Annotated in this window: 56 protein-coding genes (1 of these 56 cut by a window edge); 32 read left to right on the plus strand and 24 right to left on the minus strand. The window is 63.0% G+C overall.

Annotated elements, in window-relative coordinates:
• Positions 1-221: the 5' end (the start) of an NADPH-dependent F420 reductase gene (gene npdG / locus AC1XDK_RS21320; protein WP_483351988.1), read on the minus strand. 448 nt of this gene lie to the left of the window's left edge; the window shows 221 of its 669 coding nt (coding positions 1-221); its start codon is at positions 219-221; its stop codon lies beyond the left edge, outside the window.
• Positions 222-342: 121 nt separating this feature from the next.
• Here npdG and AC1XDK_RS21325 point away from each other — a divergent pair, with 121 nt between their 5' ends.
• The 3 genes from AC1XDK_RS21325 to AC1XDK_RS21335 all read left to right on the plus strand — a co-directional run bounded on the left by AC1XDK_RS21325 (position 343) and on the right by AC1XDK_RS21335 (position 4,210).
• The gene (locus tag AC1XDK_RS21325) at positions 343-1,155 is read left to right on the plus strand and encodes an aldo/keto reductase (RefSeq protein WP_483351989.1); all 813 of its coding nucleotides are present in this window, start codon (positions 343-345) and stop codon (positions 1,153-1,155) included.
• A 91-nt stretch (positions 1,156-1,246) separates the two neighbouring features.
• A complete protein-coding gene (gene kdgK1, locus AC1XDK_RS21330; protein WP_483351990.1) occupies positions 1,247-2,200 on the plus strand; it encodes a bifunctional 2-dehydro-3-deoxygluconokinase/2-dehydro-3-deoxygalactonokinase in 954 nt (317 codons plus the stop codon).
• A 594-nt stretch (positions 2,201-2,794) separates the two neighbouring features.
• On the plus strand, positions 2,795-4,210 hold the full coding sequence (locus tag AC1XDK_RS21335; RefSeq protein WP_483351991.1) for a dihydrolipoyl dehydrogenase family protein: 1,416 nt from the start codon (positions 2,795-2,797) through the stop codon (positions 4,208-4,210).
• 22 nt (positions 4,211-4,232) lie between these two features.
• Here AC1XDK_RS21335 and AC1XDK_RS21340 read toward each other — a convergent pair whose 3' ends face one another.
• Both AC1XDK_RS21340 and AC1XDK_RS21345 read right to left on the minus strand, forming a co-directional pair.
• Positions 4,233-4,598 (minus strand): DUF7344 domain-containing protein, encoded by a 366-nt coding sequence (locus tag AC1XDK_RS21340; RefSeq protein WP_483351992.1) that lies wholly within the window; start codon positions 4,596-4,598, stop codon positions 4,233-4,235.
• 124 nt (positions 4,599-4,722) lie between these two features.
• A complete protein-coding gene (locus AC1XDK_RS21345; protein ID WP_483351993.1) occupies positions 4,723-5,193 on the minus strand; it encodes an Lrp/AsnC family transcriptional regulator in 471 nt (156 codons plus the stop codon).
• A 207-nt stretch (positions 5,194-5,400) separates the two neighbouring features.
• Here AC1XDK_RS21345 and AC1XDK_RS21350 point away from each other — a divergent pair, with 207 nt between their 5' ends.
• Both AC1XDK_RS21350 and ygfZ read left to right on the plus strand, forming a co-directional pair.
• Positions 5,401-5,697: a DUF6432 family protein gene (locus AC1XDK_RS21350; protein ID WP_483351994.1), complete on the plus strand. Its 297-nt coding sequence runs from the start codon at positions 5,401-5,403 to the stop codon at positions 5,695-5,697.
• A 42-nt stretch (positions 5,698-5,739) separates the two neighbouring features.
• A complete protein-coding gene (gene ygfZ / locus AC1XDK_RS21355) occupies positions 5,740-6,858 on the plus strand; it encodes a CAF17-like 4Fe-4S cluster assembly/insertion protein YgfZ (RefSeq protein ID WP_483351995.1) in 1,119 nt (372 codons plus the stop codon).
• Here ygfZ and AC1XDK_RS21360 read toward each other — a convergent pair.
• Positions 6,849-7,712 carry a class I SAM-dependent methyltransferase gene (locus AC1XDK_RS21360; RefSeq protein ID WP_483351996.1) on the minus strand — a complete coding sequence of 288 codons (864 nt, stop codon included), beginning with the start codon at positions 7,710-7,712 and terminating at the stop codon, positions 6,849-6,851. The two genes, ygfZ and AC1XDK_RS21360, sit on opposite strands and share 10 nt — an antisense overlap.
• A gap of 126 nt (positions 7,713-7,838) precedes the next feature.
• On the opposite strand from AC1XDK_RS21360, the gene AC1XDK_RS21365 reads away from it, so the two are divergent.
• Positions 7,839-8,765 carry a sulfide-dependent adenosine diphosphate thiazole synthase gene (locus tag AC1XDK_RS21365; protein ID WP_483351997.1) on the plus strand — a complete coding sequence of 309 codons (927 nt, stop codon included), beginning with the start codon at positions 7,839-7,841 and terminating at the stop codon, positions 8,763-8,765.
• 8 nt (positions 8,766-8,773) lie between these two features.
• Here the strand turns inward: AC1XDK_RS21365 and AC1XDK_RS21370 are convergent, their stop codons facing one another.
• Positions 8,774-9,460: a class I SAM-dependent methyltransferase gene (locus AC1XDK_RS21370; protein WP_483351998.1), complete on the minus strand. Its 687-nt coding sequence runs from the start codon at positions 9,458-9,460 to the stop codon at positions 8,774-8,776.
• Positions 9,461-9,615: 155 nt separating this feature from the next.
• Here AC1XDK_RS21370 and AC1XDK_RS21375 point away from each other — a divergent pair, with 155 nt between their 5' ends.
• Both AC1XDK_RS21375 and AC1XDK_RS21380 read left to right on the plus strand, forming a co-directional pair.
• Positions 9,616-9,858 carry a PRC-barrel domain containing protein gene (locus AC1XDK_RS21375; protein ID WP_483351999.1) on the plus strand — a complete coding sequence of 81 codons (243 nt, stop codon included), beginning with the start codon at positions 9,616-9,618 and terminating at the stop codon, positions 9,856-9,858.
• 170 nt (positions 9,859-10,028) lie between these two features.
• On the plus strand, positions 10,029-10,364 hold the full coding sequence (locus tag AC1XDK_RS21380; protein WP_483352000.1) for a hypothetical protein: 336 nt from the start codon (positions 10,029-10,031) through the stop codon (positions 10,362-10,364).
• Here AC1XDK_RS21380 and AC1XDK_RS21385 read toward each other — a convergent pair.
• The 3 genes from AC1XDK_RS21385 to AC1XDK_RS21395 are packed head-to-tail and all read right to left on the minus strand — an operon-like array spanning position 10,361 to position 12,615.
• Entirely contained in the window at positions 10,361-11,260 is a 900-nt protein-coding gene (locus tag AC1XDK_RS21385; RefSeq protein ID WP_483352001.1) for a thiamine-phosphate synthase family protein, read from the minus strand. The two genes, AC1XDK_RS21380 and AC1XDK_RS21385, sit on opposite strands and share 4 nt — an antisense overlap.
• Positions 11,257-11,847 carry a dCTP deaminase gene (gene dcd / locus AC1XDK_RS21390; RefSeq protein ID WP_483352002.1) on the minus strand — a complete coding sequence of 197 codons (591 nt, stop codon included), beginning with the start codon at positions 11,845-11,847 and terminating at the stop codon, positions 11,257-11,259. The genes AC1XDK_RS21385 and dcd overlap by 4 nt, the downstream gene beginning before the upstream one ends.
• Positions 11,848-11,889: 42 nt before the next feature.
• Entirely contained in the window at positions 11,890-12,615 is a 726-nt protein-coding gene (locus tag AC1XDK_RS21395; RefSeq protein ID WP_483352003.1) for a Yip1 family protein, read from the minus strand.
• A gap of 82 nt (positions 12,616-12,697) precedes the next feature.
• On the opposite strand from AC1XDK_RS21395, the gene pth2 reads away from it, so the two are divergent.
• From pth2 to AC1XDK_RS21425, 6 genes are all read left to right on the plus strand, one after another.
• Positions 12,698-13,036, plus strand: coding sequence for a peptidyl-tRNA hydrolase Pth2 (pth2, locus tag AC1XDK_RS21400; RefSeq protein ID WP_483352004.1), 339 nt, complete (start codon positions 12,698-12,700; stop codon positions 13,034-13,036).
• Positions 13,037-13,154: 118 nt separating this feature from the next.
• Entirely contained in the window at positions 13,155-14,750 is a 1,596-nt protein-coding gene (locus AC1XDK_RS21405) for a bacterio-opsin activator domain-containing protein (protein ID WP_483352005.1), read from the plus strand.
• 84 nt (positions 14,751-14,834) lie between these two features.
• Entirely contained in the window at positions 14,835-15,191 is a 357-nt protein-coding gene (locus AC1XDK_RS21410) for a DUF7344 domain-containing protein (RefSeq protein ID WP_483352006.1), read from the plus strand.
• Between the two features lie 37 nt (positions 15,192-15,228).
• Positions 15,229-16,554, plus strand: a complete 1,326-nt coding sequence (gene truD, locus AC1XDK_RS21415; RefSeq protein ID WP_483352007.1) for a tRNA pseudouridine(13) synthase TruD — start codon at positions 15,229-15,231, stop codon at positions 16,552-16,554.
• Positions 16,555-16,671: 117 nt separating this feature from the next.
• Entirely contained in the window at positions 16,672-17,796 is a 1,125-nt protein-coding gene (locus AC1XDK_RS21420; RefSeq protein WP_483352008.1) for a sodium:calcium antiporter, read from the plus strand.
• Between the two features lie 86 nt (positions 17,797-17,882).
• On the plus strand, positions 17,883-18,599 hold the full coding sequence (locus AC1XDK_RS21425) for a DUF2103 domain-containing protein (RefSeq protein WP_483352009.1): 717 nt from the start codon (positions 17,883-17,885) through the stop codon (positions 18,597-18,599).
• Between the two features lie 503 nt (positions 18,600-19,102).
• Here AC1XDK_RS21425 and AC1XDK_RS21430 read toward each other — a convergent pair.
• Positions 19,103-20,080 carry an ROK family protein gene (locus AC1XDK_RS21430; protein ID WP_483352010.1) on the minus strand — a complete coding sequence of 326 codons (978 nt, stop codon included), beginning with the start codon at positions 20,078-20,080 and terminating at the stop codon, positions 19,103-19,105.
• Between the two features lie 122 nt (positions 20,081-20,202).
• Here AC1XDK_RS21430 and AC1XDK_RS21435 point away from each other — a divergent pair, with 122 nt between their 5' ends.
• Positions 20,203-20,595 (plus strand): hypothetical protein, encoded by a 393-nt coding sequence (locus AC1XDK_RS21435; RefSeq protein WP_483352011.1) that lies wholly within the window; start codon positions 20,203-20,205, stop codon positions 20,593-20,595.
• A gap of 41 nt (positions 20,596-20,636) precedes the next feature.
• Here AC1XDK_RS21435 and AC1XDK_RS21440 read toward each other — a convergent pair whose 3' ends face one another.
• Positions 20,637-21,086 (minus strand): universal stress protein, encoded by a 450-nt coding sequence (locus AC1XDK_RS21440; protein ID WP_483352012.1) that lies wholly within the window; start codon positions 21,084-21,086, stop codon positions 20,637-20,639.
• A gap of 104 nt (positions 21,087-21,190) precedes the next feature.
• On the opposite strand from AC1XDK_RS21440, the gene AC1XDK_RS21445 reads away from it, so the two are divergent.
• The gene (locus tag AC1XDK_RS21445; RefSeq protein WP_483352013.1) at positions 21,191-21,928 is read left to right on the plus strand and encodes an SDR family NAD(P)-dependent oxidoreductase; all 738 of its coding nucleotides are present in this window, start codon (positions 21,191-21,193) and stop codon (positions 21,926-21,928) included.
• Between the two features lie 6 nt (positions 21,929-21,934).
• Here AC1XDK_RS21445 and AC1XDK_RS21450 read toward each other — a convergent pair whose 3' ends face one another.
• Together AC1XDK_RS21450 and AC1XDK_RS21455 are read right to left on the minus strand one after the other, a co-directional pair.
• Positions 21,935-22,513 (minus strand): LURP-one-related/scramblase family protein, encoded by a 579-nt coding sequence (locus tag AC1XDK_RS21450; protein WP_483352014.1) that lies wholly within the window; start codon positions 22,511-22,513, stop codon positions 21,935-21,937.
• A 50-nt stretch (positions 22,514-22,563) separates the two neighbouring features.
• Entirely contained in the window at positions 22,564-24,450 is a 1,887-nt protein-coding gene (locus tag AC1XDK_RS21455) for an ABC transporter ATP-binding protein (RefSeq protein WP_483352165.1), read from the minus strand.
• A 191-nt stretch (positions 24,451-24,641) separates the two neighbouring features.
• Between AC1XDK_RS21455 and uvrA the strand changes: the two genes are divergently transcribed.
• The 4 genes from uvrA (at position 24,642) to AC1XDK_RS21475 (ending at position 30,393) form a co-directional block, all read left to right on the plus strand.
• A complete protein-coding gene (gene uvrA / locus AC1XDK_RS21460) occupies positions 24,642-27,584 on the plus strand; it encodes an excinuclease ABC subunit UvrA (RefSeq protein WP_483352015.1) in 2,943 nt (980 codons plus the stop codon).
• A 250-nt stretch (positions 27,585-27,834) separates the two neighbouring features.
• Positions 27,835-28,380 carry a DUF7344 domain-containing protein gene (locus AC1XDK_RS21465; RefSeq protein ID WP_483352016.1) on the plus strand — a complete coding sequence of 182 codons (546 nt, stop codon included), beginning with the start codon at positions 27,835-27,837 and terminating at the stop codon, positions 28,378-28,380.
• A 53-nt stretch (positions 28,381-28,433) separates the two neighbouring features.
• The gene (locus AC1XDK_RS21470; RefSeq protein WP_483352017.1) at positions 28,434-29,522 is read left to right on the plus strand and encodes a geranylgeranyl reductase family protein; all 1,089 of its coding nucleotides are present in this window, start codon (positions 28,434-28,436) and stop codon (positions 29,520-29,522) included.
• Between the two features lie 274 nt (positions 29,523-29,796).
• Positions 29,797-30,393, plus strand: a complete 597-nt coding sequence (locus tag AC1XDK_RS21475) for an N-acetylmuramoyl-L-alanine amidase (protein WP_483352018.1) — start codon at positions 29,797-29,799, stop codon at positions 30,391-30,393.
• 59 nt (positions 30,394-30,452) lie between these two features.
• Here the strand turns inward: AC1XDK_RS21475 and AC1XDK_RS21480 are convergent, their stop codons facing one another.
• Together AC1XDK_RS21480 and AC1XDK_RS21485 are read right to left on the minus strand one after the other, a co-directional pair.
• The gene (locus AC1XDK_RS21480; RefSeq protein ID WP_483352019.1) at positions 30,453-31,946 is read right to left on the minus strand and encodes a fluoroquinolone export ABC transporter permease subunit; all 1,494 of its coding nucleotides are present in this window, start codon (positions 31,944-31,946) and stop codon (positions 30,453-30,455) included.
• A complete protein-coding gene (locus AC1XDK_RS21485) occupies positions 31,943-32,794 on the minus strand; it encodes an ABC transporter ATP-binding protein (RefSeq protein ID WP_483352021.1) in 852 nt (283 codons plus the stop codon). The genes AC1XDK_RS21480 and AC1XDK_RS21485 overlap by 4 nt, the downstream gene beginning before the upstream one ends.
• Before the next feature lie 129 nt (positions 32,795-32,923).
• Here AC1XDK_RS21485 and AC1XDK_RS21490 point away from each other — a divergent pair, with 129 nt between their 5' ends.
• Complete coding sequence (locus tag AC1XDK_RS21490) at positions 32,924-33,559, plus strand: helix-turn-helix domain-containing protein (RefSeq protein ID WP_483352022.1); 636 nt, start codon at positions 32,924-32,926, stop codon at positions 33,557-33,559.
• A gap of 21 nt (positions 33,560-33,580) precedes the next feature.
• Here AC1XDK_RS21490 and AC1XDK_RS21495 read toward each other — a convergent pair whose 3' ends face one another.
• The 5 genes from AC1XDK_RS21495 to AC1XDK_RS21515 form a co-directional block, all read right to left on the minus strand.
• Positions 33,581-35,092: a carboxypeptidase M32 gene (locus AC1XDK_RS21495; RefSeq protein WP_483352023.1), complete on the minus strand. Its 1,512-nt coding sequence runs from the start codon at positions 35,090-35,092 to the stop codon at positions 33,581-33,583.
• A gap of 72 nt (positions 35,093-35,164) precedes the next feature.
• The gene (locus AC1XDK_RS21500; protein WP_483352024.1) at positions 35,165-36,247 is read right to left on the minus strand and encodes a M20 family metallopeptidase; all 1,083 of its coding nucleotides are present in this window, start codon (positions 36,245-36,247) and stop codon (positions 35,165-35,167) included.
• Between the two features lie 232 nt (positions 36,248-36,479).
• Positions 36,480-36,740 (minus strand): hypothetical protein, encoded by a 261-nt coding sequence (locus tag AC1XDK_RS21505; protein ID WP_483352025.1) that lies wholly within the window; start codon positions 36,738-36,740, stop codon positions 36,480-36,482.
• A 54-nt stretch (positions 36,741-36,794) separates the two neighbouring features.
• A complete protein-coding gene (locus tag AC1XDK_RS21510; protein ID WP_483352027.1) occupies positions 36,795-37,115 on the minus strand; it encodes a DUF7344 domain-containing protein in 321 nt (106 codons plus the stop codon).
• Between the two features lie 59 nt (positions 37,116-37,174).
• Complete coding sequence (locus AC1XDK_RS21515) at positions 37,175-37,336, minus strand: hypothetical protein (RefSeq protein WP_483352028.1); 162 nt, start codon at positions 37,334-37,336, stop codon at positions 37,175-37,177.
• A gap of 81 nt (positions 37,337-37,417) precedes the next feature.
• On the opposite strand from AC1XDK_RS21515, the gene AC1XDK_RS21520 reads away from it, so the two are divergent.
• Positions 37,418-39,250 (plus strand): ATPase, T2SS/T4P/T4SS family, encoded by a 1,833-nt coding sequence (locus AC1XDK_RS21520; RefSeq protein WP_483352029.1) that lies wholly within the window; start codon positions 37,418-37,420, stop codon positions 39,248-39,250.
• Between the two features lie 32 nt (positions 39,251-39,282).
• On the opposite strand, the gene AC1XDK_RS21525 is transcribed toward AC1XDK_RS21520, so the two are convergent.
• Positions 39,283-40,302, minus strand: a complete 1,020-nt coding sequence (locus AC1XDK_RS21525; RefSeq protein ID WP_483352030.1) for an NAD-dependent epimerase/dehydratase family protein — start codon at positions 40,300-40,302, stop codon at positions 39,283-39,285.
• A gap of 97 nt (positions 40,303-40,399) precedes the next feature.
• Positions 40,400-40,678 carry a winged helix-turn-helix transcriptional regulator gene (locus AC1XDK_RS21530; protein ID WP_483352031.1) on the minus strand — a complete coding sequence of 93 codons (279 nt, stop codon included), beginning with the start codon at positions 40,676-40,678 and terminating at the stop codon, positions 40,400-40,402.
• A 285-nt stretch (positions 40,679-40,963) separates the two neighbouring features.
• Here AC1XDK_RS21530 and AC1XDK_RS21535 point away from each other — a divergent pair, with 285 nt between their 5' ends.
• The 3 genes from AC1XDK_RS21535 (at position 40,964) to AC1XDK_RS21545 (ending at position 44,491) form a co-directional block, all read left to right on the plus strand.
• Positions 40,964-41,275: an EMC6-like membrane protein gene (locus AC1XDK_RS21535; RefSeq protein ID WP_483352032.1), complete on the plus strand. Its 312-nt coding sequence runs from the start codon at positions 40,964-40,966 to the stop codon at positions 41,273-41,275.
• A 2-nt stretch (positions 41,276-41,277) separates the two neighbouring features.
• Entirely contained in the window at positions 41,278-43,089 is a 1,812-nt protein-coding gene (locus tag AC1XDK_RS21540; protein ID WP_483352033.1) for a ribosome biogenesis/translation initiation ATPase RLI, read from the plus strand.
• Between the two features lie 148 nt (positions 43,090-43,237).
• Positions 43,238-44,491, plus strand: a complete 1,254-nt coding sequence (locus tag AC1XDK_RS21545) for a hypothetical protein (protein ID WP_483352034.1) — start codon at positions 43,238-43,240, stop codon at positions 44,489-44,491.
• On the opposite strand, the gene AC1XDK_RS21550 is transcribed toward AC1XDK_RS21545, so the two are convergent.
• On the minus strand, positions 44,488-45,858 hold the full coding sequence (locus tag AC1XDK_RS21550; RefSeq protein ID WP_483352035.1) for a cytochrome P450: 1,371 nt from the start codon (positions 45,856-45,858) through the stop codon (positions 44,488-44,490). The genes AC1XDK_RS21545 and AC1XDK_RS21550 overlap by 4 nt on opposite strands.
• A gap of 81 nt (positions 45,859-45,939) precedes the next feature.
• On the opposite strand from AC1XDK_RS21550, the gene AC1XDK_RS21555 reads away from it, so the two are divergent.
• Positions 45,940-46,605, plus strand: a complete 666-nt coding sequence (locus tag AC1XDK_RS21555; protein ID WP_483352036.1) for a helix-turn-helix domain-containing protein — start codon at positions 45,940-45,942, stop codon at positions 46,603-46,605.
• On the opposite strand, the gene AC1XDK_RS21560 is transcribed toward AC1XDK_RS21555, so the two are convergent.
• Positions 46,587-47,123, minus strand: coding sequence for an archaemetzincin family Zn-dependent metalloprotease (locus tag AC1XDK_RS21560; RefSeq protein WP_483352037.1), 537 nt, complete (start codon positions 47,121-47,123; stop codon positions 46,587-46,589). The two genes, AC1XDK_RS21555 and AC1XDK_RS21560, sit on opposite strands and share 19 nt — an antisense overlap.
• 39 nt (positions 47,124-47,162) lie before the next feature.
• On the opposite strand from AC1XDK_RS21560, the gene AC1XDK_RS21565 reads away from it, so the two are divergent.
• On the plus strand, positions 47,163-47,552 hold the full coding sequence (locus tag AC1XDK_RS21565) for a UPF0146 family protein (RefSeq protein ID WP_483352038.1): 390 nt from the start codon (positions 47,163-47,165) through the stop codon (positions 47,550-47,552).
• A gap of 15 nt (positions 47,553-47,567) precedes the next feature.
• Here the strand turns inward: AC1XDK_RS21565 and AC1XDK_RS21570 are convergent, their stop codons facing one another.
• Positions 47,568-48,179, minus strand: coding sequence for a class I SAM-dependent methyltransferase (locus tag AC1XDK_RS21570; protein ID WP_483352039.1), 612 nt, complete (start codon positions 48,177-48,179; stop codon positions 47,568-47,570).
• A gap of 99 nt (positions 48,180-48,278) precedes the next feature.
• Here AC1XDK_RS21570 and AC1XDK_RS21575 point away from each other — a divergent pair, with 99 nt between their 5' ends.
• The 5 genes from AC1XDK_RS21575 to AC1XDK_RS21595 all read left to right on the plus strand — a co-directional run bounded on the left by AC1XDK_RS21575 (position 48,279) and on the right by AC1XDK_RS21595 (position 54,795).
• Complete coding sequence (locus AC1XDK_RS21575; RefSeq protein WP_483352166.1) at positions 48,279-49,151, plus strand: TIGR01548 family HAD-type hydrolase; 873 nt, start codon at positions 48,279-48,281, stop codon at positions 49,149-49,151.
• A gap of 234 nt (positions 49,152-49,385) precedes the next feature.
• Positions 49,386-50,828 (plus strand): PKD domain-containing protein, encoded by a 1,443-nt coding sequence (locus AC1XDK_RS21580; RefSeq protein ID WP_483352040.1) that lies wholly within the window; start codon positions 49,386-49,388, stop codon positions 50,826-50,828.
• Positions 50,829-50,899: 71 nt separating this feature from the next.
• Positions 50,900-51,448 carry a GMP synthase subunit A gene (locus AC1XDK_RS21585; RefSeq protein ID WP_483352041.1) on the plus strand — a complete coding sequence of 183 codons (549 nt, stop codon included), beginning with the start codon at positions 50,900-50,902 and terminating at the stop codon, positions 51,446-51,448.
• Between the two features lie 36 nt (positions 51,449-51,484).
• On the plus strand, positions 51,485-53,338 hold the full coding sequence (locus tag AC1XDK_RS21590) for a DUF2070 family protein (RefSeq protein WP_483352042.1): 1,854 nt from the start codon (positions 51,485-51,487) through the stop codon (positions 53,336-53,338).
• Between the two features lie 65 nt (positions 53,339-53,403).
• Entirely contained in the window at positions 53,404-54,795 is a 1,392-nt protein-coding gene (locus AC1XDK_RS21595) for an FAD-binding oxidoreductase (RefSeq protein WP_483352043.1), read from the plus strand.
• Positions 54,796-55,033 lie beyond the last annotated feature (238 nt).

Here is a 55,033-nt window from a genome sequence, read left to right on the forward strand (position 1 = left end):
ACGACCACGTCCCCGCGCTCGGCCGCCATCCCGTTGGCGAAACCGTTGATGGAGCGGGAGACGCCTAAACTGTCGAGTTCGGTCTCGTACTCCGCCGCTTTCCCGCGAGCTTTCTCCGGGTCGCGCGACCCGATGATGACCTCGTGGTCGGTGTCGAACGCCCAGCGGAGCGCGAGCCCCTGCCCGATATCGCCGGTTCCCCCGATGAGTGTGATTCGCATACTGGGGGAGTCTGTCGGAGCGCGGTTAAGTTCTCCGAAACCGGGAATCGGGGGTTGTGAATCCCTTCAGAATTTCCGACGCCAAACCCCTTTTTCCCTCCTCGACCTTGGAACAAACACGATGACATACGACGCCAACAGCGACGGAATTCCGAAACTCGGACTCGGGACGTGGCAGAACACTGACGGAGACGAGTGCGCGAAAAGCGTCACCTACGCCCTCGATTTGGGCTACGAACACGTCGACACCGCCCAAGCCTACGGCAACGAGGAACACGTCGGCGAGGGAATCGAGAACTCGGGAGTGAACCGCGAGGACTTCTTCCTCGCCACGAAGGTGTGGATAGACAACCTCGAATACGACGACGTCATCGAAACGACCGAGGACAGCCTCGACAAACTCGGTACGGACTACGTGGACCTGCTCTACATCCACTGGCCCGCCCGCGAATACGAACCCGAGGAGACGCTCGCGGCGTTCGACGAACTGTACGACGAGGGCAAAATCAAGCACGTCGGGTTGAGCAACTTCGAACCCGAGCACCTGGAGGAGGCAAAGGAGTACCTCGATGCGCCCATCTACGCCAATCAGGTCGAGATGCACCCGCTCCTCCAGCAGGACGAACTGGTCGAGTACGTGCAGGAAAACGACATGACGCTCGTCGCGTACTCGCCGCTCGCCCGCGGCGAGGTGTTCGACGTGCCGGAACTGACCGAAATCGCCGAGAAACACGACGCCACCGAAGCACAGGTCAGCCTTGCGTGGATAATGTCGAAGGACAACGTGGTCGCCATCCCGAAGGCGACGGGCGAAGACCACATCGAGGACAACTACGGCGCGCTCACCCTCGAACTAGACGACGAGGACATCGAGAAAATCGACGACATCGGCGCGAAAGAGCGCCAAGTCGATCCGGACTTCGCGCCGTGGTAACCGGTTCGTAACGCGACCGTTTTCGGCCGTTCTTCTCACCCGCCGAAGCCGCACCGGGGAAACTATGGGTGCCGGGAATCATCTCGCGGGTATGACCGACCTCGTGACCTTCGGCGAGACGATGCTGCGACTCTCGCCACCGGACCGCGAACGTATCGAGAGTGCCTCTTCGCTCGAACTCCGTGCCGCAGGCGCGGAGAGCAACGTCGCCATCGCCGCCCACCGTTTGGGTGCGGACGCGATGTGGACCTCGAAGCTCCCCGACTCGCCGCTTGGACGGCGCGTCGCCGCCGGACTCCGCCAGTACGGCATCGAGACCGAAATCGAGTGGAGCGACGAGGGCCGACAGGGAACGTACTATCTGGAATTCGGAACCGACCCGCGCGGAACCAACGCCATCTACGACCGCGCCGACGCCGCCGTCACGACGACGACGCCCGGCGACGTGCCACTCGACCGGATTCGGGATGCCAGCATGTTCTACACCAGCGGCATCACGCCCGCGCTGTCCGACACGCTCGAATCCACTGTGGACGAGATGCTCTCGAATGCACAGGACGCGGGGACGACCACCGCCTTCGACGTGAACTACCGTTCGAAGCTCTGGTCGCCCGCCGAGGCGCGCGAATCGCTCACCGCGTTGTTCCCCCGTATCGACGTGCTCGTCACGGCGGAACGGGACGCCCGAACCGTCCTCGACCGTTCGGGCGACGCCGCCGACATCGCCCGCGGCCTCGCCGACGACTGGGATTTCGAAACCGTGGTCGTCACCCGCGGGTCGGAAGGCGCGCTGGCGCGCCACGACGGAGAGATACACGAACAGCCCGCGTTCGATACCGACACGCTGGACCCCATCGGCACCGGCGACGCCTTCGTCGGCGCGTTCCTCGCCCGTCGCCTCGACGGGGAGTCCGTCCCGAACGCGCTCGAATACGGGGCCGCCACCGCCGCGCTCAAACGGACCATCCCGGGCGACGTGGCGGTCGTGACTCGGGAAGAAGTCGAGAGCGTGTTGGACACGGAAGCGCGCGAGATATCAAGGTAGCACCGCAAAATCTCGCGCTCCTCGGTTCACTGGCGCACGCGTCGTATCGATTGGCTCGTTTCCCGCATCTCTTCCCTTCATCATGGCGTGCGCTGAGACAGGTCTGAGGACACCTCGTCCGAAGACCTGTGCTGATAGCGCGCGAGGTCTTTGTGAGTGACGAAGGAACGAGCGAATGGCTCGTCAGAGGGAAGCTCTGACGGTGGATGAGCACCGGAACAAAGTGAGGAGCGCAATCGGTTGGGGAGGGTGTGGCCGCTGCGGTGCTGTGCAGTCGCTGTGTTTGGGTGGACTGAAAGGGGCCGTGCGTTCGCGTTTATGTAGTCGTTTCAGCGACCCCTCTCGGCGGGCGGTTTTCACCGAGATGTCACTGAAACGACCGCGAACGTCCGGAGGCTTTCGAGGACTGCTTCCTGTGTGGTCGTTTCGTTCAAACACAACACGACGTACCGAGCGTGGAGAGGGCGTTCGAGGACTTCAGAGCTCGAATCAAACGGAAGCGAGAGGAAGCGAACCGAAAGACGGGCGATTCGAGAACCCCTCCATCCTCGCCGCCGCCTAAACCGCTAACACCCTCGACGACGAAATCGAGATATGGCTACACACGTCGTCATCGTCGGCGCGTATGGAAGCGCGGGAGTCGCCGTGGCAAAGCGTCTGGCCGAGGAGCCAACCGTTCGATTGACGCTCGTCGACGACGGCGACCCCGGCGGCGGCCTGTGCATCCTCCGTGGCTGTATGCCCTCGAAGGAGGTGCTGTCGGCGGCGGCCCACCGGTATCAGGCCCGCCACGACCCGCGACTGTCGGGGACGCCGAAGGTGGATTTGGAGTCGGTCGTGGAACTGAAGGACGACCACGTCCTCGGCTTCGCGGAACACCGGCGGGAGGCGGTTCACGACCTCGCAAAGCGGGAGAACGTGGCGTTCTATCACGAGACCGCTCGATTCGTGGACGACCACACCGTCGAAGTCGGCGGGCGGGAGTTCGAGGCGGATTACGTCGTCATCGCCACGGGGTCCACGGTGAACGTGCCGGACCTGCCAGGCATGGACGAGGTGGAGTACATGACCAGCACGGACGTGCTCGACGCGACGCAGTTCCCCGATTCCGGGGTCGTAATGGGATTCGGCTACACCGGTTTAGAACTCGCCCCGTATCTCAGCGAGGCGGCGGGGATGAACCTCACCGTCATCGAACACGACGAACGGCCGCTGGACGAGGCCGATTCGCTGTTCGGCGACGAACTCCTCGACATCTACCGCGAGGAGTTCGGAATCGAGGTGTTGACCGAAACGCGGGAAAAGCGAATCGAGTCCACCGAGGACGGCGTTCGACTGCACGTCGAACAGGGAGATGAAGACGGAGACAGCGAATCGAAGGTCATCGACGCCGAGGAACTGTTCCTCTTCACGGGACGGCGGCCGAACCTCGACGGACTCGGATTGGAGAACACCGCGCTGGACCCCGAGGAGGGATGGGTCGAAGACACGATGCGGACCCGCGACGACCCGCGAACGTTCGTCGTCGGGGACGCGAACGGGAAGGAACCGATACTCCACGTCGCCAAGGAACAGGGCTTCAAAGCCGCGGAGAACATCCTGGCGGACGCCCGTGAGGAGGAACTCGACCCGTACGAGAACGTCCACCACCACGTCATCTTCTCGGCCGTGGGTGTGTACCCCTTCACCAGACTGGGACTGTCGGAGGAGGCGGCGGCGGCCGCGGGCCGGAACTACGTCGCCGTCACTCGGCAGGCGACGGACGACGGAGTGTTCAAAACGAAACAGGCGTCGAGAGGGCTGGCGAAACTGGTCGTGGACGCCGCGGACGGAACCGTTCTGGGCTATCAGGGGCTTCACTACCACGCGGACGTCATGGCCAAGACGATGCAGGTGGTCGTGGACCGAGGGATGGACGTCCGCGACGTGCCGGACAGGGCGTATCACCCGACGACGCCGGAGATTCTGGACGGGTTGTTCCGGGACGCGAGCGAACGCGTGGAGGAGTGATACGCCTCGAACGGTGAGACGGCTACCGGCCGTCCGTCGAAACCGTCTCGAACACTTGTTCGAGTCGTGGACTCCGACGATATCGAACGGTGTGTAGCTCGGAATTCCTCTCCAGCAGTCCCGCACTGACCAACCGCGGGATGTGGTTGTGATACAGCGCGGTAGACAGGGCTTCACGGGACGTGGCTTCATCGGCCATCAACCGGTCGGTGAGTTCCTCGATAGATACGTCCGTCTCGTCATTGACGGACAGAAACAACAGTATTCGACGCCGTCTCCGGTCGCTCAGTATTCGGAAGAGCACGTCCAGTGGAACGTCAGATTCGGGTGCTGGTGGGGATTCATCCGGTAGTTCTCCGTTCCGGGGGTGATCCGATGAGATGTGCATCGTCAACGGTGATATATCGAAGCGGGTTTATCATAATTCATTTTGACATTTCTGACACAGTAGCTGTGAAATTATCGACAGCGTTCATATACAATGGAAATGTTTTCCACACCGGTCAAAATAGTTACTCTTCGTCCGGTTGGAACTGCTTCAGCGGTCGGAAGTACTGATTTCGTATGAGGATTTCGTCGCGGACCACGAGACCGAACTCCGGAAGTGCGGTTGCGACCCGTGTGAGGTCGTCGTTGGACTTGCCGACGACCTCCACATGAACGTTGTCCTCCCCGACCATCAGTTCCCGCACGTTCACGACGCCCGGGATGTCGAGAACTCGCTGAGCGATATCGCCCCGTTCACCGATGGGTGCGGTACAGACCATCAGTACGTTTAACGGAAATCCCGCCCGTTCGTAATCGACCGTCGCCCGATAGCCCGTGATGATGCCGTCGGCTTCGAGTTGGTCGATGCGGTTGCTCACGGTGCTGGCCGAAACGTCGAAGCGACGTCCGAGTTCCGTCGTCGTCGAACCGCGGGCCTCCCGTTGAAGCGCGTACAGGATGCCATTGTCGACATCGTCCAAGGCATTCGATGACATGCGGTATCAATCGTGACGATTTCCCATGACAGTTTCTCCGGACGAGACGACACGTCCACGCGACAACGACCTCGAACGGTCGTCCATCGAAATCACGTGCGACGAAACGATTCGACGTCAACGACAACGGATATTTTTTCGAGGTCCACCGACCGCCAAATTCGAGTGAGAGGTAAGGCTAAAAACCGGGGTGACATAGGGACAGATATGAAGGCCAAGCGGGAGTATCGACGCCGGCCGGACATCGAGGTCCGGGTACTCGACGCCCTTGTCGACCGGAGTGAGGACGGAATGACGGTCTTCGAACTGCGGTCGCACGTGGAAGCAGGAATCGACGAGTTGGAGGACGCGCTCGCGAACCTGAAGCGGGACGGCCTCATCGAGGCCGGGATGGAAAGCGGCCGGACGCTCATCAGACCCAACGAGCGTGTCGTTCCCGACCCGGAGGAGGAAACCGACGAACCGACGTTCGTGGACAAACTCATCGAGCGCCTGCCGCTGTAGCACATCCGACGTTTTTACTCCCCTACGCACCCGACTACGTGTATGAGCCTCGAAGCGCTGCACGAAGAGCACGGCGCGACGTTCTGTTCGGTCGGCAACCGACGGGTGCCACGCGACTACGGTCGCCCCGAACGGGCACACCGCGCGGTCAGAAACGGCGTCGGACTGACGGAGATGCCCTACGGCGTCCTCGTCGTCTCCGGCGACGACCGAATCGAGTACGTCGACAACATCGTCTCGAACAGGGTTCCGAGCGAGGACGGACGGGGGACCTACGCGCTCCTCCTCGACCCGCAGGGGAAGATAGAACTCGACATGTACGTCTACTGTGCGGGCGAACGGCTCCTGCTCTTTCTGCCGCCCGGAAAAGCGACACCGCTCGCCGAAGAGTGGCGCGAGAAGGTGTTCATTCAGGACGTGGAGATATCCGTTGCGACCGAACGCTTCGCCGTCTTCGGCGTCCACGGACCGTACGCCACCGAGAAGGTCGCGAGCGTGTTGAACGGCGCGAGCACTCCAGACGAGCGACTCTCGTTCATCCGTGGGAAGATGGCGGACGTGGGCGTGACGGTCATCCGGACCGACGCACCGACGGGTGAGGAAGGCTACGAAGTGATCTGCACGACGGACGCGACGGCGGACGAAATCGGCCGCGAACGGGCGAACGTCGAACTCGTCTTCGAGGCCCTCGTCACGCGGGGAATGAACGCCGCACCCTTCGGTCGGGTGACGTGGGAGTCACTCACGCTGGAGGCCGGAACGCCGTTGTTCGAGTTCGAACTCGAAGGCGAGGTTCCGAACGTGCTCGGTCTCCGGAACGCCCTCGACTTCGAGAAGGGCTGTTACGTCGGGCAGGAAGTCGTCTCGCGCGTCGAGAACCGCGGGCAACCGAGTCGGCGACTCGGGGGAGTGCTCCTCAACTCGGTGCCGGAGGAAGGAGCGGCGGTATTCGAGGGGGACGAAGTCGTCGGCGAAGTCACCCGCGGAATCGACAGCCCGTCCCTCGACCGACCGGTCGCGATGGCGCTGGTCGACTACGACGTGACGATGGGGACCGACCTGACCGTCCGCGTCGGTGGCGAGGAAGTCGAAGCGGAAGCGACTGCCCTCCCGCTCGTGGACGGCAGCGACGAGTCCGGGCGCGTTCCGAACTACGACTGATCCTCTCTTTTTCGAGACGACGCGGACCGCCACCGAATCGCGGTTTGTGGATGGAGCGGATTCGCGCCGACGACGTCGTACGCCACGTGTGAGACGGAAGCGTCGGGACGCTCCCGGAGGGTCGGGAGGAGATCGATGTCGAACCCGCGAACGGCGGCGTATCGCCGCCGGAGGAGCCCGAGAATCGTATCCTCGGGATGCGGACCGCTCTGTTCGAGATGGACGCCGCCGAGGAGTTCGCCCTCGCGTGCGCGGGACGCCAGTCGGTCGATGACGGTTTCGAGTCCGTCGAGCGTCGTGAGCGCGCCGCGGGTGAAAACGACTGCCTCGTCGTGTCCATCGAGGAGGTCCCACTCCCCGTGGAAGTCGAACGGTTCGACCGAAATCCGCGGGTCGTCCGCGTGGAGTTCCCGTGAGGCGGTGACGCCGTACTCCGCGATTTCGCCACCGATGACGCTCACGCCGGGAAACTCGTCGGCGATGACGCCCAGGTTCGCACCACACCCGCACCCGAGCGCGAGGACGGTTTCGCCGCCGTCGAGGACGGGACCGAGTGCGTCACGGACGACTTCGCGTTCCCGAGCGACCAGTTCCGCCGAACTGGCAAGGAACAGGTCCTCCTCGATGGAGATGACGCCGGGGTCCTCGCGTCCCGCTCCGCGGATTTCGAGGACGAACTCCTCGTGGTCGAACTCCCCCTCCCGATAGCGGTTCAACACCTGCTCGTAGATGCCGTCGTACACCGAGATGTCGGTGTAGGCTTCGAGGTCGCCCGGCGGGTCGCGGGTCGGGTCGAGGAGGTAGCCCGTCCAATCGGAGCGGCGCGGCAGTCGGTTGAGTGGGAGAGGGTCCATCGGACCTGTATCCAGAGAGCAGTCGGTCGAAAACGTTTCGGTTTTCGAACCAGTTTCGGTTTCGCCGTCGAGGGGATGACCCCGAGGGAAACCTTTTTCAACAACTCAGTAATATCACTGAGTGATATGCAAGCATTCGATGGCTTTGCGGACGTGAGCGAGGCGGAAGTGACACGAGCGATCGGAACCGCGTGGGGCGACGAGTTCACCGAGTTCTCGGAGACGGACGTCATCATCGTCGGCGGCGGCCCGTCCGGGTTGGTCGCCGCGAAGGAACTCGCCGAACGCGGCGTCGATATCATGGTCGTGGAGAAGAACAACTATCTCGGCGGCGGGTTCTGGCTCGGCGGCTTTCTGATGAACAAGGTGACGGTCCGCGACCCGTCACAGGACGTGTTGGACGAACTCGGCGTCCCCTACGAGGAGTCGGACGAAGCCGACGGACTGTACGTCGCGAACGGTCCCCACGCCTGTTCTGCGCTCATCGAATCGGCCTGCTCGGCGGGCGCGAAGATGCAGAACATGACCGAGTTCACCGACGTCGTGGTCCGCGAGGGCCACCGCGTCGGCGGCATCGTCATGAACTGGACGCCCGTGCACGCCCTCCCGCGGGAACTCACCTGCGTGGACCCCATCGCGGTCGAATCCGACCTCGTCATCGACGCCACGGGACACGAAGCGGTCGTCGTCTCGAAACTCCAAGAGCGCGGCGTCCTCGATGCCCCCGGCCTCAGCCACGCACGGGACCACAACACGGGCATGGACAAGTCGGGAGAAGGAGAGTACGGCGCGCCCGGCCACGACTCGCCCGGGCACGATTCGATGTGGGTCGCAAAGAGCGAGGACGAAGTCGTCGAACACGCGGGTAAGGTCCACGACGGACTCGTCTCGACCGGCCTCGCCACCGCAACCACCTACGGCCTTACCCGAATGGGACCGACCTTCGGCGCGATGTTGCTCTCCGGCAAGCGCGCCGCACAGGTCGCACTGGACGAGTTGGAGGTCGGCGGAACGGTGGAGATGGTGAGTAGTCCGTCGCCCGCCGACGACTGAAAACCGCGTTACTGAGTCTCCGTTACCCGTCCGCCGGTAATCCGCACCACACCTAGCGCGTGTTCGCTGTCGCTCATCGCAACGGTTCGTTCCGACAGCGCCCGCCGTGACTCCGCGATTCGTTCGTCCAGCACGTACCACGGTGGTTTCTCGAACCCGCTCGTCCCGCCGGGCGTCGAGGCGAGGACGAGACCGCGAAAGGCCTGATTCACCGGCCACGAGTAGGCACGCGAACTCTGTCCGGCGTCGAGTAACGCGAGGTGTCCACCGGGACGAATGCCGTCCAGCCATCGGTTGACCGTGGCGTATGGGTCGCCCAGCATCCCAACGACGAAGGTGGCGAGAAGCCCATCGACCTCCTCGCTGGGCGAGAACGTGGCCGCGTCGGCCTGCACAAGGTGGACATTGTCCCAGTCCTCGCGCTCGACGCTGTCCCGTGCCTGTTCGAGCATTCCGCGGGTGAAATCGACGCCGATGACCCTGCCTTCGGGACCGACGCGGTTTCGGAGGTGTGGGAAGTTGGCCCCGGTTCCACACCCCATCTCGACCACGGTATCGCCGGGCGAGAGGTGGAGTTCGTCGGCGACCCGACCCCGGAGATGGGAGAGTCCGGGGGTCGCCACTGCGAGCAGGTCGTAGAGCCGTGCCCAGCGTCCGTAGAACTGCTGGGCGGCGGACGGGCCGCGCCGTGACATAGCTTCCCGTACGACGAACCCGGACAAAAGGTTCAGGGTGGTTCCGGAGCGGCCGATTTCTGTCGGTAGATGTGGGAAGAAATACAGATACTATATTGTATAAGTCAGATAGCACTCATAGTGCTAAAGTCCCCTCACGTCGCAATTTATCCCACATGACGATTGCTCTGACCAAAGACGATGAAGGGAAGCGGGTCATCGAATCGGATGGGTCGGACGTCGGAATGGTCACGAAGATACGCCATGGGACGGCACACGTCGAAGCCGAACCGGACGTCGTCGAGACGTTGCAGACGGAGTTGGACGCGGGGGGAAGCGACGAGAACACGTACGCGGTTTCGGAGGAGGACATCGAGCGAATCGACGACGAAACTGTCGTCCTCCGGACGCGCGACTGAGCGGATAGTTCCGAAGAAAAATTACCTCGTGTACCCCTACCCGAGGTGACTAAAGAGTGCGACCGGATTGGTATATACTTTGTGTGTGCCAATTCGACCGTTGGACATAAACGACTCGCACAAGCAGGCACGAGGCAAACCAAATGAGACAACGAACGAACAACCGAACCATGAATCATCTGCCAGACACCGGAGACATTCCCGACGGATGGGAACAAACGCCCGTCAGAGGAGACGAAATCGAACTCCAACACGAGGACGGAAACATCGCGGTGAAGGCAGTGAGAGCATCGATAGCCGACGAGTGGGAACTCGAATTAGAGGACAGCATCGGCAACAGATACACGACGATTCGACCGGTGGGCCGCGTTGCAACGCGTGACCGCGCCGTCTCGGCGCTGCTCTCGTTCGCGAGAGCGGTCAACGACCTTCGGCGCGAACGTGGCGACGTGTTGCCGGACGATATCGTTCGGGAAGTCCAACGCAACGAGCGAGTCCCGACTTAGACGATTTTTCTGGCGGTTTCGGCCACCGCTTCGGCGGAGTCGCCGAGGATGTACACGATGGGTTCGATGCCGTAGCCGCCGGTGTGATAGAGCACCGTTGCTTCGGGCGTCCCGTCGAGGGTCATGCTGACCGCTTCGCCGAGGTTGTCGTACTCGGCGTCGAACTCGGCGGTCGAGTGGCCCGCCGATTCCAAACGGGACACGATGTCGGGGTCGTACCGGACGTTGAGCGCCGCGTGAACGGCGGCACCGTGCGCTCGTGCCGCGAGGAGGATGGAGGCGACGTGTGCGCTGACGCCGAACTCGGGTTCCGCCGGTATCGTCGCCCGACCCTTCACGTCGAATATGCGACCGGGGATACCGGCCACGTCGTCAATGTTCTCGGCGTTGGGGAGACACTCACAGAGGTTCGACCCCACGGCGGGAATGAGCGAGGTAAAGCCGCTCGTCCCCTCCACGATGTGAACTCCGCGGCGCATGGACGAGAGAACGCGCTCGGTCGCTCGGAGGTCGTCGTCGGGGTCGTGAACGTTGAAATCGCCGCCGTATCCGGTCAGTTCGGGCATCGCCTCCTCGTGCAGTTGTGCGACGAGGTCGTGGTCTTCGAGCTGGCGGATGAGTACTTCGACCTCCACGAGTGCCTGCACCTGGCTCATGCTTCCCGTCGCAAGTCCCTCGCCGATTTCGTCCACGAGACGGGCGATGCGCTCGTCCTCTCGGACGCGCTCGTTCTGTGCCACGTCGCCGTGTGCGTACTTCGAGACGGCGCTCTGACTGACGCCGAGGGCGGCAGCCACTTCGCTTTGGGTCAACCCGCGTCCTCGCAGGTCCTCGGCGAGCATCGAGCGAAACGTCGGGAGGAACTCCTCGACGACAACTTCCTCCGCGAACTTCACAGTTGGTCACCGCCGAACTCGTGGTCGCTGCCGATTCGGGACGCCTGCGGCCCGGCTTGGTCCTGATATTTCGACCCGCGTTCCGACCCGTACGGTCGCTCCGAGGGGTTCTTGAGTTCCGTGAAGATGAGCTGTGAGATTCGCGTGCCGGGTTTGAGCGCGACGGGGGCGGTGCCGAGGTTCGACAGTTCGAGCGTGATTTGCCCGCGATAGCCGGGGTCGACGACGCCCGCCGTGGCGTGGACGACGACGGCGAGTCGTCCGAGCGAGGACCGACCCTCGACGTGAGCCAGCAGGTCCGACGGGATCTCGACGCGTTCCTTCGTCGTGCCGAGAACGAAATCGCCCGGATGGAGGATGAACTCGTCGCCCTCCTCGACGACGGTTTCGGTGACGTAGCTGTCCACCTCGCCCTCGCTGTCGGGGTGGATGCACGGGATGTTCGTGCGCTGGAATTCGAGGAACTCCTCGCCGAGTCGAAGGTCGATACTCGCCGGTTGTATCTGCAAGTCGGGTTCATCTATCGGTTCGACGACCAAATCACCGGAATCGAGACGGCGGCTAATGTCCGCGTCGGAGAGTATCATTGTGGAAAACAGGGGTGGGGGTGTGTAAAGACCCACCGGTCATCAGGCGAGTGCCGCGAGGAACACGAGGAAGGCGATAGCTCCGGCGGACGCCGCCGCGGCCCCCGTCGAGAGTCGCCGCGCGTGTTTCAGTCCGTACGTCCAGACGACCCACTGCCACGCCGTTCCGAGCATGGAGACGAACACCGACCCGCCGCGTGCCGTCGCGACGAGCGACTGCAGTTGGTCGAGGAGCACCTGCGGGTCACTCCCCGACAGGTCCGCCCCGCGGAGTGCGAGATAGAACAGTCCGATACCGACCAGCATCTGGACGAGCGACGGGAGCATTCCCCACCCGGCGACGGAAAGGGTGTTCGAGAACGACCCCTCTCCGCCCGCGACTGCCGATGCGATGTGAAGTCCGATTGCGGTCAGCGGCCACGCTACGAGGACGCCGAGGAAGACGAGCGGGATTTTCTTCTGAAAACCCTTCCAGATGAGGTCGCCGATGACCACCGTCTTCTGCTTCGGACGGTCACACGCTTCGGAGAGACTCCCCGCGCCGTCGGTGAAGAAGTCGTCGTTACAGAACGTATCGCTCGGGCGGTTCGGGTTGTCTATCTGCGTCGTTCCGGTCATTCGTTGGGTCATCGTCCACCCGACGAATCCGAGGAGGACCGTCGAGGCCAACGCGACGACGAGGACGACGGCGAACGCGCTCGCGAGACTCGGACGGGGAGCGCGCTCTTCGAAGAAGCGGTCGGGATGGAGGAGGGCGTCCGAAAGCATCGTTCCGACGTAATTGTCATCAGGTATAAGCTTTCTCGAATCGAGTAGCCAGTGTTTTGGTTCGTTACTACGACGCTCGACTATGAAACAGGCCATCGTCGCCCGGACGGACATCGGGATGGGGAAGGGAAAGCTCGCCGCGCAGGTGGCACACGCGTCCCTCTCGGCGTACGAGGACACGGGACAGCGGGCACGAAAGCGGTGGAAAGGCGAGGGGCAGAAGAAGGTCGTGCTGAAGGGCGGAAGCGAGGACGAACTGTTCCGCCTCGCGGAGAAGGCGCGAGCGGAGGGACTCCCACACGCCATCATCCGCGACGCCGGTCACACGCAACTCGACCCGGGAACCGTCACGGCGCTCGCCGTCGGTCCGGCCGATGACGAACTCGTGGACAAGGTGACGGGCGACCTTTCCCTATATTGATACCGAGTGGTAGCCGACGAAAACATATCAAACAACAAATCTTTTACTGTCCGGGTCATTGAGTTCCGATAGACTACGTACCGTGTTGTCAAGCACCACAGCCAATCCGTAACGGACAATGGACGAATCCACCGTCAACGCCGTCCTCGATACGCTCCCGGACCTCTTCTACGTTTTCGACGCGAACGGAACGCTCGTCGAATGGAACGACCGCCTCGTGGAGGTGACGGGGTACGACGACGACGAACTCGACGGGATGAACCCGCTCGATTTCATCCCCGAGGAGGACCACGCAGAGATAGGAACCGCCATCGACGCGGTACTCGTCGATGACAACACCGAAACGCGCCAGTCGGCGCTCGTGACCAAGGACGGTGGGCGCGTTCCGTACGAGTTCAACGCGACGCGCCTCGCCGACGAGAACGGCGAGGTTATCGGCTTCGCCGGAACGGGGCGTAACCTCTCGAAACGTCGAAAGCGAGAACGCGCGCTCCGTCAGCAGCGCGACGAACTGGAGACGCTGAACCGCATCAACGAACTCGTCCGAGAGGTCGTTCACGAACTCGTCGGCGCGGCCACGCGCGAGGAGATAGAGGAAACCGTGTGTCGCCGACTCGCGGACTCCGACCTCTATCGGTTTGCCTGGGTCGGCGACTACGATCTCGTCAGGGACAGTATCGTTCCTCGAACGCTCGCCGGAGAAGACCGGGCGTTCCACGAACTCGTCGGAGAGGTCGATAGCGAGAACAAGGTGTGGGAACGTCCCGCGACGAAGGCATTCCGGACGGGGCGTCACGTCGTCATCCGGGATTTCTCCCGAACGACCATCCTCACCGACCGTCTCCGGGAGGGTGGGTTGAAACGCGGACTCCGTTCGGGAATCGCGGTCCCGCTCTCGTACGGGCAGACGAGGTACGGCGTGCTGGTGGTGTATGCGACACGTACCGATGCGTTCAGCGAGCGGGAAGCCGCCGGGTTCGATACGGTCGGCGAACTCGTCGGGTTCGCCATCAACGCAACCGAGAACAAGAAGCTCCTCGCGACGGACCAAGCGGCCGTCGAACTGATGTTCCGCGTCACGGACGACGAAGCACTTTTGGTCGACTTATCGCGCCGAATCGACTGCACGCTCGTTCTGGACGGTACCGTGCCGACGTCCGACGGTCAGTATCTCTACTACGTGCGCGTCGAGGACGCGCAACCGAAACGAGTGGCGAATACCGCGGCGACGCTTTCGACCGTGGAAGACTCGGGCGTCGTCTGGATTCACGACGAGGAGGGACTGCTCGTGTTGACTGTCTCCTCGTCGCTGGTCGAGAGCTTCATCGAATCGAGTGCGAAGGTTCTGACGGCGGAGGCACACGACGGAACAGAGGACGTCGTGGTCGAGGTGGCACGCGAAACCGATATTCGGACGTTGTTGGCGTCGATTCGGGAGTCCTTCCCCGATATCGAACTCGTCGCAAAGCGCGACGTAGAGCGGACCGAGCGGTCGGAGCAGGAGTTTCGAGACGTATTTTCGGCGGACCTCACCGACAGACAGCGGTCCGCGTTCCGCGCCGCCTATCTGGCGGGGTACTACGACTGGCCGCGCGAGAGTACGGCGGAACAGGTCGCCGAGTCGATGGGAATCGCACCCGCGACGCTTCATCAACACCTTCGGAAGGCGGAAGGGAAGCTCGCATCTGCGTTTTTCGGCGGCCTGAGGGACTGAAGCGGAGTCATATCGATGGGAAATCTCGATAGCCAACGTACGTAGGTACTGCGTACTTGCCCTCGACGTACCACTACATCACCAATGGAGAGAGAAACAGAAGTCCACACGTCGCCGTCGAGCGAGAGAACCGAAATATCCGTCGAGGCCATCTTCGACGTCCTTAGCAGTCCGTACCGACGATACGTCCTATCGCATCTCTCCGACGCGGCGACGACGACCATCGGAGACCTCGCGTATCACGTCGCGGCGTGGGAGGCAGAAACCGGTATCGCCGAGGTGTCCGATGACGAGGCGACCGAAGCCGAGATACTGTTGTATCACGTCCACCTGCCGAAGCTATCGTCCGTCGGACTCGTCAGCTACGACGCCGAGTCGGGAGCGGTCACTCCCGAGAAGAGCATCGAACTGGCGACGGACTGCATTCCCGCCGGAGAGTAGGGTTTTTTAATCCCGTTCGGACCGAAGGGCCGAACGAATGCGCGAGGCACATCCCATCGAGACAGCGGTCGGCATGGAGTATTACGTCAGCGACGAAGACGGCGTGGGGGGAACCCTCCGCGAGACGAACGAGGATTTCAGGGTGCGAGAGATAGAGGGGTTCGACGCCGACCCCCTCGACGCCGACCCGGGGTCGTATCCGTATCTGGTCGTCCGTGCGACCCTCCACGGGTGGGACACCAACGACTTCGCCAGAAGCTTCTCCAGCGCGCTCGGAATCAGCCGTGAACGCGTATCGTGGGCCGGAACGAAGGACAAGCGCGCGGTGACGACCCAGTTGTTCAGCCTCCGGAAAGTCGACCACGACGACCTGCCGGAGATGCGCGCCGCCGAGCTCGAACCGATCGGCCGGGCCGGGCGGGAACTGCTGTTCGGCGACCTCGTCGGTAACGAGTTCGAGATTACCGTCTCGAACCCCGACCAGCCCGAAAATGCCGACGAAATCGCGGCCCAACTGCGCGAGTTCGCCGGGGGGGACGACACGCTCGCGGTTCCCAACTTCTTCGGCCAACAGCGGTTCGGCAGTCTCCGACCGGTGACACACGAGGTCGGCCTCCACGTCGTCCGAGAGGAGTGGGAGGAGGCGGTGATGGCCTACGTCGGCAATCCGTTCGAGACGGAACCGGACGACACGCGTGAGGCCCGCGAACGTGTCGAAAAACTCGCACCGGACTGGGACGCCGTCCTCGACGCCCTGCCGAAACGGCTCGGATTCGAACGCTCGATGGCCCACCGTCTCGTGGAGAACGGCGGCACCGAACCGGCGGACTTCCGGGACGCGCTCGAATCGCTGCCGACGAACCTCCAACGACTGCTGGTGAACGCCGCCCAGTCGTACGTCTTCAACCGTATCCTCAGCGAGCGGCTTCGACGAGGTATTCCCTTCGACAAGGCGGTCGCGGGCGACGTGGTGTGTTTCGCGGAGTCGGTCGACGGCTTGACCGTCCCCGACATGGACCGCCAGCAGAACGTAAGCGAAAAGCGCGTTCGGACCATCGAGCGCCACTGTCGGCGTGGCCGGGCGTTCGTCACCGCGCCGTTAGTCGGTACCGAGACCGAACTCGCGGACGGGGAACAGGGAGACATCGAACGCGCGGTCCTCGACGAACTCGACCTCGAACCGCACGATTTCAACCTCCCCGGGGAGTTCCACTCGACCGGCACCCGTCGGGCGATACTCCTCGGCAGCGAGTTTTCGCTCTCCCACGACCCGCTTTCGTTTTCGTTCGCGCTCCCCTCCGGGTCGTACGCCACGGTTTTCCTTCGGGAGTTCCTGAAGGCGAATCCGCTCGAAATGGGGTAGAAACGCGACGGGGTCCGGAGGGATAGCGACACCACGACTCGGCGCGTGTATAATCCTTCACCGTACTCTCATCCACGGCCCCAAGGGGATATGGTCGAGAGCGGTGTTGGGGCATCGATGACAGGGCGAAAGGGGTTCACCGTACTGCTCGGGGCACTGCTTTTCGTTTCACTGACCGTCACGCCCGTACTCGCACAGGGGGCGGGCAACGGTGGTGAAGAAGCGATGGTGACGGGGGTTCCTGCCGTCGTCGTCTTCATCGCCGGGGCGGCGCTGTTGGTCTACAGCGTCGAGAAACTCATCGGCTTTCTCACTAAGGCCGCGGTCGGACTCGACCTGTCGCTGTTCGTCCTCGCCATCCTGTTCACCGGCATCGAGTTCGACGACGTGGTCTTCGGGGTCGCGACGAACGTCGAAAACCTGAACGGTGTGGCCCTGGGAATCGTGTTCGGAACCGCACTCTCCTTGACGGGAATCACGCTCGCGCTGGCCGCCATCGTCACGCCGTTCGAGGTGAACGTACCCCGCGACTATCTCGTTCTGTTCGCGCTCTCGCCGCTCGTGATGGTACCGTTCGTGTTGTCCGGTGGAGTGACGCCCGTCGATGGCCTCGTCCTCATCGCCCTCTTCGTCGCCGTCTTCGGCTACATCGTCTACCGGGAGTCGGACCGCAACACGCCGGTGTTCCGGGATACGGAGGTCCAAGAGATGTTGGACGGCGGTGTCGTTCGACCCATCGCGGACGATATCCCGTTCGTTCCCGAGCGCGAGTTGCCGGGAGTCGCGTGGTTGGGCCTGTCCGTTCTCGCGCTGGTCGGCCTCGTCGTCGGTGCCTCGGCGATGTCGGTAGGAACCGAAGGTGTCATCACCACCTACGGAATCGAGGACACGGTGTTCGGTGCTACCATCGCGACGGCGGTGTTGACGGTCGAAGACCTCTTTCTGACCATCGAACCCGTCCGCCGCGGCGCGCCCGAAATCGGCATCGGCAACGTGGTCGGAAGCGTCCTCTTTTCGGTCACGGGGAAAATCGGTATCATCGCGCTCGCCGGGAGCGTCGGCATCGGGTCGGCCGTCCTCGTCTGGCACCTCCCCGTCCTCATCGTCGGAACCCTGCTGGCGGCGTACTTCATCTCGACCGGACACCTCAAAGCGTGGCACGGGTACGTCCTCCTCGGCCTGTACGTCGTCTATTGGGTCGTCAGTTTCGCGGTCTTCGGCGGCGCGCCGATAGAGGTGTGACGAGGAAAGGAGGTGGTCCCCGTGGATGTTTCCGCCCTTCGGAATCGAAACGCCGAGGTTAAACGCCGCGATTGGGAAGAACACGTATGAACTGTCGGCAGTGTGCGTCCTCGCTCGAACGCCCGGGCGACTACTGCCTCGTCTGCCGGACGCAGAACGCCGACTCCGTCGTCCTCGCCGTGACCCGCGACCACGCCGAAATCACGATGCTCCGCGACGAAACCGTGGTCGGGAAGACGGGCGTCAGCACCACGCCTGAGGAGGGCGAAACCGAGGTGGTCGAACTCCGCAACTTCGCGGGGCGCATCGCCGACGAAGTGCGACGGAAACACCCCGAGGACGTGTACGCGGCGGGCGACCGAGACGTGATTCGCGCCGTCCGCGCCCAACTCCACTACGATTTCTACCGCGTCGGCGACGAGAACCCCGTCGAGGAGGTGCTGGCGCGGCGTGACGAGCGCTCGCTCGAAGTCGTGGACCGCGACCCCGGCGAGAAAATCGGCGGGAGCCACACCACGCTCATCGGCAATCGGGACGGTATGCGCGTGATTCGAGAGGTCGCCTGCCACCCACACGTCAAGAAGGTCATTCCCGGCCCCATCAACGCGGGCGGGGCGAGTTCCGACTCGGGCGTCCGCGCCAAGGCCACCCGCGCCGACGAGAACGGCAACGTCCGCCTCCTCCTCCGCGACGGGTCCAGCGTGCAGGAAAACCGCGTCGTCACCACCGCCATGGACCGCGACCTCGGCGAGCGAATTCGAGAGGATTTGAACGAAGCCCTCGAAGAGAGCGGCTTTCGGTGAGGACGAAGGGTGTGAAATCGTTCCGAACGCTCGCTAGTGTTGTAGCCGAAAGTAATCAAATTACAACAACCGGAAAGTCGACCTCGAAAGCCTCCGCCCGGAACAACGCACCACATCCTCCCCAACCGATTCGCTTCGCTCATCCCTCGCGCGAACTGTAACGGGGCGATGCGGGCGAGAGTGCCCGCGTCGCCCGTCAGCGCGCGCCACGACGGGAATTCGAATGCACGATATCGGCTATCCGGTGTGGCGCGTGCGCCAGCAGGTTCGTGGTCAGCGATCGGCCACGAACCTGCCAGAGTATCGCGTGAGGGATGACTGAGCGGATGCGAAGGAATCGGTTGGGGAGGGAGTGGCTGATGCGGTGCGGTGGCGGTTTCATTGACGTCTGTACTTGCACGCATAGAGAAATCACGACCGACGCGTTCCGAGGGGATTTTCGAAGACGAAACCACAGCAGTCACACCGATACAGAAATCGGAATCAGCCGTACCTCTCGAAAATCAGTCGGCCAAACGTGATTCGTCGCCGGTACCGTCCGTCAGGGCGCTTGCGACCGCGCCCTTCAAAACGACTTCGTCGCCGAGCGTTGTGACCTGTACGTCGGGTTGGTTGTTCAGCAGGTGGTTGCCGATGCGCTCCCGAATCGGGTCGACGACGAGTTCCTCGTTGTTGAGGGCGACGGCACCGCCGAGGTAGACCACCAGCGGCGCGTAGGCTTGGACGACGTTCGCCACGCCGACCGTATTCCAGTGGGCGACCTGTTCGATGACGTGGTCGGCCAAGGGGTCGAGACCGGCGTTCTTGAACACGTCCTTCGCCGAGAAGTCGGGGTCTTCGAGGGCGAGAGCGGTTTCCACCGTTTCGTCCTCCTCGGCCAACATCCGGGCGTACTCCGGGATGTTGTTCCCCGAGCAGTAGGCTTCCCAGTGGCCTTCCTTGCCACAGCCACAGGTGCGCCTGCCGTGCGGGTCCACTATCATGTGCCCCACCTCGCCCGCGTTGCCGTCCCAACCGGTGAGGACGTTGCCGTCCACGGAGACACCGGCACCGATTCCGCTCGAAATGGTGATGTACACCATGTCGTCTGGGTTGCGGTCGCTGTAGAACCGCTGCCCGATAGCGCCCGCGTTGGTGTCGTTGTGCAGGGTGACGCGTTCGCTGTGAATGAGTTTCCCCACCGGTCCGGTCAGGGGGATTCGACCGATGGTGTCCGGCAGGTTCGCCGGGTTGTCCACCACACCCTCCGCGAGGTCGAGCGGGCCGATGCTGCCGATGCCTGCCGCCCGAATCTCACTGGGGTCGATGTTCGCGTTCGCACACGCACCACGAATGCATTCGAGTACTGCTTCAGTAACCGCGATGCCGGTCGGTCCCTGTGGCGTACCACGTTCGTACGTGCTGACGACGTTGCCGCCTTCGTCGGCAACGGCCGCCCTGACGTTGGTCGCCCCCAGGTCTACACCCGCGTAGTAGGCCATTCAGATGAACTAACGTCATCCGTCCCACTTAACTACAGGCATTTACTCGCCGACGAGTAGTGTCCGATAACCCGAGAGGTCCGACTGTCGGAGTTAACTGCATCGACGGCGTGAGTCGATGTATGTCGGACGACCTCCCTGACATCGACGACGAGACGGAGTCCGCACTCCACGAGCTCGAACTCGGCATCGAGGGACTGCGAAAGGCACACGGCTACCTCGTCCAGTTCCACCACGTCACCGGCCACGCGATGGAGCACTTCGGTGAGGCGGAGAATCACCTGCGGGACGCGGGTCACGAAGAACTCGCCGACCACATCCGCGACGAAATCCTCCCGTGTGGCGTCCTCGGGGGTGATCGGTGGACCTACGCGTTGGTCGAATCGTTCGAGACGGGCTTCCTCCGCGACATCGAGGCGTTCGAACACGCAACGCGCGACGAACTCGCAGACGGGGAGCGTCACGTCCGCGAGCGCCGAACGCAACGGCGGTGGCAGGAACGTGCCGAGGAGTGAAAAATGTCGAAAATCGAACCGAGGGTAAAACGGGCGAGCGTTCAGTCCTCACGCACGAACGTCACGGGACACGGCGCGGAGAGCATCACTTCCTGTGCGGTACTGCCGAAGACGGCTTTTCCGGTCGGCGAGCGCTTGCGACCACCGACGAAGACGCCGTCGGCGTTCACGTCTTCCGCGAGGTCAACGATGGTTTCGCCGTGGTGTCCGATCGCACCGCGAACCGAGTAGCCGATGTCCTCGGCGTCGAGGGCGTCCGAAAGCGAGCGAATCGTCGCATGTCGTGCGGCCACCTCGTCCGAGTTGGGTGCCCCGGCGGGGTCGTAGTCGAGTTGGTCCACGACGTCGTCGAACTCGTCGTCAGTGAAGACGTGTGCCAGAACGACCGTCGCGCCGGTCGGTCCGGCCACGTCGATGACGGCGTCGGCGAGCCGTCCGGTTCGGTCCGCGTCGCCCGGTCCTACCGCGAGAAGAATCGTCTCTATTGCCATGGTAGCACGTCACTGTGCAGAATATTAAATATAGGGGGACGTTCACTCGAAATCGGAACGGTTGAGATATCAAGCTAGTTGAGAGTCGGGAACGAAGGGAACGCATGATAACGCCGAATGTAGACGAACGAGTCGCACTGGTCACCGGCTGTTCGAAGGGCATCGGCCGGGAACTGCTCCTCTCGCTCGCCGACTGCGGGGCCGACGTGGCCGTCCACTACCATTCGAGCGAGGAAGAAGCGCAGGAAATCGCCGACACCGCCCGAAAGAAGGGCGTCGAAGCGATGACCGTTCAGGGGAACGTCACTGACCCTGACGAGGTAGACGACCTCTTTTCGGCCATCGAGAGCGAACTCGGTCCAGTCGAGGTACTGGTAAACAACGTCGGCCCGTTCGCGCCGAGCCACTGGGAGGACATCTCGTTCGAGCGCTGGAACGCGGTCCTCGACGGCAACATCAACGGAACGTACCTCTGTTCGAAGCGGGCGCTCCCCGAGATGCGCAAGGCGGGGTTCGGCCGAATCGTCAACATCGGCTACGCCAGCGCGGAGAAGGGACTCATCAGTCCGAAGAACGCGCCGTACTTCATGGCGAAAGCGGGCGTTCTGATGTTCACCCGAATGCTCGCCGCCGACACGCAGAACGACGGCGTGACCGTCAACGCGATTTCGCCCTACGTGGTCGAAAATTCGGACGTGTTCCCGGACGACTTGCCCCGCGGTGCGCCGGCGAAATTCGAGGACGTGGCGCAGGCGCTGCGCTTCTTCGTGGACGAAGACAGCGACTACCTGAGCGGTGTAAACGTCGAAGTGGACGGCGGGTGGTTGCCGGAGAAGGTCTGAGTCGAGTCAGTTCCCCTCCAACGCGTCGATTGCTATCGCTCCCGCGACGAGCGCTGTTTTCGGTAGCGACCCCGCATCGTGGATGCGAACGTCGTACTTGTCGCGGAGCGAAAAGTGACCCTCGATTTCGCCGATGGAGTCGCCCTCCGGGGTGGTAATCGAGTACTTGTGTGGCAGGAACGAGAGGACGTCGACGAGCGACCGCAGCGCTTCGAGCAGCGCGCTTCGGGAGGCGACTTCCGCGATTTCGGTCCCGTCCGGGAGCCGTATCGTCCAGCGGTGGTGGAAGAAGGTGAAGTTCTTATCGAGAACCACCACCGGTTCGCCCGAACGTTCGTCCACGAGGACGTAATCGCCGGCGACGTCGAAGACGTTCTTCGCTTTCACCCGGAAGACGACGTTCCCGTCGGCGTCGTGAAACGGGAACTCCTCTTTCATCTTGAACATCTTCTGTTTCGACGTCAGGACGAGGTTTCCGGTCGAATCGTACACCTTGTATTTGTTTCGGAAGTGGCTCTGTTCGACCGTGTACGTATCGTCGTCGAGAGCGACACCGCCGATGTCGCGCTGTGCTGGAGGTTCCATTGTTCACAGCTTGTCGTGTATTTGTATTTAAACTTGAGGGCGAATCCGGCTTACTCGCCGCCGTCCGCCTGTGCCTCCGCTCCGTCGATGTCCCGGTCTTCGATTTCCGCGCGCCGTCGAATCGCTCGCTCGATGAATTCGCGCGGGAGGGCTTCGATTTCCCCGGCTTGCACGTGCCAAAGGTTGGCGTACAGGCCGTCGAGCGCGAGCAAATCGTCGTGTGTTCCGCGTTCCACGATTTCGCCGTCGTCGAGGACGACGATTTCCTCGGCGTCCTTGACCGTCGAGAGGCGGTGGGCGATGGCGAACGTCGTCTTCTCGTCCACGAGCGAGGAGAGACTGCGCTGGATGAGGGCCTCTGTTTCCGTATCGACGTGGCTCGTCGCCTCGTCGAGAATCAGGATGGCGGGGTCCTTGAGAACCGTCCGCGCGATGGAGAGTCGCTGGCGCTGACCGCCCGAGAGTTTGACGCCGCGCTCGCCGACCATGGTGTCGTAGCCGTCGGGCAGGTTGACGATGAACTCGTGTGCCTCCGCGGCTCTCGCTGCCGCCTCGATTTCGTCGTCCGTCGCGTCGAACGTCCCGTACGCGATGTTCTCCTTCACCGACCCGTAGAAGAGGAACGGTTCCTGACTGACGTAACCGACCGCTCGCCGCAGACTGCGGAGGTTTACGTCCCGGATGTCGGTGCCGTCGATGCGAATCGTCCCCTCTTCCACGTCGTACATGCGGAGGAGGAGTTTCAGGACGGTGGATTTGCCCGCGCCGGTGGGACCGACGAGCGCGAGCGTTTCCCCGCGTTCGGCGCACAAATCGATATCCGAGACGACAGCCTCCTTGCCGTACCCGAAACTCACATCGTCGTACTCGACAGTGCCGTCCGCGACTTCCAAGTCCGGCGCGTCGGCGCTCTCGTCCAGCGTCCCGCGTTCGTTCATCAGCGAGTACACTCGGTCACTGGACGCCTCGGCGCGCTGGTAGATGTTGATTATCTGCCCGAACTGCGCCATGGGCCAGATGAACTGCTGGCTCAGGATGACGAAGGTGACGAACACGCCGGGTTCGAGCGCGCCGGTGAACGGTCCCGGCGCGCCGGAGAGCAACCAAAAGCCGCCGACTGCGAAGGTGACGGCGTAGCCGATTCCGGTCAGGAGGCTCAGGCCGGGGAAGAAGGTGATTCGGGTCGTGATGGCGTCCCAGTTCGCGTCGTAGTAGTCGCCGGACGCCTCCTCGATTCTGCCGGATTCGTACGGTTCCGCGGTTTCGGATTTGATGACGCGAATGCCGCCGAGGTTGTTCTCCAATCGGGAGTTGAGCGCGCCGACGCTCGCCCGCATCGCGGCGTACTTCGGCTGGATGGTTCGGACGAAGAGGTACGTGAACGCCGCGAGGAGCGGCACCGGAAGCAGCGCCACGAGCGCGAGCGCCGGATTGAGTGTGAACAGGATGCCACCGATGCCGACGATGAGCACCGCGATGCGGAGCGCCGAACTCAGCCCGTCGTTCAGAAACGTCTCCAACTGGTTCACGTCGTTGTTCAGGATGGACATCAACTCGCCCGTCTGCTTGCCGTCGAAGAAGTTCATGTCGAGCAGTTGCATCCTGTCGTAGGTGTCCACGCGGAGTTTGTGCTGGACGCCCTGCGCGAACGCGTTCCAGCCCCAGCCTTCCAGCCACGAGAACGCCGCCCCGACGAGGAACGACGCGAGGACGATGCCGATGGAGAGCCATAGCTGCCCGGACAGCGTCGTCGGCGTCCACGCCTCTGGGACGAATCGAATGCGAAACGCCTGCTCGTTCAGGAAGATGGAGTCGATGGCGATGCCGAGGACGACAGGCGGCAGGAGACCCGAGAGGCGTCCGAGCACCGTCCCGACGAACCCCGCGACGAACTGCGGGAAGTAGCCGCGGCCGTACTCGGCGAAGAGTCGCCACATCGTGTGCCGTTCCGCTTCCTCCGGTATCGCTGTATTCGATGACACTTACGTCAGGTAAGGACCGAGCGAATATGTCCCGTTCGGTGGGGTGCAATATCACCGTCGTTCCCGCCGCTCCCCCGTTTCACTTTCACTCCGCTTGCATTTCCAACCGATAGGCATACCCTCATTCAGTCGCTGTCTGAGTATAGATGAGCAAGGACTACATCGAAGTGCGGGGGGCCGAGGAGCACAACCTCAAAGACCTTGACGTCAAGATTCCGCGCGAGGAGTTCAACGTCGTCACCGGCCTTTCGGGGTCGGGGAAGTCCTCGCTCGCCTTCGAGACGGTGTACGCCGAGGGACAGCGACGCTACATCGAGAGCCTGTCGGCCTACGCCCGGAACTTCCTCGGGCAGATGGACAAACCGCAGGTCGAGAACGTCGAAGGCTTGTCGCCCGCCATCTCCATCGACCAGAAGAACGCGGCGAACAACCCGCGTTCGACGGTCGGAACCGTGACGGAACTGCACGACTATCTGCGACTGCTCTACGCCCGCGTCGGCACGCCCCACTGTCCGCAGTGTGGTCGGGAAGTCGGCGAACAGAGCGCCCAGAACATGGTCCGTCGGGTGCTCGATTTGCCCGAGGGAACGAAGGCGAAAATCGCCGCGCCGGTCGTCCGCGACCAGAAGGGCGCGTTCGCCGACCTGTTCGACGACCTCGTCTCGGACGGCTACTCGCGCGTCGAAGTGGACGGCGAGGAGTTCGATTTGACGCTCGACCGTCCCGACCTCGACAAGAACTACGACCACACGGTCGACGTCATCGTGGACCGCGTGAAGGTCAGCGAGGATGCCCGAAGCCGCATCAACGACAGCGTGGAGACCGCGTTAGAGGAGGCGGAGGGCGTCATGAAACTCATCGTCCCGAACGCGCCAGCGGACGTGAACCTCGGGTCCGAGTCCCGTTCGACGGGGGCGCTCGGAGGGGGCGGCGACGAGCGACTCGTCGTGGAGTTTTCGGAAGAACTGGCCTGCACGAATTGCGGCATCGACTTCCGCGAAATAGAGACGCGGAGCTTCTCGTTCAACAGTCCGCACGGCGCGTGTCCCGAGTGTGAGGGTATCGGCGAGACGAAGGAGATAGACGAGGACCTCGTCGTCGAGGACCCGTCGAAACAGCTGAAACACGTCTTCGAGCCGTGGAGCTACAAGCGGACGTACTACCGCCGACAGCTCGATTCCGTCGCCAAGCACTTCGACGTGAGCCTGACGACGCCGTTCGAGGACTTGAGCGAGGAGGTCCGGCAGGGATTCCTCTACGGCACCGACGAGGACGTGCTGTTCAAGTGGAACACGAAGAACGGCATCCGTCGCAAGGAAGAACCGTTCGAGGGCGTCATCCCGAACCTCGAACGACGCTACGTGGAAACCGACAGCGACCGGGCGCGCGGCCACATCGAGGACTACATGGCCGTGACGGAGTGTCCGGCCTGTGACGGCACGCGACTGCGGCCCGAAAGCCGCTCGGTGTACGTCGATGGCACCTCGATTTCGGAAGTCAACGGGATGTCCATCGGGGACGCGCTGGTTCACTTCGAGAACCTCGAAGCCAACCTGACCGACCGACAGAACCGCATCGCCGAGGAGATACTGAAGGAAATCCGTGCGCGGCTCGGCTTTATGGAGGAAGTCGGCCTGCAGTATCTCACGCTCGACCGCGAAGCCTCGACGCTTTCGGGTGGGGAGAGTCAGCGGATTCGGTTAGCGACCCAAATCGGGTCGGGACTGGTCGGCGTCCTGTACGTGTTAGACGAACCCTCGATCGGACTCCACCAGCGGGACAACGACCGCCTGCTGAACACGCTCTGTGAACTCCGCGACTTGGGGAACACCCTCATCGTCGTCGAACACGACGAGGAGACGATGCGACGGGCGGACAACGTCATCGACATCGGACCCGGTCCCGGCAGGCGCGGCGGCGAAGTCGTCGTGCAGGGCGACGTGGAGGACGTGATGGCCCACGAGGAGAGCATCACGGGCGACTACCTCGCCGGGCGAAAGGAGATTCCAGTCCCCGACGAGCGTCGGGAAAGCGGCGCACACCTCACGGTTCGAGGGGCGCGCCAGCACAACCTCAAGGACCTCGACGTGGAGATTCCGGTCGGGAAGTTCACGGCCATCACGGGCGTCTCCGGGTCCGGCAAGTCCACCCTGATGCACGACATCCTCTACAAGGGACTGGCCCGTGAGATGAACGACAACACCTCGGTCGACCCCGGCGAACACGACGCCATCGAGGGGATGGACGAGATAGAGAAGGTGCGACTCATCGACCAGTCGCCCATCGGTCGAACCCCGCGCTCGAATCCCGCGACCTACACGGGCGTGTTCGATTACGTCCGCAAATCGTTCGCCGAGACGAAACTCGCCAAGCAGCGCGGCTACGAAAAGGGTCGCTTCTCGTTCAACGTGAAGGGCGGACGCTGCGAGGAGTGTGGCGGGCAGGGAACCGTCAAAATCGAGATGAACTTCCTCTCGGACGTGTACGTCCCGTGCGAGGAGTGTGATGGCGCACGCTACAACGACGAGACGTTGGATGTGACCTACCGCGGTGCGACCATCGCCGACGTTCTCGACATGTCCGTCGAGGAGGCACACGACTTCTTCGAACACGACACGCGCATCCGTCGTCGCCTGAAACTGCTGAAGGACGTCGGGTTGGACTACATGAAACTCGGTCAACCGTCCACGACCCTCTCCGGCGGGGAGGCCCAGCGCATCAAACTCGCCGAGGAACTCGGCAAGAAGGACACGGGCGAGACGCTCTACCTGCTGGACGAACCCACCACGGGACTGCACCACGAAGACGAGCGCAAACTCGTCGCCGTCCTCCAGCGACTGACGGACAAGGGCAACACCATCGCCGTCATCGAACACGAACTCGACCTCGTGAAGAACGCGGACCACGTCATCGACCTCGGTCCCGAGGGCGGCGAGAAGGGTGGCGAAATCGTCGCCACCGGAACACCCGAGGAGATAGCGCGGGCCGAGGGGTCCTACACAGGGCAGTATCTCCGCGACAAACTCCCGGGCATCGACCTCGACGGTCCGCGTGCGGATAGACCGGCGCCCGCGGCGATGGATGATTGAAGTATGACATGTTGGACCGTCTGAACCGACACGCAACTGTTTCGAACCGATATACCGGTTCCTTTTTACCGTAGAATGGCGGGCTTACCCGGAAGAATCGCTCGCTTATGCACCAGTACCGTAAGTAGTTTGAAAACTACAGTCAGCTAAGCACTGGATAACAAAGTGTCGTCCGAGGTAACTTCGCACTCGTGTTACGTCCGGGTGGCGGTGGTATAGCAGAAACAACCGATTGCGGCTCTCAGGTGTCATGAGTTCGACTGATGGAACCCCACAAGAACTGTCCGAAGATCTCATCTTCGACGTTCTGAAAAATAGGCGACGACGGTACACGCTCCACTATCTCAAACAGCAGGGGCGACCAGTGGAACTCAGCGAACTGGCGGAACAGGTCGCCGCGTGGGAAAACGACACCACGGTCGAAGGCCTGTCCGCGAACGAGCGCAAGTCGGTGTACACCTCGTTGTATCAGACGCATCTCCCGAAGCTTTCGGATGCGGGAATCGTGGAGTACAACCAGAGCAGAGGTATCGTCGAACTCGCCGATAACGCCGTCCAGTTGGAGGGGTATCTCCGCCCGCAGGACGAGTTCCCGTGGATTCGATACTACCTCGGTCTCGCCATCGTGAGCGCGATTCTGGTCTTCGCCGACTTCCTCGGTATTCCGCCGTTTGCGGCGATTCCGGACAAAATCTGGGGCGTCCTCATCGTCGCCGCGTTCGCGCTCTCGGCATTGGTTCATTACCTCCGGCGTCGGCAACTCGGGACGGGAGAACGACCGCCGTCGGCACGGTAGCGACCCGACCCGAGAAAGAAGCTATTTTGGCCCGCGGCGAACAACCCACGATAATGTACGATTTCGTGGTGGTCGGTGCAGGTCCCGCCGGGTCGCGGTTCGCGCGGCACGCCGCGGACGCGGGACACGACGTTCTCGTTCTCGAACGCGGACAAGTTGGAACGCCGCTCGCGTGTTCCGGCCACGTCAGTACCGACATCTGGAAGTTCACCCCCGAGGGTGCCCGAGCGGACCTCCTCCAAAACGAAATCTACGGTGCGCGCTTCCACGTCGATGGCCCGACGTCCCCCGAACATCCCTTCTACAAGGACGAGGTCATCTCGAACGTCATCGACCGGGTCGGACTCGACCGGACGCTCGCGGGCGCCGCCGAAGAGGCCGGAGCCGATTTGCGCGAGGAACACAGCGTCTCCGACGTGGACGAACACGGAAAGTACGTGGACGTCACCGCCAACACGCCGGATGGAACCGAGACGTTTCGCGGGAAGATGGTCGTCGGCTGTGACGGCCCCGTCTCGCGCGTCCGGCGGGAACTCCACCTGCCCGAACCGGGTGAGAAACTGCAAGGCGTACTCGGGTTCACGACCGACACGCACAACGGCAACTTCGTCGACGTGCACCTCACCGCGCCGCGATTCTTCGCGTGGCGGATTCCCCGCGGAAAGGCCGGCGTCGAGTACGGATTAGCCGCGCCGTCGGGCGAGAACGCTCGCGAGTTGTTCGACCGATTCACGGCCGAGTACGACGCCGAAACCGGGAATTTCTGTGCCGGGATGATTCCCATCGGTCCGGCACCGAGCGTCACCGCCCATCGAGGGTTTCTCGTCGGCGACGCCGCCGCACAGACGAAACCCTTCACCGGCGGCGGCATCCTCTACGGCATGACCGCGGCGGACCACGCCGTCGAAACCATCGACCCCGACGACCCGGCCACGCTCGCCGACTACGAGCGCGCGTGGCGACGGGAGTTGAAGAACGAGATCCGACTGGGCCACTGGGTGCGCAGGGCGTACTCCCTCCCGAAACCCGTCCAGAAAGCGGGTCTCACGGCGATGGAGGGCGAAATCGGCGTTCACATGGACAAGCCGTCGTCCTTTTTCTCGACCGACCATCTCCGGAAACTCCTCACACGCTCGTCGTAGGCAGCGGCTAGCCCGAACGTGTGTGACACCGTTCCGCCCCTATACTCGTTATCCCACGTAGTTTTTGGAGTATCCTCACCCATCGCTCGTCGTCGGGAACGGCGTACCTCCGACAACGGTCCCCCTTTTCACTCGAATCGTGACGACGAGTCCATCGCCGGAAGAGCAGCAACGGCGGAGCAATTTGAAAAATATCCTCAACTTACTATAAATCAATTTATTATATTTCTATAAAAAATATTTTAAATAGATGTCGCAATTATGGTGGTGGAGTATGACATCACGACGTAACTTCATCAAGACGGTCGGCGCGGCAGGTACAGCGGGCGTCGGTGCGGTCGCCCTCAGCGGAACCGCGGCGGCCAAACCGACGGTCGATTGGGAACCGGCGGATTCGAGCAACTACACGGGAGCGGACCGCGGTGCTGCGGAAATCGATTGGGTCATCATCCACACCGTGCAGGGTTCGGCCAGCAGTGCGGTCAACTGGTTCCAGAACCCCGACGCGGACGTCAGTGCACACTACACCGTCTCCGAGGGCGGCCACAAGTACCAGAGCGTCAGCGACATCAACATCGCGTGGCACGCCGGAAACTGGAGCTACAATCAGTACTCCGTCGGCATCGAACACGGTGGCTACGTCAGCGAGAGCTACGAAGACGCGCAGTACCGTGCGTCGGCGAAACTGGCTAGCTGGCTGTGTGACCAGTACGGCGTCCCGAAACAACACCCGTCGAGCGTCCCGAGCGACGCGGCGAATCCGGCGAACGGGGGCATCATCAGCCACGAGCAAGTTCCCGAGAACAGTCACACCGACCCCGGCCCGAACTGGGACTGGGACTACTACATCGACCTCGTGAACTCGTACTGAGTCCGAGCGTTCCCGAATTCATTTTTCGACCGGCCTCTTCCCGTGTCGTTCCGTCGGCTTCACTCCATCCGTTCGAACCGACCGAGGAGATAGCGAAGCCACACGCCGAAGGAGACGACGCCGAGGGCAAGGAAGGCCACGAACCGCGGACCGACCCCCTCGGAAATCCCGACGAGGAGCGCCTTTACCGGCCAGTAGAGGGGGATGATACCGACGACGTACTCCAGCGGTTCGGGAAGCAACGCGATTCCGGCAATCGGGAGCAACAACACGACGCCCAGCAGTTTGTTGATGACGACGCCTTCGATGGAGTCGCGGGCGAGTCCGGCGAAGAGGAGCGTCACCGTGGGACCGGCGAGCGCAACGACGCTGGTGACGGCGACGAGTATGAGAAACGGGACGCGGACCAACCCGAACAGAAGTACGGTCGGAATCACGACGACGGCGCTGACGACGTAGGCGGTTCCGCCGCGGTAGTACAGATATCCCCGGCCGGTCAGCGGCGTGGTTCGGAGCGCGGCCAACACGCCCTCCTCGCGGTCTTCGAGGACGAAGAAGCCGACGACGAAGCCGTAGATGTAGGGCGGGAAGGTGACGACGAAACCGAGGACGAGCGGGTAGTACGGAGCCAGCGAAACGGACGGAAGGAACTGCTCGTTCGCGAACGGTAGGGCGATTCGAGCGAGGGACGCGAGAAGGAGCGGCCCGGTCCCGGCGACGAGGAGAAGCGGGTCGCGGAGCCACTTCTTCCAGTCCGCGAGCGCCATCCCGCCGACCGGGCCGAGTTCGAACGCACTCGATTTCGAACGACGACGCGACCCATTCCCGTCCGTTTCACCCCCGGAATCCCGCCGCGGGGGACGGTGCTGGACGATGTGACGATGGAACTGCCGTTCGGCCACGACGAAGGCGAGGAGGCTGCCGACCGAGAGATAGCCGACGGCGTAGGCGAGTTCCCACGCTCGAATCCCGTGAAACGCGCCGTCGATGAGGATGAGCGCGGGACGCACCGGAAGCAGGTAGAAGACGGGCGTGTCGAAGAGTGAGAAGTACGAGAGCAACGGCGCGTACAACACCACGCCGTACAGCAGGGCGCTCAGGAAGTAGTCGTTTATCGAGTCGAACCGGGCCACGCTGACGAACCCGACGAGAACGAACGGAATCGACGTGAGCGCCACGCCGAGGACGAGGAGGGGAAGGTTCACGCCCCCGGAATGGACGAGGAGGGAGAGCGCCGTCGCGACCACGACGGCGAGGAGGGTCAACGAAGCCACTTTCGAGACGAGGTAGCCGCGGACTCCGAGCGGCGAGACGACGAGGGCGTCGAGAACGCCTTCGCGTTTCTCGATGAGGACGAGCGCGGCGACGAAGTAAAAGCCGAGGACGGATGGGTCCGAGAGGACCACGAACACGAGCGCGCGTTCGGTCAGCGACGCCGGAAGCGCCACGAACGCCACGGCGTAAAACACCGTCAGCGCGGCGTACACGGTGTAAAATCCGTACCGGCGCTGGAGTCGCACGTCCCATCGGAGCATCGACGTGACCGGTCTCATCGAAGCGATTCACCCGTGACTTCGAGGAAGACGGTTTCCAACGTGGCCTCCTCCGTGTGAATCGTCTCGATTTGCTCCCCGCCGAGCAGGCGGCGAAACTCGGCGTTCCCCTCCGCGTCGTCGAGCGGGAACCGTGCTGTCTTGCTCCCGTCCCGCTGGTACTCCACCCGAACCGTTCTGGACCCGTAGTCGCGTTTCAGCGTCTCCGGGTCGCCTATCAGCGGAATTTTCCCGTTCACGATGAACGCGACTCGGTCACAGAGTTGGTCGGCGACGGTCATGTCGTGGGTCGTCAGGAACACCGTCTTTCCCGCCGCGCGAAGGTCGGAAATCGCGTCCTTGACCCGTTTCGCGTTGCCGGGGTCGATGCCGCTGGTCGGTTCGTCCAAAAAGACGAGTTCGGGGTCGTGCAACAGCGCCCGGACGAAGTTGAGTCGCATGCACATTCCCTTCGAGTACGCGCCGACGCGCCGGTCGATGGCGTCCGACAGGCCGACGAGGGCGAACAGTTCCTCCACGTCGCGCGTCTCGGTTCGGTGGAGCGACGCGAACAGTTCGAGGTTCTCCCGGCCGGTGAGTTTGCGATACTGGTTCGGCGACTCGGCCGACACGCCGATTCGGTCGTAGTAAGACCCGTCCCAGTCGCGGACCTCCCGGTCGAACACGCGGACGGACCCGCAATAGTCGTCCAACAGTCCGGTGAGGACTTTCTGCGTGGTGCTCTTTCCCGCCCCGCTGGGGCCCAAAAAGCCGAACACCTCCCCGGTTCCGACCTCGAACGAGAGGTCGTGGAGCGTCTCGTTGTCGGCGTTCGGGTAGGCGAAATCGAGAGCGTCGACGTGAATCATCGGGGGAGTGTGTCGCGGAAGATCGACCGTTCGAAGCGATTCGTCATCGGATGGAGGTTGGGATGTGAGTGCCGAATAAGTAGAACGTCACATGTAACCTTATTTATATAGGGTTCCGAGGGAAGGACGATGACGTCCGTTCGATTGCGAGTGACGTTACCCGAGCATCCGTGGATAGCGAAGGTATCGCGGGAGTACGACACGACGGAATTTCGAGTCCTGTCAGGTATCGGCGGCGACGAACGCGCGAGCGCGTTGGTGGAGACGTCCGGCGTTCCGATAGACGACCTTCGGGAGAGCGCGGAACGCGACCCGTCCATCGACTCGTTCCGGGTCGTCATGCACGGCGACGGGACGACGGTGTTCCGAAACGAGGGACCATCGCACGGGACCTACGACATCTTCCGCGAGACAGGGACGATGCCGGAGTACCCGGTTACGATACGAAACGGGTCGGCGGACGTGACGATTACCGAAACGCGTGAACGGGTGGTCGAACTGAAGGAGGCACTGGAACGAATGGGTGCGACGGTCGAAGTCGTCGCGGTTCGGATGACGGGCGATTCGGGGGGACTCCTCACGGAGCGACAGGCGGAAGTCGTTGACCTCGCGGTGACGGAGGGGTACTACGAAGTGCCGCGACGCTGTTCGATAACCCGACTGGCGGAACTGCTCGACGTGTCGAAATCGACCGTGAGCGGCGTGCTCCACCGGGCGGAGTCGAAACTCGTCCGGGAGTATTCGACGGCGTCCGCGGAGTCGTGAAAACCGCGACGAGGGGTTCGTTTATTCGAGGTCGTACAGCGCGCCGTACTTCTCGGTCACGTAGTCGAGGAAGTACTCGGCGGTGAACGACTCGCCCGTCGCGTGTTCGATGAGGTCGTCCGTGGTGTACAGACAGCCGTACTGGTGAATGTTCTCGGTCAGCCAGCCGTGGAAGTCGTCGAAGTCGCCGTCGCGAATCTGGCCATCGAGGTCGTCGATGTCCTCGTCGGCTTTCGCATACAGTTGTGCGGCGAGGACGCTGCCCAGCGAGTACGTCGGGAAGTAGCCAAAGCTACCGTGGCTCCAGTGAATGTCCTGCAAACAGCCGTCGGCGTCCGTGTCGGGGCGGATGCCGAGATACTCCTCGTACTTGTCGTTCCAGAGTTCCGGCACCTCGTCCACCTCGATTTCGCCGCGGATGAGCGCCTTCTCGATTTCGAAGCGCACCACGATGTGCATGTGGTAGGTCAGTTCGTCCGCCTCGACGCGGATGAGGTTGTCCTCGTACACGCGGTTCGCGGCCTGATACATCTCCTCGACGGAGACGCCGTTCGCGTCCGCGAATCGCTCCTGAACGAGCGGCAGGAAGTTCTCCCAGAAGGCGCGCGACCGACCGACGTTGTTCTCCCAGACGCGGGACTGGGATTCGTGGACGGTCAGGTCGCGGGCTTGGCCGAGCGGCGTGCCGTACTGGTCGTCCGGCAGGCCCTGCGTGTACGTCGCGTGGCCGAACTCGTGAACCGTACTCATCAACGCGCCGAGCGGGTCGCTCTCGTCGAAGCGCGTCGTCACGCGGGCATCGAACTGCGTTCCGCTGGAGAACGGGTGCGGGGCGGTGTCGAGGCGGCCCCGGTCCCAGTCGTAGCCGAGCGTGTCGAGCACGTCGCGCGAGAGTTCCTCCTGCGTCTCGGCGTCGTAGGTGCCCTCGAAGGGCGTGGCGAGTTCGACGTCGCTCTCGCGCACGTCCTCGATGAGCGGGACGAGTTCGTCACGGAGTTCCGCCAACGTCTCCTCGGCGGTGTCGATGCCGAGATAGGGTTCGTACTCCTCGAACAGGACCTCGTAGGGGTCCTTGTCCGGGTCGATGTGCTCGGCGTACTCCCGCTCCAACTCGACCAGTGTTTCCAGCGTCGGGGCGAAAATGGAGAAGTCGTCCTCCTCGCGCGCCTTCTTCCACTTCGGCAGCGCCTCGGACGTGGTGCGGGAAATTTCCTCGACCAACTCGCCGGGGACGCGGGTCGCCCGCTCGTACTCCCGTTGGACCTCGCGGACGACGGCGGCCTGCTCGTCGTCCAACTCCTCGCCTTCGAGTTCGTCCAACAACTCACCCATCTCGTCGTCAGTGAGCAGTTCGTGCGAAATCGCCGACAGGGCCGACCGCTGCTGTGACCGAGCGGGGGTGCCACCCTCGGGCATCACGACTTCTTGGTCCCAGCCGAGAATCCCGGCGGCGTTCTGGACGTTCGAAATCCGTTTTACTTTCCCGAGAAACTCCTCGTAAGTACCGTTTTCCGCGGTGGCTTCAGTTGCCATCGTCGGGTGTTTGCTGTCACCGATTATCAATGAATGGGTTTCGGTACGAAATAGGACGGGGACTTGGATTCGTTATATTGTTTCCGCCGTATTCCGGTAAATTCGGTAACAACGCGCCAGCACGTCGATACTCACGCTCTCGTTTTTCGTGTGCGCTTCGCCGGGTTCGGACGCGCCGCAGACGACGCAGGTGACGCCCGCCTGCGCCAACCATCCGGCGTCCGTCGCGTGGGGCTTCGTCACCTGTTCCGGGTCGCCGTCCTGTGCGTCGCGGGCGGCGGCCAGCACCGCCTCCGCGAAGTCCGGGTCGTCGCACTCCATCGGCGGCAGGTCCTGTTCGACGGTCCACTCCACGCCGTCGATCTCCTCCACGGCACCGAGGTCGGCGCGCTCGCCGGGGACGGTCCGCTCGTCGATGGTTATGTCACAGGTGTCCGGAATGACGTTCCACGCGCTCCCGCCGTGGATTTCGGTGGCGACGACGCTTCCCGAGATGTCGTTCCCGAGAACCGAGACGGTCGGAACGTCGCAGTCCCGGACGATGTCCACCGCGTCGGTGGCGCGGTAGATGGCGTTTTCACCGGCGTCCGGTTCGCTCGCGTGTGCGGCGGTTCCGTTCGCCGTGACGGTGCTCGCCCGTCGCCCTCGGTGGGCGACGACGACGTCCGTGACGCCCGTTTTCGAGTAGTTCGTGGACCCTTCGGCGACGATGGCGCTGTCGGGCGAAAAGTCGTGGTCGATGGCGTACCGTGCGCCGTCGCCGCCCAACTCCTCGGCGATGAAGCTGGCGAACACGAGGTGACAGGACGGGTCGGCGTCGCGGAACGCGAGCATGGACGCCGCCACGGCACCCTTCATGTCCGCCGCGCCGCGGCCGTAAATTCGTCCGTCGCGCTCCTCGACCACGTACTCGCCGCCGTCCACCTGTGATTCGTCCGGGGGGACGACGTCGTGGTGGCCGACCAGCGCGAGCGAGGTATCGGCCCCGCCGTCGGCCGCTGGTTTCCGGGCGATGACGTTCCCCACTTCGTCCCGCGTTACGTCCGCGTCCGTCTCCGACCGAAGCCACTCCTCGATGTAATCGCCCGCCGCCGTCTCGTCCTCGTGACTCGGAATCGAAACGATGTCCCGGGTCAGTTCGACCAGTTCGTCCATACTCCCTCATTCCACCCGGCGGTTTAGTACTCTACGCCCTCGGCAACCTCTCTGGCGTTCGCTCCGTAGCGTCGATAGGGATTTTGTTGCTGTCCGAATCCCCCATTATAGACCTTTTACCGATGGGCGTTCATACGAGTAAAACAACTGTTTATCTCACGAATAGTCCGATAGAACGACAGCGAGTCAGGTTTAGAATCGACCGACCTCTCCGCGAGTCGCGTCGTGATGATTAGTATCCGACGTCTTCGGCAAGAACGTGGATGTCCTCCTGCAGCGTGTGGAGTCGTTCCGCGACGGACGCGTCCGCTTGGTGTTCGATTTCCGAAATCCGGTCCTCAGTCTCGCGGAACTGCGTTCGCTTCGTTTCCTCGTCGCTCGGGATGTTGGACAAGCCCTTTCGAATCGCCCGGATTTCCCCGGCGACGTCGGGCGAGGCGTCATCCGCGACCGAATCCAAGTCCGCTCGAATCTCGTCGAGTTCTCGTGCCATGGTCCGGACGATGGCATCGGCGACCAAATCGATGCTGGCCGGAATCGGGACCCCTCACCCGTCTATCGGCTCACAATGTCTTGCACAACAGTGCAATATGTCCTCCAAAAGCGTGTCGCCCGAATACCGAATCGCACCGGTCCGTTCGTCGTAATCGACTACCGACGTCGCTTCGAGACGCGGGAGATGGACGTGTCGAAGTCGCGTTTCGGTATGCCGTGGGTCGCCATCGAGTACGTCGCACAGTTCCTCGACGGTCGTGGACCCGTCCGTCGATTCGACGAGATAGTACACCAATCGGCGTCGTTGAGCGTCCGAGAGTACTTCGAACACTCTATCGAGACGTGAGGGCTTCGGGGACTCGGGTGACACCATCTACCAATGGTTAGGAAATCAACCCTCTAATTCTGGTGCCTGAATCCGCAAGCTTCCACTCAGATTGCACAATCGTCGACGAACTCGTACTCCTCGTATCGGTCGAGTTTTCGCTCGATGGCGTCCAGAAGCCACTCGTCGATGGTTTCGTCCGTGCAGTCGGCTTCGATTCGGTCGCGCGTCGTTTCGTCGACTGTGAGCACGAGGTGGGCGTGATGCATCGACTGCCGTACGTCACCGAGGGGCAAAAGCGTGACCCACACGCTGAAACCCTTATCAGGCTACCGCACGAACCGACGCCCATGAACGTAGTGCCGGATACGAGCGCCGTCATCGATGGCCGTATCTCGCAGAAAGTCGATGATGGTGACTTTGCTGGGGCGACGGTCCTCATCCCCGAAGCCGTCGTCAGCGAACTCGAATCGCAGGCGAACAAGGGAGAGGAGAGCGGGTGGAACGGGCTGTCCGAACTCCAACGACTCGCCGACCTCGCGGACGCCGGTGACATCGAACTCGATTACGTCGGGAAGCGACCCAAACCCGAAGAACAGGGGTACGCTCATCGGGGCGAAATCGACGCACTCATCCGGGAACTGGCGGACGAACACGACGCCACGTTCGTCACCAGCGACCTGGTACAGAGCGAAGTCGCGCAAGCGAAGGGCTTGGAAGTGGAGTACATCGCGCCGAAAACGCGGGACGTGGAACGGCTCAGCATCGAGGACTACTTCGACGAGCAGACGATGAGCCTCCACCTCCGGTCGAAGGTCCCGCCGATGGCGAAGCGGGGCGAAATCGGCGACATGCACTATCAGCGGATTCGTGACGAGGCGTCCACGGACGAGCAACTGAAGGAGTACGCACAGGAGATAATTCAGAGCGCGAAACAGAGCCACGACGGGTTCATCGAAATCGACGAACCGGGCATGACCATCGTCCAGTTCCGCGATTACCGTATCGCCATCGCGGAACCGCCCTTTGCCGACGCGTGGGAAATCACGGCGGTTCGTCCCATCGTCAAGACGTCGATGGACGACTACGAACACGCGGACGAACTCCGGGGACGCCTCCTCGAACGCCAGCGCGGCGTCCTGATTTCCGGGGCACCCGGTGCCGGGAAGTCCACCTTCGCACAGGCCGTCGCGGAGTTCCTCGCCGACAGCGACTTCGCGGTGAAGACGATGGAGAAACCGCGCGACTTGCAGGTTGGACCCGAAATCACCCAGTACACCGAGTTGGCGGGCGAGATGGAGAAGACGGCCGACTCCCTGCTCATGGTCCGTCCCGATTACACCATCTACGACGAGGTGCGTAAGACGGACGACTTCGAGGTGTTCGCGGACATGCGCCTCGCGGGCGTCGGCATGGTGGGCGTCGTCCACGCAACGCGCCCCATCGACGCGCTCCAGCGACTCATCGGCCGCGTGGAACTCGGCATGATTCCGCAAATCGTGGACACCGTCGTCTACATCGAGGCCGGACAAATCGCGAAGGTGTACGACGTGCGGACCGAGGTCAAGGTTCCGGCGGGCATGACGGAAGAGGACCTCGCACGGCCCGTCATCCTCGTGGAGGAGTTCGAAACCGGAACGCCGGAGTACGAAATCTACACCTTCAACCGGCAGGTCGTCACGGTCCCTTTGGAGGACGCTGACGAGAAGGAGACTGGCGTCTCGCGCCTCGCCAGACAGGAAATCGAGCGGGAAATCCAGTCGGTGTCCCGCGGTCACGTCGACGTCGACCTACAGGGCCAGAACAAGGCCGTCGTCTACGTCGACGAAAACGACATCTCCTACGTCATCGGCAAGGGCGGCGGTCGAATCGACGACATCGAGAACCGTCTCGGCATCGATATCGACGTTCGAACGCACGACGAGAAACCCTCCACGGTGGGAGGTACGGAGGCGACGCCGCGCGGCGACGTGGTGACGCCCGAAATCACGGGACGGCACGTCATCATCCCGCTGGACGGCCACGCCGGGGAAACGGTCGAAGTGCAGGCCGACGGCGAGTACCTGTTCACCGCGACGGTCGGCCGCGGCGGCGACATTCAGGTCTCCCGCGGTAGCGCCATCGCCGAGGAGTTGGAACACGCCATCGACCGCGAGCGCCAGATTACGGTCGTATCGGCGTAAGCGCCGGAATCGCGGTCAGTTCTCGTTTTCGATTATCGATACTCCGCCATCTCCGCGACCACGTCGGACGTGGCGACTCGCCACTTCTCGATGAGCGCGTCCTCGAACGGTTCTTCCTCCCAGTCGTCGATTCGGTCCCGCTCGTCCAACCATTCGACCGTCCGGGCGATTCCCGTCTCGAAGTCTATCGTGTACTCGTAATCGAGGTCGCGTTTCGCCTTGCGGTTGTCGAACGCCGTCGCGTACTGGAAGTGGTCACGGAGCATCGCGGTTCGCTCCGGTGCGACGGCGGTCAACACGTCGGTCGGAACGTGGACGAGTTTCGGGTCGGGCGCGCCGATTGCGCTGGCGACGCGGCGGTGGTACTGGTTCCACGTGATGAACTCCTCGCTCGTGACGTGGTAGGCCTCGCCGTACGCGTCCTCGTTACCGATGGCGTTGACGAACGCGCGGGCCACGTCGTCGCGGTGGCACGCACCCCAAATCGAGGTGCCGTCGCCGTGGACGACGACGGGCTTTCCGGCACGAAGGCGGTCGAGGTAGTACGTGCCCTTCCCGAAGGTGTGGTTGATGGCGCCGCCCTCACCGTAGGTGCTCCACGGGCGGATGACCGTCGTCTCGAACTCGCCGCGCTCGTGGGCGTCCATGAACACGTCCTCGGCGTCGGCCTTGTTCCGGCCGTAGTCGGTCACGTTCGGGTATCGTGCGGCGTCTTCCGTAATCGGATTTCGTTCCGGCGGGCGATGGTAGACGTCGACGGTGCTACAGAAGACGTACTGGTCGATGTGAGGAGCGACGGCGTCCACCGTCTCACGCGCCGTCTCCGGCGAGAAGCAGACCATGTCCACTAGCGCGTCGGGGTCGGCGTCCGCGACGGCCGCTTCGAGAGCGTCGATGTCGTGCCTGTCGCCCTGTGCGTGTGTGACGTCGTCCGGTAGCCCCTCGTCGTGGTTGCCGCGCGTGAACACCGTCACGGTCTCGCCCGCATCGGCGAGTCGGTCGACGATACCGGTGCTGATGAGACCGGTGCCGCCGACGACGAACACGTTCATATCCGGTCATCCACACGGGAACACAAAGCGGTGTGGATAGCGGACACTGTGGTTTTTGTGGGAGACGAAGAGAGGAAAAGAGAGAGAAACGGCGCGACTATTCCGCACACTGGGCGTCCGCACGGTGGTCCGCGTCCGGTTCCGTCGGGAGGTCGATTTCGTAGAGGTTCTGGCGGGCGTCGGCGAAGTAGATGTCCTCGTCGACGACGCCGATGTCTTCGAGTCGTTCGAGCGCGTAGCGAACCGTCCGTGCAGAGAGCATGGACTCGTCCACGATCTGCTTCTGGGTGAGCGACCCCTTGTATTCGAGAACCTTGAAAACGAGTTTGGCACTTGGTGGCAGGTCGTCGATTTGTTCCCGTTCGTTCTGGCTCATCATCGTTACGAATCGAAACACGCCACCGTGATAAAACTATTGAGACGGAGTGACATGGAAAGGCTTCACGGTGGTCACTCGACAAGACGAATTCGAAGGACGAAGCCGATCTCGGAGCGTTTTCGACGGCAGCCTGTGCTGACGTTGGTACACTGTCACACGCACACCCTAAAAGTCACCCACCGTCTGTATTCGGGTTCCACGTTCGTGCGAGTCCCACGCACGGCGAAAGCGGAGGTATGTACAAGCGAACGTCTTTTGAGGTAGGGTACCCGATTGGCACGCATGGCGACTGAAAAGGCATCAGAGCGACGGGCGGCCCATCTCCGGAGCATTACCGTCACGTCGCTCGCTTCGATATCTGGCATCATCGCCGGGTTCGCCTCCGCTTTGATAGTGGGGACGTCGAACGCGGCGGCGACGGACCAGATGGGATTGACCATCATGCTCGCGTTCGTGGTTGTCCAACTCCCACTGCTGTATCTCATGGGATACGAGTTGGACGGAATCAAAGACACCCTCTTCGTCGCGTTCATGACGTTCTCGCTCTGGTTCATCACGTGGGGTATTCTCCTGATCAACCACGTGGAGCTCTAAGCATGGCGGACGACAGTATCGCGGTCGTGGACCTCGAGCGGTGTTCCCCCGACCGATGCAACTACGAGTGTAAGAACTTCTGCCCGCCGAACCGGACGGGAAAGGAGTGCATCACGCTCCGCGGCGAGGACACGGCCGAGGGACAACCCGACCAAGTACACATCAGCGAGGAAATTTGCCTCGGCGAGACCTGCGGTATCTGCGTCGAGAAGTGTCCGTTCGACGCCATCGAGATCATCAACCTGCCGAGCGAGCTACAGGAGAACCCCGTCCACCGCTACGGCGAAAACGCCTTCTCGCTCTACGGACTGCCGGTACCTCAAGAGGGGCAAGTCACGGGGATTCTCGGCCCGAACGGGAGCGGGAAAACAACGGCGGTGAAGATTCTCGCGGGCGAACTCGCGCCCAACCTCGGCCAGTTCGAGGACCCGCCGGGATGGGACGACATCCTCGACCGCTACCGCGGAACCGAGCTTCAGGACTACCTCAGCGAGGTCCGGGACGGCGACGTCACCGTCGCCCGAAAACCGCAGTACGTCGATAAGATTCCCGACCGGTTCGACGGCAGCACCGCCGAGTTGCTCTCCCGAACCGACGAACGAGGCGTCCTCGACGACCTGCTGGAGCGACTCGAAATCGAGCACGTGATGGACCAAGACATCGACAGCCTCTCCGGCGGTGAACTCCAGCGCGTCGCCTTGACGGCGGCGCTGGCCCGCGACGCCGATTTCTACTTCCTCGACGAAATCACGCCGTACCTCGACATCAGCCAGCGCGTCACGGTCGCCCGCCTGCTTCAGGAGATGGCGAACGAGCAGGGTCGCTCCATGCTCGTGGTCGAACACGACCTCGCCATCCTCGATTTGGTGGCCGACAACCTGCACGTCGCGTACGGCGAACCCGGCGCGTACGGTGTCATCACGACGCCGAAATCGGTGCGTAACGGCATCAACGAGTATCTGAAGGGCTACCTCAACAACGAGAACATGCGGATTCGTCCGAACGCCATCGAGTTCGACGAACACGCTCCACGTGAGACGGTCACTGCCGACCCGCTCGTGGAGTATCCGGACCTCCACAAATCGTACGGCGAAGGCGAGTTCTCGCTCGACGTCGAAGGCGGCACGATTTACGAGAACGAGGTGTTAGGCATCGTCGGACCGAACGGAATCGGAAAATCGACGTTCGCGAGGCTCCTCGCCGGACGACTCGAACCGGACGAGGGCGACGTGGACTTCGCGCTCGACATCTCGTACAAACCGCAGTACATCGAAATCGACCAACCGATGCGCGTCGACGTGTTCCTGTCGTCGCTGACCGACGACATGGGAACCTCCTACTGGGACACGGAAATTTCCCAACCGCTCCAACTCGAACGCATCATGGAGCAGGACCTCACCGACCTCTCCGGCGGTGAGCGCCAGCGAGTCGCCATCGCCGCCTGCTTATCGAAACCGGCGGACCTCTACCTGCTGGACGAACCGTCGGCGTACCTCGACGTCGAACAGCGCGTCCGAGCGACGCGCGCCATCCGCCGCTACGCCGAGATTCAGGACGCCACCGTGTTGGTCATCGACCACGACACGTACATGATCGACCTGCTCTCGGACCGCCTGATGGTGTTCGACGGCGAACCCGCACAGCACGGTCACGCCGGACGCCCGAAGGGGATGCGCGACGGGATGAACGACTTCCTCGCCAACCTCGACATCACGTTCCGGCGCGACGAGAACGTGGGTCGCCCGCGCATCAATAAGCCCGGCAGCCAACTCGACCGTCAGCAGAAGAACGACGGCGAGTACTACTACAGCTAACTCCTCCTTTTTTCTTCGACGACTCGACGCGCCGCGAAGGTTTAGCTTGCCAGTCGCTAGAAACTCATCTTCGGGGAAACCGCCGAGGACATCGACGCCTGACCTCGGAACCGAACCGCTTTTTTCCCCCTCGTCGTAGTTCCGAATAGTGATATCCGCCCTCTCCTCGTGGCTCTCCACCTCCGACAACCGGGCGAAACTCTTCGCCGCCCTCGCAGTCGTGTTGTTCGCCACCGCCGGGGTCGGGGCGCTGACGGCACAGGACAGCCCTTACCTGTCCGTGGACGAGCAGCGTCCCGCGACGAACACACTCATCGCGTTGCAGGGCTACCAGCACGAGGGACGCGCCATCGAGGTGAACCCCGCCGGAAAAATCGTCTGGGAGTACACCGAGGCGGACGACGTGTTCGACGTGGAAGCGCTCGGGAAGAACCGAGTGCAAATCGCGGTGGCCGACGAACTCCCCGACGCGGAGTGTCCGTCCGAGTATCGGGACGACGGCTACGACAACTGCGTCCGAAACTCGCTCCGGGTCGTGGCACAGGATACAAACGAGACCCTGTGGGAGTACTCGTGGTTCGACGCCAAACTCCACGCCCACGAACTCCACGACGCCGACCACTACGTCGTGAACGGGAAGGACCGCTGGGTGATGGTGGACATGGGCAACGACCGCGTGTTCGCCGTGAACCGCGACAAGGAAACCCTCTGGCAGTGGAACGCGACTGAACGCTACGACTTCCCGGAGGGCATGGACGAGGAGGGCGACTGGACCCACGTCAACGACGTGGACCGGATTCGGCCGGGCGTCTTCCGCATCAGCCTCCGGAACTTCGATACGGTCGCCGACCTGCACGTCGAGAACGGGTCTGCTCGCCTCGAACCCGTCGTCGGCCCGAACTCCTACTCCGAGTCTGGGAAAGTCCTCTACGAACAGCACAACCCCGATACGCTCGGCGACACGCTACTCGTAGCCGACAGCGAACACGACCGCATCGTCGAAATCCGAAACGGAACCCTCGTCTGGGAGTACGGCGGCAGCGGCGTCTTCGACTGGCCCCGCGACGCCGACAGACTGCGAAACGGCCACACGCTCGTCGCCGACTCGTACAACGACCGAGTGGTCGAACTGAACGAGAAGGGCGAAATCGTCTGGTCGGTCGAAACCGGGTCGCTCCCCTACGAGGCGGACCGCTTGCCGGGCGAAGGGAGCGACGGACCGACCGCACGCGAGGCCGGAATACCGAACCGAACCGACGAAACCTCCGTCGTCAACGAACGGGTCTCGTGGGGCATCGCGATGGCGAAGTACGTCGTTCCCGACAGCCTCGCACAGGAGTTGGTCGTCATCCTCCTCGGGGTGATGGCGCTCGTTGGCACCGCCGTCGAACGGTGGCGTTAGCGCTTTTTCACGGTTATCTCGATGGGGTTCGTCGGTTCGAGCGTCGTCCCCATCCGCAAATCGAGGTCGGCGGGCGGGGAATCGAACTCGACCCGTTGTGCGAGCGTCGCCAACACGAGTCGAATTTCGGCGTTCGCAAAGCGCATCCCGATGCAGTGGCGCGGCCCGCCGCCGAACGGGAAGTAGGCGTACTCCGGCAAGTCGGCTTTCATCTCGGGCGTCCAGCGTTCGGGTCTGAACGTCTCGGGGTCGTCGAACCAGCGTTCGTCGTTCTGAATCACGAACTGCGGGAGCGTCAGCGAGGTTCCCTCGGGAATCCTGTACCCGCCGAGGACGACGTCCCGTTTCGTCTCGCGGAAGACGACGTAGGCGGGCGGATATCGTCGCAGGGCTTCGGTGACGATTTTGTCCGTGTAGTCGAGCGCATCGAGGTCGGCCATCGACGGGGTCTCGCCGTCGAGGACGGTGTCGAGTTCGTCCTGTAGGGTCCGCCGAACCCGCGGATGGGTCGAGAGGAGATACAGGCAGTAGGTCAGCGCGAGTGCCGTCGTCTCGTGACCCGCGAAGAGGAACGTCGCCATCTCGTCGCGGAGGGCTTTCTTCGACATCTTCTCGCCGTCTTCGTCCGTCGCGTGGAGGAGAATCGAGAGGAAGTCGTCGCCCGGCGGTTCGTTCCGGCGCTCCTCGATGAGGCGTTCGACCGACTCGTCGAACTGCTCGATGGCGCGTTTGAACCGACGATTGGTCGCGGTGGGAACCCAATCCGGAACGAACGCGTCCACGGACCCCGCATCGCTCTTCTCGTTGATGGCTCGCGTGATGTTCCAGGTCGCGTCACGAATCGGGGACTGGTTCCCCCGAACCCCGAAATCGAACAACGCCGCCGAGAGGATTCGAAGCGTCAACCGCCGCATCTCCTCCTGTAGCAGAATCGTCTCCCCGGTGGTCCACGAGTCGGCGGCTTCCGCCGCGAACTCGGCCATCGGGTCGGCGTAGGTCGCGATGCGCTCGCGGTAGAAAGCGGGTTGCATCCTCGTGCGCTGACGTCGCCAGAACTCCCCTTCGCTCGCGAAGAGGCCGTTCCCGACGAACTTCTCGCCCGCCTCTTGGATGAATCCGCTCTTTCCGAACTTCGACTCCTCCGTGACGAGCACCCGTTTTACGTGGTCGGGATGGAGGAGCGTGCAAAACGGCTCGCCCGCCACGGAGTACGACACCACGTCGCCGTACTCGCGGAGGCCGTCGTAGAACGAAAACGGGTCGCGGAGGAAGCCGAGCGTGTTTCCCACGGCGGGATACGATTTCGGACCCGGCGGGAGCGGGTGGTCGTCCGGACGCTCCGTCGGCGCGGTTTCGGGGGGCGTCATGGTTAACCGTCGGGTCGGAAGACCGAAGCCGGTTCCGTCGAATCCACTAGAGAATTTATAAGCGAGGCCGTATGTCCCGGTATGAAATACGTTCGGCTGACGCTTCGCCACCCGCGCGAGATGCGAAATCCGATGCGGTCGTTCATCATGGAACACGAGGCGATGGAACGGGCGGAACTGCTGAACTGGAATCTCTCGCACCCGGACCGCGATTACGTCCTCTTTCGAATCGTCGGCGAGATGGAACCCTACACCGAGGCGGTGGAAGCGGCCCCGTTGATTCTCGATTACGAGTTGACGCCGTTGGATGACGGCTCGTTTTACGCCTCCATCGAACACGAAAAGCGCGACGTTGACACCGACTTTCGCACCGCGTTCGCGGGGACGAGCATCCTCGTGATTCCACCCATCACGTACACGAGCGACGGCGCGATGCTGATGGAACTCGTCGGAAAGGCGGGCGACATGCAGGCCGTGATGGACGACGTGGACGCCGACATCGACATCGCCGTCGAACAGGTCGGGGAGTACGACTCGCCGCGGGCGCGGTTGTGGTCGACCCTGACCGAGCGACAGCGGTCGGCGCTCGAAACGGCCGTGGATATCGGTTACTACGCGGTGCCACGCGAAGCGGGCGTCGAAGCGGTGGCAAAAGAGATGAACTGTGCGCCGAGTACGGCCTCGACACACCTCCGAAACGCGGAGTCGAGGGTCGTCCGCGAACTGGTTCAGAGCACCTGCCGCTGACAGGTGCCACAGAGGTTCTCCTCTTTCACGTCCACCTCGCGGACGGTGGGCGAGAAGTTCATCACACAGCGGTTGTTGTCGCAATGTTCGAGGCCGAGCGTGTGCCCGATTTCGTGAACGACTTCCTTTCGAACGCGGTCGGAGAAGACTTCCTCGCGCGGTTTCGTGGAGATGCCGCCGTCCGAGGAGAGGCCGTCCGTCGCGGGTTGCAGTCGATAGGTGGAGATGACGCTGCCGCTTCCGTCGAGATAGGCGAGTCCGAAGACGTAGTTTCGACGGCGATAGAAGAGGTCCTGTGGCGTGATGGCGATGTTCTTCTCCCCCGTTCCGATGCGACTCGCCAAATCGATGAAATCCTCGGCGCGAAACTGGTCGCGGTTGGGGTCGTGGGACCCGGAGGGAATTTCCTGTCGCTCGTGGACCATGACGTCGCAGTCGTAAATCGACCGAAGGGCCGCTGAAGCCTCCCGTTTGACCCGCCCCGTAACGTCCCCCACGGGGACGATGTCAATCAACATGGCAACTCCTATGACCGGACGACCCATAAACATCCCGCCGTGAACCCCACAATTCGCGACGAAATCGTCCGCCGTCTCGCCGATTTCCGGCGCGCCGTCGAAATCGGAATCGGCAATCGACCGGACGTCGCCGAGGGACTCGCCGCGTCCGGCGTCGCCGTCACCGCGACGGATATCGAGCCGCGGTCGGTTCCCGACGCCGTCGGGTTTCGAGTGGACGACGTGACCGACCCGGAGTTACGGGTGTACGAGTCCGCCGACGTGATTTACGCGCAGAACCTCCCGCCGGAACTCCACCGTCCCGCGCTCTCGGTGGCCGAGGCGTGCGATGCGGTTTTCGTCTTCACGACGCTCGGCGGCGACCAACCGGTGGTACCTGTTCGGCGCGAAACGATTCCGGGCGAGACGCTGTTTTGGGCGCGAGAATAGGAACCGTAGGGTCGGTCAGACGTCCGGCTTTTCCGCGATTATCGTCTCCGCGGCGTGCTGGTGCGGTTCCCCGCCGGAGTCGTCGTCGAAGACGAATCCGTCCTCCCGCAGGAGGTTCCAATCGTCGTAGTAGCCGCGGAGTTCGCCGGGTTGGTAGAAGTGTTCGTTGTCCCCCCAGTCGGGTGCGGTCGGAATCTCCGGGTGGTCGACGAACGCGAACAGGACGTGAATCCCGCCGTCCGTCGTCGCGGTCTTGAACCGCTCGAACTGCCATTCGCGGTTCTCCGGGCGGAGATACTGGAGCGCGCCACAGGAGTATACCACGTCCATCGACGGGAAATCGAGGTCGTTGACGTCCGCGCGCCGCGTCTGGATTTGAACGCCGCGCTCCTCGGCGAGACGTTCCGCCTTCTCCAACCCGTTCGGAACCGGGTCCACCGCGAGGACGCCGTAGCCCCGTTCGGCGAGATACACCGCGTCCCGACCCTCGCCGCTGCCGATGTCGATAGCGGCGGGTGCGGTGCGCTCCGGTGCGAACTCCAGTACCGTTTCGGCCAAACCGTTCGGCGCCGTCCCCCAGTAGTAGTCGTCGCGGCCGTAACGCCGCTGGAGTTCGTCGTGGTCCATGGCGTGACGTTCAGAAGGAAGCGGTATAGGCGGTTCGGCATACTCCTGATACGCTCGGCGATTCGGCAAACCCTTATCGCCGCGGACGAACGCGATGGTATGAACGTGGACGCGGTCGTGCTGGACATCGACGGGGTAGTAGTGGACGTGGCGGACTCCTACCGGCGGGCGATAATCGAGTCCGTCGAACGGGTTCACGGCGACACCATCCCCAAGGACGCCATCCAATCGTTCAAGGACGCATCGGGGTTCAACAACGACTGGGAACTCACCTACGCGGCGGCGCTGTACGTCCTCGCGTCCCGCGAAGGGTTAGAGGACACCGTTGAGGAGTTCACCGACGGCATCGCGGCGAACGGCGGCGGACTCGACGCCGCCGAACGAGTGGTTGCCGAGGAATTGCCCGACGACGCCCACGACCGGGTTCGGGCGGCGTGGGACCCCGAAACGCTCCGCGACGTGTTCCAACAACTCTATCTCGGTTCCGACCTGTACGCCGAACTCGAAGGCGAAGAAGCGACGCTCGACACGCGAGGATACATCAACGACGAACCCGTCCTACTCGGGCCCGAGACGGTCGAAACCCTCACCGAGAACTATCCGGTTGGCGTCGTCACCGGCAGGCCGAGCGCCGAGGCCGACATCGCCCTCGAACGCGTCGGACTGGGGATTTCCGCCGACCGTCGGTTCACGATGGACGATTGGGAACAGGGCAAACCACATCCTCACGCCCTGATGACGCTGGGAGAGCGCTTCGACGCCGAACGCGTCCTCTTCGTCGGCGACACCTTGGACGATATTCGAACCGCGGTGAACGCCGACGGGACGGACCCCGACCGCGAGTATTTCGGCGTGGGCGTCCTGACTGGCGGTCTGACGGGGGAATCCGGACGACGGAAGTACGAAGGAGCAGGTGCGGCGGGGGTCATCGACTCCATCGACGACCTTCCGGCGCTCCTCGGAGAAAACTGATATCTTTCGGCCTGTAGCCTGTCCGCGGGATGGTTCACCTACATCGGTCCGGCGGCGAGCTTTTTCCCGGAAGGGACCGCCTAAAGACAGCACAGGCGGGACATAACAAAGCCAATCACGACCTTCCCCTGATGCGATACGCCACGCCCGACAGCGTGGCCCTCGGAGAATCGTGTCCATGACGTCTTACACACCGCTACGCACCCAGTATCGCACTCGGAGGCGACCCGTTCGATGAAACTTCGTCCGATACTCGTCGCCCTCCTCGTCCTCTCCCTGTTCGGAACCGCCGTCGCGCTTCCACCACCGGGGCTGCCCGGCGACGACCTGCCGGACGCGCCGACGAACCATCACGGCACCTACGCCGTCGAGCAAGGCGCGTCCTGTACGGAGGTCAGTCCGGTTCACGGCGACACGAACGTCGTGGACTTCTACGACTATCGCACCCCGTACACGAATTCGAGCAGTTGGGCCTACGGCTACTTCGGAGACAAAGCGTTCACCCGTGATAACGGGAGCACGATGTTCCTGTATCAGGCTCCCAGCGGCGTGACCAGCCTCGTGATGATTCACGACCGGATGAACAAGACTCGAACCGGCGACAACAACCCGATGAGTACGGTGACGTTCGGATTCGACGGCCTGCCGAGTTCCGGCCGGTGGGTACTGATGGACGACACGTACCCGCACAGGGACGACCAGTGGTCGAGAACGCGTCTCGACTGGATATGGGCCGGGTCCCGCACGGACGGCGGCGTCTTTCGCGGTCTGTCCGGAGATTCGGAGATAACCGTCACGCCGTCGTGGAACGAGGACGCGACGCTCTACAACCCCCAACTCAAGCACGAACCGGTCACGTCGTGGGCGTTCCTCTCGGGAAGCGGTGCCAGTCCGAGCGCGACGGAACTCGACATGGACTCGCCCGTGACCATCCACCCGGGAACGTGTGGGGGCTCGCTACAGGTGACGCTCCGCGCCGCGGGCACGGCCAGCACCGGAACACCGATAACCCTCGACGCGAGCCGGACGACCGACTCGGAGGGGACGCCGAAGAAGTACCACTGGGATTACGACGACGACGGAACGGTAGACGAGACGACGACGCACCCGACGACGACGCACACCTACACGGAACCCGGAAACCACATCGCGCGGGTCACGGTCACGGACAGCAACGACCACACCGCCAGCGCGACGACGCCCGTGACGGTGAAGCGAACCGAAGCGGACATCCACGTGACGGGCGCGTCGCTCGACCGAACGCACGTGTCGAAGGGAGATACAGTGAAAGTTACCGCGACGTTCAAGAACACGGGCGACGGCGACGGGACGATTCCGGCCGTCCTCGCGGTCGGTGACTCGGTCGGGGACAGAAAACGGGTACACGTCCGACCCGGGGAGACGAAAACGGTTACGTACACCTACAAAGCGACTGCCTCCGGCAAACAGGAGGTGGCCGTGAACGGCGTTTCGGCGGGGACACTCGCGGTCCAGCAACCCACCACGAAACGGACGACGGAGAGGACGACGCACACGAAACCCGGCGACGAGACGACCCACGACTTACACGACTCCCAGTCGCTCCCGGGCCCGAGCGTCGTGTTCGACCATCCCGGCATGAGCGGATTCGTGGTCGCGCTCTTGCTCCTCGGCGCGGCGTTCGTGGTCCGACGGTAGGTCGGAACCCCTTCGGTTCCGACGCGACGGTGACGAGGCGTTTTTAACCGTGCTCTCCATATCGCCCGCCAATGACGAAAATCCTCGTCGTGGACAACCACGGACAGTTCACCCATCTCGAACACCGGGCGCTTCGGGACATGGGCATCGAAACCGAACTCATCGACAACGACACGCCGCCGGAAGATATCGACGCCGACGGCCTCGTCCTCTCTGGCGGCCCGTCGATGGACGACATCGGCAACTGCGCGGAGTACCTCGAACTCGACATCCCAGTTCTCGGCATCTGTCTCGGCATGCAGGTCATGGCGCACGTCCTCGACGGCGAAACCGGAGAGGGAGAGTACGGTGGCTACGCCGACGTGAGCGTCGACATCACGAGCGACGACGACCCCGTCGTCGGGTCGCTCGCGCCCGAAACCCGCGTCTGGGCGAGTCACGCCGACGAAGTGAAGCAGGTCCCGTCCGGATTCGAACGAACCGCCACCAGCGACGTCTGCGGCATCGAGGCCATGAGCGACCCCGACCGCGACCTGTACGGCGTCCAGTGGCACCCGGAAGTGGCGCACACCGAGGAAGGAGAGGAAGTGTTCGAAAACTTCCAAAGCGTTTGTGAGTAGTATACTTTAACTCTCCGCGGCGTAGCCTTTCGCCCAATGACAGCGACCCAGAGCGACCTGGCGAGTCTGTCCCGATACATCTTCCGTGCGCCGCAGTGGTACGCGAGCGTGGGGTTCGCGCTCCTCATCGCCGCGATTGCGGGTGTCGGGGCCTTCGACTCGCAGTACATCCTACAGGACGCGTGGGAGGGGATTTTCTTCATCGGGGTTCCGACGGCCGTCGCGAGCATCTTCACGACGCCGGTGGACCGCCGCCTCGGCGGACAGTTGACCTACAACCGGTCGTCGCTCCTCGCACTGACGTGCGAAATCATCGTCGTCACCGTGTTGTCGATAGCGGGTATCATCTCGGCGTTCACGGGAATGGGCCAGCAGTTCGTCTTCGACGTGCTCATCTTCAGCCTCGCGTCCGTCTTCGCCCTCCGCCTCCTCGTGGTGATGGCCGTTTCGCGCACCTCGTTTCTGACCGCCATCGTTCCGGCGGGCATCCAGACAGGGGCCGCGGCGGTCCTCTTTTTCATCTACAGCGAGACGATTCGCGTCTTCGAAGTCGGCGGTCCGCTCGTACAGGACTTGCTCGCCCGCGGCGACAAAGCCCCGGCGGCGTTCGGCGTCATCACGCCACGAGATTTCATCCTTCTCGGGGTCGTGAGCGGGATGTATGCCATCAGCGTCTACGGCTTTCTCACCGTCATCGACCGACCGTGGCGGCGCAGTCTCGGCGTCAGCGCGCTCGACTTCCTCCGGGGGTTCATCGGCCACATCGCGGAGGGAACTCGCGAATTGGAGGACTTTTTCGAGCAAATGGGACAGCAGGCAGTCGTCCCCATCACCGTCCTCTCCTTTCGGCGCGAGGACGAAAGCGAGAAGGCACGGTTCGTCCTGCCGATGATTCACCCCGGCCCGATGGGCGAAATCGGCGGCGGCAACCTCCCCCGACGGGTCGCCGCGGAGTCGGACGGAATGGCGTTTCCGCCCCACGCGACCGCCGGACACGACTTCAACCTCGTCACCGAGCGCGAAGTGGACACCATCCTCGAAACGGCCCAGACGGCGTTCGAGCGAATCGAGTACAGCGACGACGCCAGTCAAAGCGTCCGAACGCAGGAGGGAGACGCCAAAGTCGTGGGCCAGTCGTTCGGGGACGACGCCCTCCTCGTCGCCACCTACTCCCCGGAGTTCGCAGACGACGTGGAGTACGCGGTCGGATTGACCGCCGCCGCCGAGGCCCGGTCGGGCGGGATAGACGAGGTGATGCTGGTGGATGCACACAACTGCAACAACGGACTCCAAGGCGAGGACATCGGACACGTCTACCCCGGAAGCGAGCGCTCGTTTCACATGATTCAGGCCGCCCGGGCGACGGCGGGCGAACTCGGAAACGCCAAACGAGGCCACCCGGAACTCGGCGTCGCGTGGGACGAAACCGAGTGGACGCCCGCGGACGGAATCGGACCGCTCGGCGTTCGCGTCGCTGTACTCAACGTCGCGGGGCAACGGACGGCGTACGTGCTCGTCGACGGCAACAACATGGAACCCGGCCTTCGGGACCGCATCGTCGCCGCCGTCGATGCGGACGACGTCGAGGTGATGACCACCGACACCCACATCGTGAACATGGTCGAGTCCTCGAATCAGGTCGGCGGGGCCATCGACCACGACGAACTCATCTCCCTCGTCACCCGATTGGCCGACGAGGCGGCCGCTGACATCGAACCTGTCGAGGCGGGCATGGCGAGCGAGTACGCCGACGTGACCGTCTTCGGCAACGACCGCACCGAGACGCTGGCGAGTCACGCGAACGCCGTCATCGCCATGGGTGCAGCGCTGGCCGGGGCGGTCATCCTCGCGGTGACGGCCATCAGCGTCCTCATCTTCTTCCTCACCTGAGGCTGTCGGAGATATCGCAATCGCGTTTATTCACTCCTCGCGCTTACCCTCACTCGGAGGGGAAGATGGCAATCGAAACGACCGAGAGGGGAGCGGAAACGCTTCGCGCACAGTTGAAGGGAGAACTCGTCACGCCGGGCGACCCGAGCTACGACGAGGCGCGGGGTGTGTGGAACGGGATGATAAACAAACGACCGGCGATGATCGCCCGGTGCGACGGCGTCGCGGACGTACAGGCCGCCGTGACGGTCGCACGGGAACACGATATTCCGATCGCGGTTCGCGGCGGCGGGCACGGCGTCGCCGGACGCGCGGTGGTCGACGGCGGCCTCGTCATCGACCTCGAACCGATGCACTGGGTACGGGTGAATCCCGAAACCCGCCACGTTCGCGCGGGTGCCGGTGCGACGTGGGTCGACGTGGACCGCGAGACGCAACCGTTCGGCCTCGCGGTGCCGGGCGGCGTCGTCTCCGACACGGGTATCGCCGGGCTCACGCTCGGCGGCGGGATGGGACACCTCCGCCGGAAGTACGGCCTCTCGTGTGACAACCTCGTCTCGGTCGACGTGGTGACGGCGGACGGCGCGTACATCACCGCGAGCGAGGACGAACACGAGGATTTGTTCTGGGCGCTCCGGGGCGGCGGCGGCAACTTCGGCGTCGTCACCGCCTTCGAGTACGAGGCCCACCCCGTCGGCCCTGACGTCGCGATGTGTTTCGTCTGGTACGACGGCGAACAGGCGACGGAGGTCCTCCGGGAGTTTCGGGCGTACGCGGCCGACGCACCCGACGAGGTGAGCCTCCTGCCGTTCTACGCGTGGGTCCCGGACCTCCCCGAGTTCCCCGAAGAATCGTGGGGCGACTCCTCCGTGGCCGTCCTCGGATGCTACGCGGGCGACCCGGAGGAGGGCGAAGCGGAACTCCGAACGGTTCGGGAGTTCGCTGAACCGGTAGTTGATTTCAGCGGGACGATGCCGTACGTCGAACTCCAGACCATGCTGGACGGGGAGTATCCGAGCGGACGCTACTACTACTGGAAGTCGCTCTACATCGACGAGTTGAGCGACGACATCATCGACGGCGTCGTCGCCTGTGCCGAGCGCTGTCCGGTGCCGCTCTCGACGGTCGATATCTGGCAGGGCGGCGGCGCGCCCGCCCGCGTCGGCGAGACGGAAACCGCCTTCGCACACCGCGACGCGCCGTACGGTCTCAACTTCGAGGCGAACTGGGACGACCCGCGGCTGACGGACGCGGCTATCACGTGGGTGCGCGACTCCGTCGCCGAGCTGCGGGAGTTCCCCGAAATCCGTGGGCAGTACGTCAACTTCCCCGGACTCGAAGAGGAACCGTCCTCCGTTCCGTTCGGCGAGAACGCGGACCGGCTCACGGCGATAAAGGCCGAGTACGACCCTGACGGCGTCTTCCGCGCTCACGGCAACCTCGAACCGGGAAGCTGAACGAAAATCCCATTTTCCGTACTTCGTCGGCGTACAACTCCTCGAACTAGCGCTCGCGTGGCTGTTCGCTCGCTTTCTCCACACCCTGTTCGATACCCCGAAAATCCCCCGTGTCCCCTTCGGGAGGCCCATCCGTACTCCCGAGCTTACTCCGCCTCGGCGTCTCCGTCGAGGGTTTTCAGGTCGCCACGTTCGGCGTGTCCCGGCGCACAATCGTTCGGTTCGCGCGTTCTCCCGC

The sequence above is a fragment of the Haladaptatus sp. HS23 genome, from assembly GCF_056892285.1.

What these genes read in the sequence shown, in the direction of transcription:
- AC1XDK_RS21595 (WP_483352043.1), top strand. Translation starts at nt 53,404, where the DNA reads ATGGCAATCGAAACGACCGAGAGGGGAGCGGAAACGCTTCGCGCACAG.
- AC1XDK_RS21335 (WP_483351991.1), top strand. Translation starts at nt 2,795, where the DNA reads ATGGCTACACACGTCGTCATCGTCGGCGCGTATGGAAGCGCGGGAGTC.
- AC1XDK_RS21475 (WP_483352018.1), top strand. Translation starts at nt 29,797, where the DNA reads ATGACATCACGACGTAACTTCATCAAGACGGTCGGCGCGGCAGGTACA.
- AC1XDK_RS21515 (WP_483352028.1), bottom strand. Translation starts at nt 37,336, where the DNA reads ATGCATCACGCCCACCTCGTGCTCACAGTCGACGAAACGACGCGCGAC.
- AC1XDK_RS21495 (WP_483352023.1), bottom strand. Translation starts at nt 35,092, where the DNA reads ATGGCAACTGAAGCCACCGCGGAAAACGGTACTTACGAGGAGTTTCTC.
- dcd (WP_483352002.1), bottom strand. Translation starts at nt 11,847, where the DNA reads ATGATACTCTCCGACGCGGACATTAGCCGCCGTCTCGATTCCGGTGAT.
- AC1XDK_RS21375 (WP_483351999.1), top strand. Translation starts at nt 9,616, where the DNA reads ATGACGATTGCTCTGACCAAAGACGATGAAGGGAAGCGGGTCATCGAA.
- AC1XDK_RS21530 (WP_483352031.1), bottom strand. Translation starts at nt 40,678, where the DNA reads ATGAGCCAGAACGAACGGGAACAAATCGACGACCTGCCACCAAGTGCC.
- AC1XDK_RS21425 (WP_483352009.1), top strand. Translation starts at nt 17,883, where the DNA reads ATGAACTGTCGGCAGTGTGCGTCCTCGCTCGAACGCCCGGGCGACTAC.
- AC1XDK_RS21520 (WP_483352029.1), top strand. Translation starts at nt 37,418, where the DNA reads ATGAACGTAGTGCCGGATACGAGCGCCGTCATCGATGGCCGTATCTCG.
- AC1XDK_RS21365 (WP_483351997.1), top strand. Translation starts at nt 7,839, where the DNA reads ATGCAAGCATTCGATGGCTTTGCGGACGTGAGCGAGGCGGAAGTGACA.
- AC1XDK_RS21490 (WP_483352022.1), top strand. Translation starts at nt 32,924, where the DNA reads ATGACGTCCGTTCGATTGCGAGTGACGTTACCCGAGCATCCGTGGATA.
- AC1XDK_RS21370 (WP_483351998.1), bottom strand. Translation starts at nt 9,460, where the DNA reads ATGTCACGGCGCGGCCCGTCCGCCGCCCAGCAGTTCTACGGACGCTGG.
- AC1XDK_RS21535 (WP_483352032.1), top strand. Translation starts at nt 40,964, where the DNA reads ATGGCGACTGAAAAGGCATCAGAGCGACGGGCGGCCCATCTCCGGAGC.
- pth2 (WP_483352004.1), top strand. Translation starts at nt 12,698, where the DNA reads ATGAAACAGGCCATCGTCGCCCGGACGGACATCGGGATGGGGAAGGGA.
- AC1XDK_RS21410 (WP_483352006.1), top strand. Translation starts at nt 14,835, where the DNA reads ATGGAGAGAGAAACAGAAGTCCACACGTCGCCGTCGAGCGAGAGAACC.
- AC1XDK_RS21570 (WP_483352039.1), bottom strand. Translation starts at nt 48,179, where the DNA reads ATGGACCACGACGAACTCCAGCGGCGTTACGGCCGCGACGACTACTAC.
- AC1XDK_RS21525 (WP_483352030.1), bottom strand. Translation starts at nt 40,302, where the DNA reads ATGAACGTGTTCGTCGTCGGCGGCACCGGTCTCATCAGCACCGGTATC.
- AC1XDK_RS21325 (WP_483351989.1), top strand. Translation starts at nt 343, where the DNA reads ATGACATACGACGCCAACAGCGACGGAATTCCGAAACTCGGACTCGGG.
- AC1XDK_RS21430 (WP_483352010.1), bottom strand. Translation starts at nt 20,080, where the DNA reads ATGGCCTACTACGCGGGTGTAGACCTGGGGGCGACCAACGTCAGGGCG.
- AC1XDK_RS21440 (WP_483352012.1), bottom strand. Translation starts at nt 21,086, where the DNA reads ATGGCAATAGAGACGATTCTTCTCGCGGTAGGACCGGGCGACGCGGAC.
- uvrA (WP_483352015.1), top strand. Translation starts at nt 24,642, where the DNA reads ATGAGCAAGGACTACATCGAAGTGCGGGGGGCCGAGGAGCACAACCTC.
- AC1XDK_RS21350 (WP_483351994.1), top strand. Translation starts at nt 5,401, where the DNA reads ATGAAGGCCAAGCGGGAGTATCGACGCCGGCCGGACATCGAGGTCCGG.
- kdgK1 (WP_483351990.1), top strand. Translation starts at nt 1,247, where the DNA reads ATGACCGACCTCGTGACCTTCGGCGAGACGATGCTGCGACTCTCGCCA.
- ygfZ (WP_483351995.1), top strand. Translation starts at nt 5,740, where the DNA reads ATGAGCCTCGAAGCGCTGCACGAAGAGCACGGCGCGACGTTCTGTTCG.
- AC1XDK_RS21360 (WP_483351996.1), bottom strand. Translation starts at nt 7,712, where the DNA reads ATGGACCCTCTCCCACTCAACCGACTGCCGCGCCGCTCCGATTGGACG.
- AC1XDK_RS21340 (WP_483351992.1), bottom strand. Translation starts at nt 4,598, where the DNA reads ATGCACATCTCATCGGATCACCCCCGGAACGGAGAACTACCGGATGAA.
- AC1XDK_RS21580 (WP_483352040.1), top strand. Translation starts at nt 49,386, where the DNA reads ATGAAACTTCGTCCGATACTCGTCGCCCTCCTCGTCCTCTCCCTGTTC.
- AC1XDK_RS21510 (WP_483352027.1), bottom strand. Translation starts at nt 37,115, where the DNA reads ATGGTGTCACCCGAGTCCCCGAAGCCCTCACGTCTCGATAGAGTGTTC.
- AC1XDK_RS21560 (WP_483352037.1), bottom strand. Translation starts at nt 47,123, where the DNA reads ATGTTGATTGACATCGTCCCCGTGGGGGACGTTACGGGGCGGGTCAAA.
- AC1XDK_RS21420 (WP_483352008.1), top strand. Translation starts at nt 16,672, where the DNA reads ATGACAGGGCGAAAGGGGTTCACCGTACTGCTCGGGGCACTGCTTTTC.
- AC1XDK_RS21435 (WP_483352011.1), top strand. Translation starts at nt 20,203, where the DNA reads ATGTCGGACGACCTCCCTGACATCGACGACGAGACGGAGTCCGCACTC.
- AC1XDK_RS21505 (WP_483352025.1), bottom strand. Translation starts at nt 36,740, where the DNA reads ATGGCACGAGAACTCGACGAGATTCGAGCGGACTTGGATTCGGTCGCG.
- AC1XDK_RS21405 (WP_483352005.1), top strand. Translation starts at nt 13,155, where the DNA reads ATGGACGAATCCACCGTCAACGCCGTCCTCGATACGCTCCCGGACCTC.
- AC1XDK_RS21485 (WP_483352021.1), bottom strand. Translation starts at nt 32,794, where the DNA reads ATGATTCACGTCGACGCTCTCGATTTCGCCTACCCGAACGCCGACAAC.
- AC1XDK_RS21450 (WP_483352014.1), bottom strand. Translation starts at nt 22,513, where the DNA reads ATGGAACCTCCAGCACAGCGCGACATCGGCGGTGTCGCTCTCGACGAC.
- AC1XDK_RS21445 (WP_483352013.1), top strand. Translation starts at nt 21,191, where the DNA reads ATGATAACGCCGAATGTAGACGAACGAGTCGCACTGGTCACCGGCTGT.
- AC1XDK_RS21480 (WP_483352019.1), bottom strand. Translation starts at nt 31,946, where the DNA reads ATGAGACCGGTCACGTCGATGCTCCGATGGGACGTGCGACTCCAGCGC.
- AC1XDK_RS21550 (WP_483352035.1), bottom strand. Translation starts at nt 45,858, where the DNA reads ATGACGCCCCCCGAAACCGCGCCGACGGAGCGTCCGGACGACCACCCG.
- AC1XDK_RS21585 (WP_483352041.1), top strand. Translation starts at nt 50,900, where the DNA reads ATGACGAAAATCCTCGTCGTGGACAACCACGGACAGTTCACCCATCTC.
- AC1XDK_RS21590 (WP_483352042.1), top strand. Translation starts at nt 51,485, where the DNA reads ATGACAGCGACCCAGAGCGACCTGGCGAGTCTGTCCCGATACATCTTC.
- AC1XDK_RS21395 (WP_483352003.1), bottom strand. Translation starts at nt 12,615, where the DNA reads ATGCTTTCGGACGCCCTCCTCCATCCCGACCGCTTCTTCGAAGAGCGC.
- AC1XDK_RS21380 (WP_483352000.1), top strand. Translation starts at nt 10,029, where the DNA reads ATGAATCATCTGCCAGACACCGGAGACATTCCCGACGGATGGGAACAA.
- truD (WP_483352007.1), top strand. Translation starts at nt 15,229, where the DNA reads ATGCGCGAGGCACATCCCATCGAGACAGCGGTCGGCATGGAGTATTAC.
- AC1XDK_RS21455 (WP_483352165.1), bottom strand. Translation starts at nt 24,450, where the DNA reads ATGTGGCGACTCTTCGCCGAGTACGGCCGCGGCTACTTCCCGCAGTTC.
- AC1XDK_RS21345 (WP_483351993.1), bottom strand. Translation starts at nt 5,193, where the DNA reads ATGTCATCGAATGCCTTGGACGATGTCGACAATGGCATCCTGTACGCG.
- AC1XDK_RS21575 (WP_483352166.1), top strand. Translation starts at nt 48,279, where the DNA reads ATGAACGTGGACGCGGTCGTGCTGGACATCGACGGGGTAGTAGTGGAC.
- AC1XDK_RS21470 (WP_483352017.1), top strand. Translation starts at nt 28,434, where the DNA reads ATGTACGATTTCGTGGTGGTCGGTGCAGGTCCCGCCGGGTCGCGGTTC.
- AC1XDK_RS21540 (WP_483352033.1), top strand. Translation starts at nt 41,278, where the DNA reads ATGGCGGACGACAGTATCGCGGTCGTGGACCTCGAGCGGTGTTCCCCC.
- AC1XDK_RS21500 (WP_483352024.1), bottom strand. Translation starts at nt 36,247, where the DNA reads ATGGACGAACTGGTCGAACTGACCCGGGACATCGTTTCGATTCCGAGT.
- AC1XDK_RS21555 (WP_483352036.1), top strand. Translation starts at nt 45,940, where the DNA reads ATGAAATACGTTCGGCTGACGCTTCGCCACCCGCGCGAGATGCGAAAT.
- AC1XDK_RS21465 (WP_483352016.1), top strand. Translation starts at nt 27,835, where the DNA reads ATGAGTTCGACTGATGGAACCCCACAAGAACTGTCCGAAGATCTCATC.